The following is a 57671-nucleotide window of genomic DNA, read 5'->3' on the forward strand; positions in this document are numbered from 1 at the left end:
CGCCAGTGCCGCCCGAAGCGGCACCACCAAGGCGGCGCCTTCCCGTCCCGCCGCGGCCCCGGCCGCCGCGCCAAAGGCGAAGGCAGCGACCCCGTCGCCAGCGCCCAAAGCCGCTACCAAACCGGTGGCGACAGCCGCCAAGACCGGCAGCGCCGCCGCGCCTCACAGCCGGCAGGCGAAGCCGGCCGCGACCCAGCCGGCGGCCAAGAAGCCAGCGACGAAGGCGGTCAGCCCGGTCGCCAAGCCGGCTCGGAGCGCGGCAACGACGGCGGCCCGGCTCGCGACACCGGCGCGCAAGGTGGCCAAGCCGGCGGCGAAGGCAGCGTCGCGGACCTCTGCAAGATCCCCCGCCAAGGGCGTGGGACGCAGCTCCGCTACGGTGCGATCGGCCGCGAAGTCGACCTCCGTCCGGGGTCGAGCCAAGCCGGCGCAAAAGCGATCGGCCAAGCCGCAGCGCAGCGCGCGACCGGTGGCGAAGCGACAGGCGGCGCCCGCCCGGGGACCCTCCCGCCCGGCCAAGCCGGCCGCCAAGAGCTCCCGGGCGATCACGCGACCCGCGCCGAAGAAGCCCAGCGGTGGCCCCCGACGACCGTCTGCGCCGGCAAAACGGAGCAGGGCAGCGCCAAGGTCGAAGCCGAAGCCGATCGCAAGAGGGAAACCGACATCGAAATCGCAGTCGAAGTCGAAGGCGAGCGTGAAGCCGATTGCCAGGGCGAAACAAGCTCCGAAGAAGGGAGCGGTCAGGAAGCCGACGTCCGCTCGCAGCGCTCCAGTTCGCAAGCCAACCCGACCGGCGGCCACTCCGACCGGGACCACAAGGCCGGCACCAAAGCCGGCCAAGCCCAGCGCCAAGAGGCCGGCCAGGCCGGTGCGCAAGCCCCAGGGTCGGTCGGGGCGGCGCTGAGCCGAGCGGTCAGCGATCGGGCGGACCTGTGGCCGGGTACACCCCCCGACGCGACGGAGGAAGCAGCTCCGCGACGCGCGCCGCGATCTCGTCGGCAATGGCCGGGTCGTCGCGGCGTCCGGTGAGGTCGAGCTCGAAGGGAACGCCGTAGCGGACCACGATCTCCGGGCGCCGCCACAGTCCGACCCGCCGAGCACCGTCCTCGTCAACGCCGCTGACCGCGACGGGGAGCACGGTTGCGCCCCCGCGCCGCGCCAGGAACCCCACTCCCGCCTCGGCGCGGTGCATGGTGCCGTCGCGGGAGCGCGTGCCCTCCACGAAGATGAGCAGTCGTCCGCGACGACGCAGCACATCGAGCGCGCGCGTCACCGCGCGGCGATCAGCCCCGCCGCGGTCGACCGGGATGCAGTTGCAGCCCGCGAGAAACCATGCGACCGGGCGAGCAAAGTACAGCTCACGCTTGGCCATGGCGAACAGCGTGCGCGGGAAATAACCTCCGAGGATCATCGGGTCGAGGTTGCTGGTGTGATTGCTTGCCACCAGGAGGGGACCGTTACGAGGGATGTTGGCCTCCCCGACGATCCGCAGACGACGTCGCGACAGCAGCCGTAGGTAGAGCCGCGACAGCAACGCCGCGATCCGGTAGCGCCACGGACGGCGATCGTCGTCACGGACCGGGAACTTCTCGGGAAAACCCTTCACGGGACTGGCCATTGAGCAATGGTGCAGGAGAGGCGGGACGGTGCGCCACCTACAATCCGGCCCAGCCCCTTTAGCTCAACGGCAGAGCAGCCGGCTTTTAACCGGTTGATGGAGGTTCGACTCCTCCAGGGGGCAGCGTCAGCTACGCCGCCGGCGTTTGCGACGCCGAGTGGCCGCCGCTCCCGTACCCGCCGGGCGGCTGCGACGCGCCGAGCGTCGACCAGGCGACTGCACCCGCGGGGGGGGTCACCGCCGGCGTCATTCCCCATCTGCTGAATGTGGTCGTGCTCGTGGTGGTTGTTCCGGTGTCGGTCACCGTGGCGACATATGAGACGGGAAGGTTGGAGCCGGCGGCGATGTCGAGGTGCGCAGAACCGGTCGCTCCCTGCTGCGCCGGCACCGCCCCCGCGATCCTCCTGGCGCCACCGCCGAGCTGCTTGATCGACGAGGGCGTCAGCCCTGCCTCCTGGACCTGGTCCCCGACCGTGATTCCCGGCGCGACAACTCCGTAGGGAGCGTCACCGCTCGAGACAGAAACCCATCTGTCCGCCAGGCCGGGGGCGCTTGCCGCCGGCACACCGAGCTGATCCTGGAGAGCCGGACCGTTGCCCTGGAAGTACACCGTGCCGTTCATCAGCAGCAGGGTGAACTTCTCGGGACCGTACGTGGAGTCCATGGTGATCAGCTGGTTGCCGCCGTCCTGGCCGGCGTCGCCCGTGATGGTCTGGTTGCCGTTGCTGCCCTTCGATACCGCCACGTAATGGAAACCGGTGGAGCTGTTGGCGGCGCTGAGCGCCTGTTCGTACAGCGCGGTGGCGTGGGTCACGGCAGCGCTCGAGGGTGACGGGGCCAGGGTCGCCGTGCTCGACGGGGTGGCGTGGGTGCCGCGGGTCAGCAGGCCCAGGGGCACACCCACGGCCACGCCGGCGATCAGCGCGCCGGCCACCGCGGCTGCAGCAGGGAGGGAGCGCCTGGGCCGTCCCGGCAAGCCCGATGGGGGTGGTGGCGGCGGCAGCGGCGGGGCCAGCGCGCCGGGCCCGGGCGGTCCCGGAGCCAGGTCGAATCTGTCTGGTCGGACGTCGGTCATGGCTGAATATCCTGCAGGGTCAACCCTTACGGTTGCCTTTCGGCATCCCGTTCCGGGAGCCAGCGAAGCTCGCGCGGGCCAGAGACGCCGGCGTCGGCCAGGTACTCGCGCAGACCGTCGACAATGTGCACCGCGGCAACGGGATCGGCGAACGTCGCCGTGCCCACCTGGACGGCGTCTGCTCCGGCCACCAGGAAGTCGACGGCGTCGCCCGCGTCGCTGATCCCCCCGACGCCGATCACCGGGATCCTGACCACCTGGCGCACGGCGGCCACCGCGGCCAGCGCCAGCGGCTTGATGGCCGGGCCGCTCAGACCACCCGTCCCGGACCGCGGCAGCACCGGCCGGCGCAGGTGACGGTGGATCTTCATCCCCACGAAGGTGTTGACCGCCGAGACCGCGTCCGCGCCGGCGGACTCGACAGCGACGGCGACCGCTGCGATGTCGGTGACGTTGGGGCTCAGCTTCACGATCACGCACCGTCCGGTGACCGCGCGGACCGCGGCCGTGACGCGCGCAGCCTCCTGCGGGTCGCGACCGAGGTCGAGGCCGTGCGTGATGTTGGGGCAGGAGATGTTCAGCTCGTAGCCGTCGACACCGGGTGCGGCATCGAGGATGCGCACGCAGTCGACGTACTCGGCGACGCTGGCGCCGGCGACGTTGACGACCACCGCGCACGTCCACTGTGCAAACCGCGGTGCGTACTCATGCGCGACATGCTCGACGCCGGGGTTCTGCAGCCCGATGCTGTTGAGCATCCCGCCCGCGGTCTCGGCGACGCGCGGAGGTGCGTTGCCGGCGCGGGCGAGCCTGGTCGTCCCCTTCGTGTAGAGGGCACCGACACGATCGAGGTCGATGAGCTCGGCGAGCTCGAAGCCGAAGCCGGCGGTGCCGCTGGCCAGGCCCACCGGGTTGGCCAGGCGCAGCCCGCGGCCGAGGTCGACGCCCATGTCGACACTCATCTCGGTGCTCGCATCGGTCATGCGACGTGCGCCGGGGGAAGACGCATGAGCTCGTCCCAGGCCACCAGGCGGATCGACATGACCGGTCCGTCGCTACAGCAGAGCGCCCACTGCGACGCGCCGTCCCCGCGGTGGACGGGCAGCGCGCAGCCAAGGCAGGTCCCGAAGCCGCAGCCCATCGGGGCCTCCAACGACACCTCGACAATACGCGGAGGCGTCCTGCCACCGGCGAGTGTGCGCGACAGCGCGGCGAGCATCGGGTTGGGTCCGCACGCGTACACGGCGGTGGCAGCGTCGAGGTCATCGGGGATGCCCGCGGTCACCACGCCCCGCATGCCCCGGCTGCCATCGACCGTCAGCTCGACGACATCGACATCGGGGTCGCCGCGGGCGAAACGATCCGGTGGGTAAAGAAGGTCCGCGCTGGCCGCACCGCTCACCACCGTGACCTGCTGACCGTGGCCTCGCAGGGCGCGGACCAGGAGCGGAAAGGGGGCGCAGCCGAGTCCACCGGACAGGCACAGCGATCGCGGCGCACCCGTGTCCACCGTGAAACCGACGCCGAGAGGACCCAGGGCGGTGAGTGGGTCGCCGGGCCGGAGCGAGGCGAGGATGCGAGTGCCTGCCCCTACCGGTGCGAGGATGAACGCGACCACGTCAGCCTCGCTCCACGCGACGCTGAACGGCCGGCGCAACAGCGGGCTGAAGCCATCGCCGCAGCGCAGCTGCGCGAACTGGCCGGGGAGCGCCGTGGCGGCGAGGTGCGGCAACCGCGCGCTCACCTCGACCATGCCACCACCGAGGACCTCGACGGCGACGACCTCGCCATGCTCGTCGCGCACCTCGCGCAACGAACGGCTCACGGCATCGCCCCGACGGCGCCCTCGCGATACGCCCGTACCGGGCCGATGGCGAACCACTCGCCGGCCTGCTGCCGGATCATGGCGTCGACCAGGGCTGCCGCGGTGTCCAGGGAGGTGCAGCAGGGGATGCGGCGCTGCTCGGCGGCAAGCCGGATGCGATAGCCGTCCTTCACCGTGCGTCCGGCCGCAGCGACCGACGCCGCACCGTCGGCGGAGTAGTCCAGCTCGTCGGTGGCCAGGTGCGAGACGGTGTTGATGACCAGCTGCACCTTCCCCTCGTCGATCACGTCGATGACATTGGGACGTCCGTGGCCGAGCTTGCCGACGGCGACGGCGCTGATCCCTGCGTGCGCGAGCATGCTCACCGTGCCACCTGTCGCGTACAGCGTGAAGCCGAGCGCGCTGAGCTGCGCCAGGATCGGCAGCGCCTCGGCCTTGTCGGGGTCGGCGATGCTGCACAGCACTCCACCTGACGTCGGCACCGAGCCGAGGGCGGCGAGGAAGGCCTTCTCGAGCGCGGCACCGAGGTCGACGTCGATGCCCATGACCTCTCCTGTCGACTTCATCTCCGGCCCGAGGACGGTGTCGACGTCGGTGAGCTTGACCGTGGAGAAAACCGGCGCCTTGACAGCGACCAGCGGGCGCGGCGCAACCAGGCCGGTGCTCCAACCGAGGCCGGCAAGCGTCTGCCCACCCATGACCCGCACCGCCAGCTCGACCATCGGCACTCCGCTGACCTTGCTCAGGAACGGCACGGTGCGCGACGCGCGTGGGTTGACCTCGATGACGTGGGCGCGGCCGCGGTAGACCACGAACTGGATGTTGCAGAGGCCGCGCACACGTAGGGCGATGGCGATGCGCACGGTGTCGGCGACGATCTGGTCGCGCACCGCCGGGTCGAGTCTCGGCGCCGGGTACGCGGCCATCGAGTCGCCGCTGTGCACGCCGGCACGCTCGATGTGCTCCATCAGTCCCGGCACCACCACGGTCTCGCCATCGCAGATGGCGTCGACGTCGACCTCGGTGCCGAACAGGTACTTGTCAACCAGCACCGTGCCCCGCCGCTGGGAGCCGTCCTCGGGCAGCACCGCCATGGCCGCGACCAGGTAGCGCTCGAGTGCGTCGCGACTGTGCACGACCTCCATGGCGCGCCCGCCGAGCACGTAGGAGGGCCGCACCAGCACCGGATAACCGATACGGTCGCCGATCTCGATCGCCTCTGCGAGATCCGTGGTCGCGGCCCCGCTCGGCTGCGGGATGCCCAGCGAGCGCATCAGCGCCTCGAAGGTGCGCCGATCCTCGGCGGCGTCGATGGTGTCGACGTCACTGCCCAGGATGGTCACCCCGGCGGCGTGGAGCGGCCGCGCGAGGTTGACCGCGGTCTGGCCCCCAAACTGCACCACAACTCCGCGCGGCCGTTCGGCGGCGATCACCGATAGCGCCGACTCTGCGTCGAGCGGCTCGAAGTACAGCCGGTCGCTGCAATCGAAGTCGGTGCTGACCGTCTCGGGGTTGCTGTTGATCATCACCGCCTCGAGCCCGGCGTCGCGCAAGGCCTGCGCTGCCTGGACGCTGCAGTAGTCGAACTCGATGCCCTGGCCGATGCGAATCGGCCCGCTGCCGAGAACGACGACGCAATCGGCGTTGGCGACGGCGTCCTGTCCCTCGTCCTCCATCTCGTAGGTCGAGTAGTAGTACGGCGTTTGCGCCTCGAACTCCGCCGCGCACGTGTCAACGCACTTGTACGCGGGACGCAGGCCGAGCGCTTCGCGGCGCGCACGGACGTCCACTGGTTCCTCGCCGCGCAGCTCGCCGATCCGCGCGTCACCGATGCCGAGGTGCTTGGCCTCGGCGAGCAGCTCGGTGGAGGGATCGCCCCAGCGGATCCGCTCCTCGCACTCCACGATGGTGTGCAACCTCTGCACGAACCACGGCGCGATCGTGGATCGGCGCGACACCTCGCTCACCGTTGCGCCCCCGCGCAGCGCCTCCATGACCGCGAAGGCGCGTTGGTCGTTGGCACTCTCGACGAGCACGTGATCGCGGACTGACGCGGGATCCGGCCGGCGCTGCTCGAGGGATCGGATCGCCTTGTTGAAAGCGGCCTCGAAGCTGCGCTCGATGGCCATCACCTCACCGGTCGACTTCATCTGCGTACCCAGCCGGCGGTCGGCGTCGGGGAACTTGTCGAAGGGCCAGCGCGGGATCTTCACCACGCAGTAGTCGAGAGCCGGTTCGAAGGCCGCGCAGGTGCGCCCGGTGACCGCGTTGGGAATCTCGTCGAGACGGCGCCCGGCCGCGATCTTGGCGGCCACCCGCGCGATCGGGTACCCCGTCGCCTTGGACGCCAGCGCCGAGCTCCGCGACACCCGCGGGTTCACCTCGATCACGAAGTACTGGTGGCTCTCCGGGTGCATGGCGAACTGGACGTTGCAGCCACCCTCGATGTCGAGCGCCGAGATGATCCGCAGCGCCGCGCTGCGCAGTTGTTGATGCTCGCGGTCGGTCAGGGTCTGTGCCGGCGCGACCACGATGGAGTCACCGGTGTGCACCCCCATCGGGTCGAGGTTTTCCATGTTGCAGACGGTGATACAGGTCCCGGATGCATCGCGCATCACCTCGTACTCGAGCTCGCGCCACCCTGCCAGAGAGCGCTCGATGAGCACCTGGCTGATCGGGGACGCAGCCAACCCCGCGCCGACGCGCTCGGCCAGCGTCTCATCGGTCTCGCAAAACCCCCCGCCCGTGCCACCGAGCGTGAACGCCGGTCTCACCACCAGTGGCAGCCCCACCTCGGCAGCGAAGGCCCGCGCCTCCGACAGCGACGACACCGTGAGCGACACCGGCACGGGCTCACCGATGCGGTCGAGCAGCGCCTTGAAGAGACCACGGTCCTCCGCGGTGCGAATCGACTGGAGGGAGGTGCCGAGGACGCGCAGGCCGTACCGCTCGATGACGCCCGCATCGGACAGCTCGACGGCAAGGTTGAGAGCGGTCTGGCCGCCAAGCGTGGCCAGCAAACCATCGGGACGCTCCGCAGCGATGATCCGCTCGAGAACCCCAACGGTCAGCGGCTCGACGTACACGGCGTCGGCAACGTCGTCGTCAGTCATGATCGTCGCTGGGTTGCTGTTGACCAGCACCACGCGAATTCCCTCTTCGCGCAGAGCCTTGCACGCCTGCGTCCCAGCGTAATCAAACTCGGCAGCCTGCCCGATGACGACGGGCCCACTACCGATCACAAGCACGCACTGTGGTTTGGCACCGGACGCCACGGACGCCGAAGCAGACTGTCTGAGCGAGCCGGCCTGCCGCCCGTCGCCCTCGCCGGTCCTTGCAGGGGTTTGGCACATGCGAAGGAACTCGTCGAACACCTCAGCGCGGTCCTGCGGGCCCGGCGCACCCTCGGGGTGGTACTGCACACTGAACGCCGGCAGCTCGCGATGGCGCAGTCCCTCGACGCTCTGGTCGTTGAGGTTGCGCTCGCTGACGTACCAGCCGCTGTCGGGCGGGATGCTGTCGGCATCCACCTGGAACTCGTGGTTGTGTGAGGTGACCCGAACCGTACCGCGCTCGCGGTCGCCGACGGGATGGTTGCCGCCGTGGTGCCCGAAAGGCAGCCGCGAGGTGGTCGCGCCGATGGCCCGGCCGAGAACCTGGTGACCGAGGCAGATGCCGAGCAGCGGGATCCGCAGCTCCAGCAGAGCGCGCGTCAGCGCCACAGGGCCATCGAGACGCACCGGGTCGCCCGGGCCGTTGGAGAGCAGCACCCCGTCCGGCCGCTGGGCGAGAACGCCGTCGATGCCAGCGTCGTGGCGGACAACGATGACCGTGGCGCCGCGGCTGCGCAGGGCGCGCAGCTGGTTGTACTTCACGCCCATGTCGACAACCACGATGCGTACCTCGCTGAAGAGGTCGCGTGTCCCGGCAAGCTCGACGACGCGCTCCAGCGTGGCGTCGAGTCGCTCGCCCCAGTCGATGACCGGCTGATCGTGCGCGACCGCGGCGACCAGGTCCTGGTCGGTGACGGTCGGCGCCCGGCGTGCCGCCTCGACCTGCTCGGTGGCGCTCATCGCCGCCGACGCCGCGATCACCCCGCGCAGAGTGCCATGGTCGCGCAGATGGCGCGTCAGCGCGCGGGTGTCGACACCCCGCAGGCCGGGGACGTTCCAGCGACGCAGCTCCTCGTGCAGCGTGCGCTCAGCGCGCGCGTGTCCCGCGTCGAGGGACAGCTCGCGCACCACCAGCGCGCGGCAGTGGACGCGGTAGGACTCCGCGGTGTCATCGCGGCAGCCGTAGTTGCCCATCAGCGGATGGGTCATGACCACCACCTGTCCGGCGTACGAGGGGTCAGTGATTACCTCCTGGTAGCCGGCCATGCAGGTGTTGAACACGACCTCACCGTTGCTCGCCGCCACATCGGCACCGAACAGCCAGCCGTCGAACACCGCGCCCGAGTCGAGCGCCAGCCTGCCCGCGATCGGCTCAGGCACCGGCAGCCTCCACCAGCTGCGCCGGCCAGGGCAGAAGTCTGTCGTCGTGGTGGACGATGCCGCCGTCCCTGATGGTGAGCATCACCCGGCCGCGCAGACGGGTGCCGCGCAGCGGCGTGTTCTGTGACAAAGAGAATCCCGCCGAGTCTCCGACCGTCCATTCAGCCGCGGGATCGAAGAGCACGCACGTCGCAGCCTCACCGACGCGCAGTCGCGGGGGGCGTCCTGTCACGGCGTCGCCGAGAATGCGGTGCGGCCCCGTGGTGAGACGCTCCAGAAGCACCGGGATCCAGTCACCGTGCATCCCACCGAGGGTGATGCACGCCGCCAGCGCGGTCTCCAGCCCGATCATGCCGGGTGCCGTCGTGGCAGGGTCACCGCGCTTCTGGTCGGCGCGATGCGGTGCGTGATCGGTGGCCACGGCGTCGATGACTCCTTCGCGAAGCCCCTGGATCAGCGCGTCGCGATCGCGTTCGGCTCGCAGTGGCGGGTTGACCTTGAGCAGCGCCGGGGGATCGGGGACCTCCGCCGCAGGCAGCCACATCGCCAGGTGGTGGGGCGTCGCCTCGGCGGTGACCGCGAGGCCGTCGGAGCGGGCCTGGCGCACAAGCTCGACCGAGGCGGCGGTGGAGAGGTGCTGCAGGTGGAGGCGGCCGCGCCCGGCCGTCCGCAACGCCTCGAGCGCCGCGCGCACCGCCGACGTCTCCGCGTCCTCGGGCCGGTCGACGGCGCGCGTGACCGGACCGCCGCCGTGGTTGCGCGCGGCGATCATCGCTTCGTCCTCGGGGTGGACGAGAACGGTTCGCGACACGTCGGCGGCGCGGCGCAGCAGCTCGGTCAGCACCGGGATCGGGGCGGCGTTGCGTCCGTCGTCGCTGAAGGCGACCGCACCGGCCGCGGCGCACCGCGGCACGTCGACGATCTCTGCGCCATCAAGCCCACGGGTCGCGGCGGCCACCACCATCACCTCGATGGGCGCCCCAGTGGCGCGCGCGCGCGCTTCAGCGATCCGCTCCGGCGTGTCCACCGGCGGATCGGTGTTGGCCATCGCCACGATGCGCGTGAACCCTCCGGCTGCCGCTGCCCGGGCGCCGGTCTGCACCGTCTCTGCGGGCTCGTCGCCCGGCTCGCGCAGGTGGACATGCAGGTCGGTGAAGCCGGGCGCGAGGATGCATGGCGCCTGGCCCGGCGCCCGAGTCAGGTCGATGACCGGCACCGTGCCCTCGTCGATGCTGCGATACATCGCGATGATCCGCCCCTCGCTCAGCCACACGTCCTGGCCGGTCAGGTCGATCCCGTTCGAGGGATCGATGACGCGCACACCGCGGAGGATGCAGTTCATCGTTCTGCCTCCATCATCCAAGCGCCGTCGACACCGTCGACCTCGCGCAGCCGCACCGCCACGCGCTCGCTCGGCGCGGTGGGAACATTCTTGCCGACGTAGGTGGCGCGCATCGGCAGCTCGCGGTGGCCCCGGTCGATGAGCACGAGCAGCTCGACGGTGGCCGGACGGCCCTCGTCGATGAGCGCGTCGAGCGCGGCCCGCAAAGTGCGCCCTGTGAACAGCACGTCGTCGACGAGTACCACCACGCGGCCGTCGATGCGGGGCGGCTCGGTGCCGTCGACGGCGCTGAGCGCGCCGGGGCGTGGGCGCGCGGGCCGGGGCCGATCGTCGCGATAGTCCTGGAGGGCGAGCGCCGCCAGGTCGGGCGCGGGACTGCCGAGAGCCGCCAGGGCACGCCCGATCCGTCCCGCGAGCGGGACGCCACGGGTGCGGATGCCGGCGAGGACGATCGGCTCGCCGTCGTGCCGCTCGGCGATCTCGTGCGCGAGCCTCATCACCGCTCGCGCCACGGCCATCTCGTCGAGCAGTCGCGGTCGCCCCTCGAGCGACTGAAGTGCGCCGTTCATGCCAGCAGCAGCTCGAGGAGAGCCATGCGCAGAGCGACACCGTTGGCGGCCTGACGGAAATAGGCGGCGCGCGGATCCGAATCCACCTCGGGGTCGATCTCGTCGACGCGCGGCAGCGGATGCATGACCACCGAGGTGGCCGGCAGCCGCTGCATGGTGGCCGCGTCGATTCGTATCGCACCGCGCGCCCTTTCGAACTCTGCCGGGTCGGTGAAGCGCTCCTTCTGCACCCGCGTCTGGTACACGACGTCGGCGCTCCCGATGACGTCGTCGAGGCGGGGGCTGAGCTGGTAAGGAACGTGACGGTCATCAAGGAGGGCGCGGATGTCCGGCCCCACCTGGACCACGTCCGGCGCCACGAAGCTGATCCGGACCCCGTCGTAGAGCGCGAGCAGCCGGGCCAGCGAGCGCGCTGTGCGGCCGAACCGCAGGTCGCCGCAGATGGCCACGTGCAGCCCCCCGATGCGGCCGAGCTCCCGCTCGATGGTGAAGAGGTCGAGCAATGACTGGGTAGGGTGCTCCCCCGGTCCGTCGCCGGCGTTGATGACCGGCACGGTGGCCACCACGGCCGCCTGCGCGGCGGCTCCCTCGCGATCGTGACGGAGCACGATGACGTCGGCGTAGGCGCACACCATGCGGATGGTGTCCTCGAGGGTCTCGCCTTTCATCGCGCTGGAGAAGACGTGGGCGGCCTCGGTGCCCAGGACGGAGCCGTCCAGCCGGAGCATCGCCGACTCGAAGCTCAGCCTGGTCCGCGTGCTGGGCTCGTAGAACAGCGTCGCCATGATCCGGCCGGTGAGGCTGTGGCCGCGCGTTCCCTCCAACGCGGTGGCGCGCGCGAAGAGCGCATCGAGCAGAGGGCGATCGAACTGGGCGGCACTGATGACGTGGTCCAGCGTCCCCGCTCGAACCGCCATCACGTCAACCCTCCGGGACCGCAGCCCGCGCGGAAGGCGCGCCGTCAGCAGACGACGATGCGCATCCCTTGCCGGCCTCACGGGACCTGCTTGAAGTGGATTCGTCCACGGCACTGTAGCGCAGCGGCGACGGTGGCCGTGGCGCCGGGCGGGCTGCGCTAGGCTGGCCCCATGGATGTGAGCGCGCTCGGCCGCCTCCTGCTCGTGGTCGGGATCGCGGTGGCGATCGTGGGCGGCTTCCTCGCCCTCGGCGGCCGTCTGCCCTTCGGACGTCTCCCCGGAGACATCTCCGTCCAGGGCCAGAACACGAGCTTCTTCTTCCCCATCGCGAGCTGCATCGCGCTGAGCGTGGTGCTCACCATCGTGCTCAACATCGTCTTCCGACGCTGAGCCCTCGAGCCCACCGGCGTGCAGCCGATGGGCTGACACGCTGGCTCAGGAGAGAAACGCGTCCGACTCGTACTGGTCGAGGTTGAGGATCCACGCCTCGGTGAGCTTGCCGTCGCGGAAGTGGCAGACATGGGCATACGGCTGGTCGAGGGACTTGCCGTTGCGCTCGCCGCTCGCCCGGGCCAGGGCCACGGCGTGGTCGTCGCTGGCGAGGATGTCGTGCAGCTCGACCTTGAAGGTGCCGTTGGTCAGCTCGAACTGCTTGACGAAGGTGGCGATCACCGCCTCCGGGCCGCGGTGGTCGCCCGCCAGCGGATTCTTGCCTTGGTTGTGCCAGACGATGTCCTTGTCGAAAAGCTCATCGCGGAGCATGTCGAGGTTGCCTGTCTGGAAGGCTTCGTATCCCCTGCGAAGCGCCTCTGCATTGGCGGTTGCGGTGTCAGGCATGCGCCGACCTCCGGTCGTTAGCGCTCTTCAGCCGAGCGCGGGGCACGCAGCATACCGCGGCCCGGCGGCCACCTTGATGACCTCGCCGCCGTCAGAAAACAGGGGTCTCGTGGTAGACGCCGAAGACCTCGCGGAGCGCGGCGACGATCTCCCCCTCGGTGGCGCGCGCGCGGACCGCGTCGATGATCGCCGGCATCGTGTTCTCCGTACCGGCAGCGACCTCCTTGAGCGCGTCCAGCCGCGTCGCCACGCTGGTGTTGTCCCGGCCCTCGCGAAGCTGCGCCAGCCGTTCGGCCTGCTCACGTTCAACCTCGACGTCGATGACCAGCACCTCGGGTGATTGACCGCCGGCGACCTCGGTGAACGCGTTGACCCCGACGATGACCCGCTCGCCGGAGTCGAGCTGGGACTGGTAGTGGAACGCCGCTTCGGCGATCTCGCGCTGCGGGTACCCTTCGGCGATGGCGCTGAGGATGCCTCCGCGCTCCTCGATCGCCGTGAAGTACTCCTCCACCGCCGCCTCCATCCTGTTGGTGAGGTCCTCGATGAACCAGCTGCCGGCGAGCGGGTCGGCCACCGAGGGGACGCCCGTCTCATAGGCGAGGATCTGCTGGGTGCGCAGGGCGATCTGCGCCGCCTTTTCTGTGGGCAGCGCCAGCACCTCGTCCATCGAGTTGGTGTGCAGCGATTGGGTGCCCCCGAGGACCGCGGCCATCGCCTCGAACGCGGTGCGCGCGATGTTGTTCTCGATCTGCTGGGCGGTGAGCGAGCACCCGGCGGTCTGCGTGTGGAACTTCAGCTGCAGGCTCTTCGGGTTGGAGGCTCCGTACCGCTCCCGCAGGCGCCGCGCCCAGATTCGCCGGGCGGCGCGGTACTTGGCGATCTCCTCGAAGAAGTCAATGTGGCTGTTGAAGAAGAAGCTGAGCCTCGGCGCAAAGTCGTCGACGTCGAGTCCCGCGGCGATCGCCGATTCCACGTAGGCGAACCCGTCGGCCAGAGTGAAAGCCAACTCCTGCGCGGCGGTGCTGCCCGCCTCGCGGATGTGATAACCGCTGACCGAGATGGGGTGCCAGCGCGGCACCTTCTCGGCACAGAATGTGACCACGTCGGTGACCAGACGCATCGACGGCTGGACCGGGAAGATGAACTCCTTCTGGGCGATGTACTCCTTGAGGATGTCGTTCTGGAGGGTGCCGCCGAGACGCTCGATGGGAACTCCCTGCTCCTCGGCGACGACGAGGTACTGCGCGAACACGATCGGCGCCGGCGAGTTGATGGTCATCGAGGTGGTCACACGACCGAGGTCGATGCCGTCAAAGAGGGTGCGCATATCTTCGACGGAGTCGATGGCGACGCCGCAGCGGCCCACCTCGCCGAGCGACTGGGGCGCGTCACTGTCGTGGCCCATCAGCGTGGGCATGTCGAAGGCGACAGAGAGGCCGGTCTGGCCGTGGTCGAGAAGGAAGCGGTAGCGCTCGTTGGTGTCGGCGGCGCTGCCGAAGCCGGCGAACTGGCGCATCGTCCAGAGCTTGCCGCGGTACATCGAATCGTGGATGCCGCGCGTGTAGGGAAACTCGCCCGGCACGCCGAGGTCGCGCTCGACGTCGAGGTCGGCAACGTCGTCGGGCCCGTAGCTGGGCTCCAGGGAGAGGCCTCCCAGCGTGTCCTCGGGGACCGCCGGCGCCAGCCGCCGGGGCTGGATTGTCTGTGCCATCAATGGGCTCCGCCTGTGTTGGCGTTGAGGATGCGGTCGGCGATGGCGTAGGGGTCGACGCCGCGGAGATCGCCGCTCAGCTCGGAACCCATTGTGCCCTCTTCGAGCTCCCGTCGCGCTCGGTCGGCGGCGCGTTCGACGACGATCGCCTCGATCTCTGCCTGAAGGCGCTCGCGACGGCGGCGCTCCAGCTCGCCGCTTGCGGCGATGGCCACGTGGTGCCGTTCGATGGCATCGAGCAGCTCATCGACTCCGGCGCCGCTGGTGGCGCTGGTCTGCACCACGGGCGGCTTCCAGTCGCTCGTCCCCTTGGTCTGACGGACCAGGTCGCGCAGCTCGCGGGCCACCTTGTCCGCGCCGGGCACATCGGCCTTGTTGACCACGAAGATGTCGGCGATCTCGAGGATGCCCGCCTTGAGGATCTGCACGCTGTCACCGGACACCGGCGTGGTCACCACAACGGTTGTGTCCACCGTCTGCATCACCTCGAGCTCGCTCTGGCCCACTCCGACCGTCTCGAGCAGGCAGCGGTCGCGTCCGCTGGCGTCGATGAGACGGATCGCCTCGCGGGCGGCGCTGGCCAGCCCCCCGAGATGCCCCCGGGCGGCCATGCTGCGGATGTACACGCCGTCGTCGCCGGTGTGGCGCTGCATGCGCACCCGGTCGCCGAGGATGGCGCCGCCGCTGAAGGGGCTGGACGGGTCGACGGCGATCACCCCGACGCGATGCCCGGCCTTGCGCCAGCGGGTGATCAGCTGGTCGCAGACGGTGCTCTTGCCGCTCCCGGGAGGGCCAGTGACGCCGACCACGTGGGCGGCGCCGGCGCGGCCGCGCACTCCCCGGATCACCTCCTCGGCGGCGGGATCGCGATCCTCCACCAGCCGTATGGCCCGGGCCAGGGCGCGCACGTCGCCCTCGAGAAGCCGGGTGGCGATGTCCATGCGGGCCGAGTGTAGCCGCGGGGTCCGGGCACGCCGATCGGGAGCGTCGAGGCGAGTCGGCCTTCTCGTACCATCGCCCGGTGAGCGTTCCCGAGGCGCCGTCGCGCCGGCGGCGGCAACGCAGGTCACGACGACCACGGCGGGGTCCCCGCGTCCTCGCCGTCGCCGGCATCTTGCTCAGCTTCGCCGTCGCCGGCGCCGCCGGCGCTGCCTTCTATTTCTCGCCTGCCATCGCGGCCGCCTTCCAGGACTTCGGGCACGGCATCCACCAGGGAACCGCACCGAGCACGAGCCCATCGGCAGCCGCGCCGGTCAGCCAGCCGGTCGCCGTGGCCTCCAGCGCACGCGCGTTCACGGTGCTGCTTCTCGGCTCGGACAACGACGCCAAGTTCCCGGGGGGCGCCGTGCTCACTCAGTCGATGATCCTAGCCCGGGTGGACCCGGTGACCAAGCACGTCACCATGCTCTCGATCCCGCGCGACCTCTACGTGCCCCTCTCCACCGGGGGCACTGACAAGATCGACAAGGCGTACCTCCAGGGTGGAGCCGATGCCGCGATCGCCACGGTGGAGCGCGACTTCAACGTGCATATCGACCACTTTGCCTGGATCGGTCTGCTCGGCCTGGTCCACCTCATCGACAAGGTCGGCGGCGTCGACGTGGTGGCCAGCAACCCGGTCCTCGACGACTTCTATCCCAAGGACCTCGGCGGCAACAATCCGTACGACATCGAGCGGGTGGCGGTGCTTCCTGGACCCCAGCACATGAACGGGCTCCAGGCGCTGCAGTACGTTCGCTCGCGACACGACGACCTGCGCAGTGACTTCGGGCGTTCGGCTCGCCAGCAGCAGGTGCTCCTGGCGTTTCGGGCCAAGGCCAAGCTGCTCGGCATCGCCGACGTGCCCGACATCGCCGGCGCGATGAGTGGCCAGTTCACCACCGACATGTCGGTGGCCCAGGTGGGCGACCTGTTGCCCATCGCCGGCAACGTCTCGCTCAGCAACGTGCAGCAGGTGGTGCTGCAGCCGCCTTACTCCGCGCCACAGATCATCGGCTCGCAGAGCGTGGTAGTTCCCAACTGGGACCTGATCCTGCCGCTCGTACGCAAGTACTTCCCGCAAGCGTGAGGCGTCTGCGGTTCTTCGTCGTCCTCCTGGTGCTGTGGACGGCGTTCGGGCTCGGCGTCAACCGCTTCCTCGACAGCCGCAAGTCCACATTGATCACCCATCCCAACGCAGTCGCGCCCACCGCGGAGACACCGGCGCTGAGCCTGCCCGGGACCATCTACGTGAGCCAGGCGGGGCACCTCTACCGCTTCCGTGGCGGCCAGTTCACAGACATGAACCTGTCCGCACAGGCGGGGTCGTGGATTCAACCGGCGTTGGCAACATCAGGACAGTTGCTCGTGGTGGCGCGAGCGTCGAATTTCAGCGACATCTACCTCGTCGACGCGGCCACCGGCGCGATCGTCAAGAAGCTGACGTCGAACGCCACCAAGACGCCGAAGGTCGAGCTCAATGCCTGGTCGTTCTGGCCACACCTTGCCGCCGACGGCGCCACGCTGATCTCCGGCTACGACGGTCCCAAGACCGGTACCACGTACGAGGTGCACCTGGCGGTGTGGTCGGGCCAGCTCACCGGCAAGGTGCTGACCAGGCAATGGACGCAGCCAGACGCGTACACCGGAGGCGATGTCTCGCCCGCGCCACTCCCCGGCGGCGGGGTCCTGTACTCCAAATACTCGCTCACCGACAAGGCGCAGATCATCTCGCGCATCGTCAGCGTTGCCGGGCCGGGTGCCCCGCCCGTCTATCTCACAGGGGGCGCCGATGACTGCGCGGAGCCCGCGGTCAGCCCGGACGGCAGCAAGCTCGCTGTCATCTGCACCTCCGACACGCAGACCGCCAGGCTCGAGGTCTTCCCGCTGACCAAGGGCGCCGCCGGCGTCCCGCAGGTGATGGTCAACAACTGCCTGTGCGCCTCGCCGGCCTGGTCGCCGGACGGCAGTGCTCTCCTCTACCTGGCTCCCGCGGATGCCACCGGCCACTTCCAGCTGTGGTGGATGGATCACGCCGAAACACCGACGCCAGCCGCACCGAAGAAGGTCACGACGCACCTCGACTTCGACGCCACCTCGGCGCCGGTGTGGGCGCCCTAGAAGAAGACGCCGGCGAGCTCGTACAGCTCGATGGGAACGCGCCGCTGCTCCGCGACGACGTCGCTCATGGCAGCGATCTCCACCGATCCGCCACGCACCACCGGCATCATGCCCCAGCGTCGCTCGGCGACCAGACCATACGCGGCAACCCCAACTCTGGTCGCCCACACGCGGTCGTACGCAGTCGGTGAGCCGCCGCGCTGGGTGTGGCCAAGGACGGTGACGCGTGTCTCGTGGCCGGTGCGCTGCTCGATCATCGCGGCGAGGCTCTCACCGACGCCGCGCTTGCTCAACTGGGCGTGGCCGAACGCATCGGTTGCGGCCGCCGCCTCGGCGCTGGTGACGCCGTCCATCTGCACGCCCTCGGCGACCACGATGATCGAGAAGTCGCTTCCCTGCGCCCGACGGCGGTCGAGATGAGCGACGACCTGGTCGAGGGTGAGCGGAAACTCCGGGATGATGATCAGGTCCGCGCCACCCGCCAGGCCGCCGGTGACCGCCACCCACCCGGTGTCGCGGCCCATGACCTCGACCACCATCACCCGGTGATGCGAGGCGGCGGTGGTGTGGAGGCGATCGAGCGCCTCGGTGACGATGCTCACCGCGCTGTCGAAGCCGATGCAGTAGTCGGTGACGCTGAGGTCGTTGTCCATCGTCTTGGGAACGCCGACCACTGGTGCGCACTGCTGAGCCAGCCAGGAGGCGACGCTCAGCGTGTCGTCACCGCCGATGGCGACGAGCGCGTCGAGCCGGGCGGCACGCAAGTTGCGCAGACATTCCTCGAGACCACCCTCACGCTTCATGGGGTTGACCCGCGAGCTGCCGAGGATGGTGCCACCCAGCTGCAGGATCCCCGAGAAGGCGGAGCGATCCATCTCGACGTGGTCGCCCTCGCCGGTGAGCCCTGCCCAGCCGTTGCGGACGCCGACGACCGTGTCGCCCTCTGATAGCGCCGAGCGAGCCACGGCGCGAATAGCGGCATTCAGCCCCGCAGCATCGCCGCCGCCGGTGAGGACGCCGACGCGCATCGGGGCGGCGCGGGTCAGGCGCCCACGCCGGGCGTGTTGAGGAAGGTGTTCTCCTCGTCCTGCCCGAGGATCACTACGACGCCAGCGCCGGCAGTGGGAGCCGCCGTCGTCGCCGATGCCCCCCCGGTCGCCGTCGGGCTCGGCGGCTTGGTGACGCTGACGCCGAAGAACTTGGCGAACCACGCTGCTGTGGCGGCGTCCTTGCCAGCGCTTTCGTCGATGACCTGGGTGGTCGCGGAGCGACGCACGACGCCGCCGTCCGTGGTCGTCAGGGACATGTACTTGAAGAGCTGGGCCCAGCGCGCCGAGGCGTTGAGCGCGCGGCCGCTGCCGTCCTCGATGGTGACCGCCGCGTGCCGGCCGAGCACGGCGGAGTCGACGAAGACGTTCTGCACGTAGTGGGCGATCTCAGCGTAGGTGCGGTCGTGCGCGTACATGTACGCGGCGCCGCAGTTGGCCGGGTACCCGCACTCGTACAGGAAGTTGGTGTCGTCGAAGCTGACGTGCAGGACCGACTTGGTGTCGACGTCCTTGAGAAGCGAGTACAGCGCTTCGAGGTCGTTGACGTGCAGGTCGGTGACCACGTTGTCGCCGAGGCTGTTGAGCAGGTCGGGCAGGCTCCCCAGGCCACCGAGGCTGACCACCTTCTGCTTGAGCGCGGCGACCACCAGCTGCTGGCGGCGGCTGCGCGCGAAGTCCGAGCCCTCGCCGTTGTCGTTTGAATGGCGGGAGCGGGCGAACTGGAGTGCGCGGGTTCCGTTCAGGTGCTGCGCGCCGGCGTTGAAGTCGACCGTGGTCAGCTGGCAGTTCTCGTTGGGCCCCGGGCTGCACTCGCCGGCGGGGTACGCGTAGTCGGTGAAGCTGTTGGGAGCGACGACGTCGACTCCACCGACCGCGTCCACCGCCGCCCTGAACGCCGAGAAGTCCACGCCGACCCAGTGATCGATGTGGATGCCGAGCAGATGCTCGAGCGTCGGGTTGGCGACGGCGCCACCCGCGGTCGGGTCGGTGGCCGGAACAGGGCCCTGGCCGCTCATGCCGTCGGCATACGCCTGGTTGATGCGACTCGACCCGGTCTGGCCATTGGCCAGCTGGATCGGGACGTACCAGTCACGCGGGATGCTGATCTCGGCGACCGCCGGCGGTCCGTTCAGCTTTGGCTGCACCGAGATGATCATGATCGAGTCGGTCAGATACGCGCCGTCGTGGCCGAGGCCGCCGTAGCCGTAGACGGCGAAGTTGATGCGGTGCAGGTTGGTGCTCGCCTGGTTGATGGTCGAGCTGTTCTTTCCACCGATGAGGTCGCCGATGACACCGAACGGGTTCTGCCTGGTGAGATGCGCCAGACCGACCACGGTTCTGACGGCGAAGATGCCCGCCAGGAGGACTGCCGCGGTGGCGATCAGCGCGATCACACGTCTGGTGCGCAGCCAGGGAGGCGCGAGGTTGTAGCTGGAGCGGCGTCGCCGCGTCGAAGAAGCCATATGTCTCGTGTCCAAGGATGTGTGCGGCGCGGCCGCGATGCATCGCTGCGCACTCTTGCGAGTTGCGCCCGGGCTCCCGAGTGAAACGTGGGCAGGGACGTGGGGTGACGCCGGAGTGAGGCTAGGGTAGCGCACCGCAGCGCGCCTGGGCCGCGCGCACGAGGGCGGCGCGACAGCGAACGCCTGTACGTCAAAGGTCAGTCGCGGAGCAGCGAGCGGGCAATCACCAGGCGCTGGATCTGGTTGGTTCCCTCGTAGATCTGCGTGATCTTGGCGTCGCGCATCATCCGCTCCACCGGGTATTCGTTGACGTAGCCGTAGCCACCCAGCACCTGGACCGCATCGGTGGTCACCTTCATGGCGGCGTCGCTGGCGAGCAGCTTGGCGAGCGCCGCGAAGTGGGTGACCTCGGGCGAGTGGTCGTCGATCAGCTGCGAGGCGTGGTACACGACGGCGCGAGCGGCCGCCGTTTGCGCCTCCATGTCGGCGATCATGAACTGGATCGCCTGGAACTCCGCGATCGCCTTGCCGAACTGCTTGCGTTCGCGGGCGTAGCCGACCGCATAGTCGAGCGCGCCCTGGGCGATGCCCAGCGCCTGCGCTGCGACGCCGGGCCGGGAGCGATCGAGGACGCGCATGGCGAGCCCGAAGCCGCTGCCCTCCTCACCGAGAAGGTTGGCGGCGGGCACGAGCACCTCATCGAAATGCAGCTCCGCGGTGTTGCTGCCGCGGATGCCAAGCTTGCCGTGGATCTGCGTTGCGGTGAAGCCCTTCAGCTCCCGCGCATTGTCGAGAACGAATGCGCTGACCCCGCGCGCTCCGCCCTTGGGGTCGGTCTTGGCAAACACCACGATGGTGTCGGCGACGCCGCCGTCAGTGATCCAGATCTTGCTGCCGGTGATGACGTAGTCATCGCCCTGCCGCGTGGCTCGCGTCTCCATGCCGGCGGCGTCGCTGCCCGCGCCGGGCTCGGTCAGCGCGTAGGCGGCAAGCTTCTTCCCGCTGGCGAGGTCGGGGAGGAAGTGCTGCTTCTGCTCGTCGCTGCCGCCGAGCATGATCGGGTACGCGCCGAGCGCCTGCACGGCGAGGATCAGCGCGCTGGTGGCGCAGGCCTTGGCGACCTCCTCGATAGCGAGGTTGAGTGTCAGCGCGCTCCCTGACAGGCCGCCGTACTCCGCGGGGAACGGCAACGCAAACAGATCGTGGGCGCGGAACATCTCGACGACATCCCAGGGGAACTCGCCAGTGGCGTCGATCTCGCGGGCGCGCGGTGCAATCCGGTCGCGGGCCAGCTCGCGAACGCTCTGCTGGATGAGCTGCTGCTCCTCGTTGAGGCGAACGTCCACGTGCTGCGTGCTCCAAGGGCCACGGCGGCCGGCCGGCGAGAACCCCGGGATTATGCGCGGCGCAGCAGTGAGCGCGGCCCGCTCCGCTGCAGGCTCAACCGTCGAAGACGGACCTGCTGATCACCATGCGCTGAACCTGGTTGGTGCCCTCATAGATCTGGCTGGCCTTGGCGTCGCGCAGCCTGATCGCGGCGGGGTGATCCTCGCGCCCTGAGTCGGGCGCGCACATCTCCACGGCCGCCCCGGCCGCGGCCACGCAGGTGTCGGTGGCATACAGCTTGGCGATGGAGGCGTCGCGGGTCATCGGCTGGGACAGGTCGGCGAGCCGCGCCGCGTGGGCTGTGAGCAGGCGTGCCGCGACCGTGCGCGCATGGATGTCGGCGAGCAGCGTCTCGTCGACGTCCCTCCCGTCGCGGCGCGCCGACGACACCACGTCGTCGAGGCAACCCTGGGCGATCCCCACCGCCTGGGCGCTGATGCCGATGCGCCCGCTGTCCAGCGCGGCCATGGCGACGCGGAAGCCCATGCCCTCGTCGCCCAGCCGGTCGGCGCTGCCGACGGACACGCCGTCGAGGACCAGCTCACCCGTCCACGACCCCGCCAGCCCCATCTTGTGAAGCGGCTCACCGGTGTTCAGCCCGCGGCTGTCCGCACCGACGATGAACGCACTGATGCCGCGCGGTCCCGGCGCGGTCCGGGCCATGACCACGTAGACATCCGCCGCGCGGCAGTTGGTGATGAACGCCTTGGTGCCGGTGAGCCTGTAGCCGTCGCCGTCGCGCTCGGCGCGGGTCGACAAGCCGGCCGCGTCGCTGCCGCTCCCCGGTTCGGTGAGGGCGAACGCAGCGGTGTGACGACCGGAGGCGATGGCGGGGAGATGGCGTTGCAGCTGCGCGGGCTCCCCGAACAGCAGCAGTGGCTCGCTGCCCACGCTGAGGTGGACGTCGAGGATCACCGCGCTGCTGGCACACACCCTCGCCACCGCCTCGACGAAGCGCGCGAACTCGACGTGGCCCGCGGCGGCGCCTCCATAGCGGGTGGGCAGGAGCAGCCCAGCCAGTCCCCGCTCGCCGGCGGCGCGCACCAGGGCGTCGGGTGACAAACCCTGTCCGCGCGCCATCTTCGCGGCGTAGGGACGGATGACCTCATCGACGAAACAGGCGGTGAGCTCGGCGATGGGCGGGGCGACCGGCGCCTCAGTCGACACGGACCAGCGTCGCTTCGCCCTGCGCCATGCCGCTGCAGATTCCCGCCGCACCGTAGCCGCCACCGCGGCGGCGCAGCTCGTACAGGAGCGTCATGAGGATCCGGGCACCGCTGGCGCCGATCGGGTGGCCGACGGCGATGGCTCCGCCATTGACGTTGACGCGCTCGGAGTCGACCTCGAGCATGCGCGTGCTGGTGATCGCCACCGCCGCGAAAGCCTCGTTGATCTCGATGACCTCGAGCCGGCCGGCGTCGACCTCGCCGCCGGTCCTGGCCATCGCCTTTTCGACAGCGATGGCCGGAACTGTGGCGAGGTAGGGATGCGCAGCGGCCGATTCCGCGTAGGTGATCCAGCGGCCCAGCACGGGGAGGCCGGCGGCGGCGGCGCGCTCGGCGCTCATCAACAGGACCGCGCTGGCGCCGTCGTTGATGCCCGGTGCGTTGCCGGCGGTGACCGTGCTGCCCTCGCCGAACGCTCCGCGCAGCGCCGCCAGCTTCTCGATGGTGGAGTCGGGACGGGGCTGCTCGTCGCGTGCTACGGACCTCTCTCCCACCGCCACGGGAACGATCTCATCGACGAAGCGTCCGTCCGCAAGCGCGGCCGCATACCGCTGCTGCGAGCGCAGCGCCCAGTCATCCTGCTGCTCACGTGTCACACCCAGCTCGGCGGCGATCTCGCTGCCGTGCACGCCCATGAGCACGCCGTCGGCGGGGCAGCACAGCCCGTCGCGATACACACTGTCGACCGCGGCCCGGTCGCCGAGGCGCGCACCGAAGCGCTGGTCCTCGAGCAGGTACGGCGCCCGCGACATGCTCTCCATGCCGCCGGCGACGACCACCTCGGCCTCGCCGGACGAGATCAGCAGTGCGCCCAAGTTCACCGCTTTGAGAGCGCTCGCACACACCTTGTTGATGGTGAACGACGACACGCTCGATGGCAGCCCGGCTTTCAGCCCCGCCTGGCGAGACGGCACCTGGCCCTGACCGGCGCCGATCACGTTGCCCATGATGAGCTGATCAACGTCGCCGCCCTCGGTGCCGGTGCGCTCGAGCACCTCGCGGATCACCCGGGCGCCGAGGTCGGTGGCGGCCAACGCGGCCAAGCCGCCGCCCAGCTTGCCGAACGGCGTGCGCGCCGCGGCCACGATGACCACATCCTTCATGGACGCAATCTACAGCGGCGGGACGAAGCGCAGGCCGGGCTGTTGCGCCGCCCTGTCAGATCTCCATAAGGTCCTCGAGGAGGTGGCGGGCGATGAGGATGCGCTGGACCTCACTGGTGCCCTCGCCGATCTCGTTGACCTTGACGTCACGGTAGTACCGGGCCACCGGTGACTCCTCCATGAAACCGTAGCCGCCATGGATCTGCACCGCCTGGTTGGCACAGGCCGTGGCCACCTCCGAGGCATGCAGCTTGGCCATCGACGCGTACGGGGCCGCGCTCCGACCGGCATCGATCGCGCCGGCCGCGCGCCAGGTCATCAGCCGTGACAGCTCGATCTGCGTGGCCATGTCGGCGAGCTTGAACTGGGTGGCCTGAAAGCGCGCGATCGGCTGGCCGAACTGGTGGCGCTGCACGCTGTAGGAGAGCGACGCGTCGAGACACGCCTGGGCAAGGCCCACCGACAGCGCTGCGATGGCCACCCGGCCCCCTTCAAGTATCTGGAGGAACTGGCGATAACCGCCGCCCTCGGTGCCGATCATGTTGGTCTGCGGAACATGGCAGTCCGCGAACACCAGCTCGCGCGTATCGCTGGCGTGCCAGCCGAGCTTGCGGTACTTGGCCGCCTGGCTGTACCCGGGAGTGCCGCGCTCGACCGCGATCGCGCTGATCTGCGGTTCACCGTCGGCATTCCCGGTCACCGCCGTGACCGTGACCCCGGCGCTGATCTCGGTCCCCGCGTTGGTGATGAACACCTTGCCGCCGTTGATGACCCACTCGCCGTCGCTACGCTCCGCACGCGTCCGGGTCCCGCCCGCGTCCGAGCCGGCCTCCGCCTCGGTGAGGCCGAACGCCCAGAGCTTGGTGCCGGCGAGCAGCTCGGGAAGCCACCGCTCCTGCTGCTCGGAGGTCCCGAAGCTGACGATCGGGCTGATGCCCAGGGAGACTGCAGCCTCGAGCGTGATCGCGACCGCTGCGTCGGCTCGGGCGATCTCCTCGAGCGCCAGGCAGTAGCTGAGGAAGTCGCCGCCGGCTCCGCCCACACTCTGCGGGAAGGGCAGCGCGAACAGACCGAGGTTGGCCATCCCGGCCACCAGGTCGTAGGGGAACTCGCCGGACTCGTCGTAGGCGGCAGCGCGCGGCGCGACCTCGTCCTGGGCGAATGCCCGCACGGTGCTGCGGATCTGGCGCTGCTCGTCGGTGAGGTCGAAGTTCACCGCGCGTGTGTGCCCAACTGGTCCCCGACGAGGCGGACGACGTCCTCGATGGTGTCCGCTATGGCCGCCCCCGCTTCAGTCAGCGCGTCGATCTTGCCCTGCGCGGTGCCGCTGTTCCCGCTGATGATCGCGCCGGCGTGCCCCATGCGCTTGCCGGGCGGTGCGGTGCGCCCGCTGATGAACGCCACCACCGGTTTGTCGAATCCCGAGCTGCGTAGGAACGCAGCCGCCTTCTCCTCGTCACTGCCGCCGATCTCGCCGATCATCACCACCGCGCGCGTCCGCTCGTCATCGGCGAACAGCGCCAGAACGTCGGTGAAGGTCAGGCCGAGGACCGGGTCGCCGCCGATGCCGACCGACGTGGTCTGGCCCATCCCCGCCTGGCCGAGCCCCTGGATCACCTCATATGTGAGGGTGCCGCTGCGCCCGACGATGCCGACCGGTCCGGGCGTGTTGATGTGGTTGGGGATGATGCCCACCTTGCACTGGCCGGGCGTCACAAGGCCCGGGCAGTTGGGACCGAGCAGCCGAGTCCCGGTCCTCCCCACGAACGAGCGCGCCCGGATCATGTCGTGGATGGGGATGCCCTCGGTGATGCACACCGCCAGGGGCACGGCGGCCGCGGCGGACTCCATGATCGCGTCGGCGGCAAATGGCGGGGGAACGAAGATGCCGCTGACGTTGGCCGCAGTGGCAGCGACCGCGTCGGCGACGGTGTCGAAGATGGGGACGCCATTGGCGTCCTGGCCGCCCTTGCCGGGCGACACGCCGGCGACGACGTTAGTACCGAACGCGCGCATCTGCTCGGTGTGGAAACCGCCCTCGCGGCCGGTGATCCCCTGAACCAGGACGCGGCTGGTGCTGTCGACGAGGACGCTCACACGCCGCCCCTGGTGAGCGCGACGATCTTGTCGGCGGCCTCGGTCGCGCTGACGGCGGGGACGATGCCCGCCTCCTGGAGCAGCTCCCGCCCCTCTTCCTCGCGCGTTCCCGTCATGCGCACCACCAGCGGCTTGGTGATCTTCAGCTCGTCGCGGGCGGCGATGACCCCCTTGGCCACCTCGTCGCCGCGCGTAATGCCACCGAAGATGTTGATGAAGACGCCGCGAACCTTGGGATCGAGCAGCACCATCTCCAGAGAGTTGCGCACCTTCTCGGCGCTGGCGCCGCCGCCGACGTCGAGGAAGTCGGCGGGCTCGCCACCATGCTGCTTGACGAGGTCGAGCGTGTTCATGACCAGGCCGGCGCCGTTGCCGATCACCCCGATGTCGCCGTCGAGGTGGACGTAGGTGAGCCCGCGGCGCTGCGCCTCCACCTCGTAGGGGTCGTCGCCGGTACGGCCGTCATCCCCGGTTGCGTCACGGGCGAGCTCCTCGGCGAGCGGGCGGTGGCGGTAGTGGGCGTTCTCGTCGACCTCGAGCTTCCCGTCGGCCGCGAGGAAGTCGCCGTCGGGTGTCAGCACCAGCGGGTTGATCTCGCACGTCACCGCGTCCAGCGCGGTGGCGACCCCGTACAGCTTCTGCGTGAGCACGACCAACGGTGCCGCCAGCTTGGCGGCACGGTCACGCAGCCGCGGCGCATGGCGCAGCGCCGCGAAGACCATCTGGCGGATCTCGTACGCCTGCGGGCCCGCGAACGGGTCGGGCCAGAGCTTGGCGATCTTCTCGGGCGACTCCTCTGCAACCTGTTCGATCTCCATCCCGCCGGCGGCCGAGAAGATGAGCGCCAGAAGCCTGCGATCGCGGTCGAGCGTCAGTCCGAGGTAGAACTCGCTCTCGATCGAAAGACCTGTCTCACACCAGACGCTGCGGACGGGGTAGCCGCGGATGTCCATGGCCAGGATCCGCGTCGCCTCGCGCTCGGCCTGGTCGGGCGTGTCGACGACGGCGATGCCGCCGGCCTTGCCGCGGCCGCCGGTGGGCACCTGCGCCTTGACGGCGACGCGGCCGAGCTCCCGTGCCGCGGCCGCCGCTTCCGCCGGGGTGCGCGCCAGTCGCCCCTGCGGGGTGGCGATGCCGGCTGCCACGAACTGCTGCTTGGCCTGGTACTCGAGGAGCTTCATGAGCGCGCGTCAGTCTAACTTTGCGATCCGCGCCCCCGGCGTGCGAGCTCGGGCGGGCTAGGCGACAGCCTTGCGGGCGGTGATGCGGTCGATCTCCTCGCCGTCCGCGGTGGTCGGGACCCATCGACCGGCGCGCGCGTTGGCGGCTACCTGCTGGGGCGTCGTGGCGCCGGCGATGACAGAGACCACATGCGGCTGTGCCGCCAGCCCGCCGATGGCCACGTCGAGCAGGGTGATGCCGCGCTCGCGTGCGAACCGATCGAGCGCTTCCACGATGTCGAAGTTGGCGTCGGTCATGAGCTTCTGGCCACGGCCGGCATCATTGCCCAGCCGGCTGCCGGCGGGGGGTGCCGTGCCGCGCGCGTACTTCCCAGTGAGCAGCCCGCTGGCCAGCGGGAAGTACGGCAGGATGCCCATCCCGTGACGCGCGCAGGCAGGCGTCACCGAGTCCTCCACCTCGCGACGTTCTAGCAGGCTGTAGTGGTTCTGGGCTGTGACGTAATGCGCCCAGCCGTGCTCGGTGGCGATGGCGTCCGCTTCGTCGATCTGCTCCCCGTTGTAGTTCGAACAGCCGATGGCGCGCACCTTCCCCGCGGTGACGAGATCGCTGAGCGCGCCCAGCGTCTCCTCCTGGCCGACCGAGTCGTCGAAGAAGTGATGCTGGTACAGATCGATGTGATCGGTGGCGAGCCTGCGGAGACTGTCCTCGACCGCTTCCATGGCCCAGCGGCGAGAACCGCCGGTGCGCTGCGGCCCCATCGGGCCGCCGAACTTGGTGGCGATGACAGCCTGGTGGCGCTGGCCGCGCAGGGCGCGCCCGATGATCTGCTCGCTGCGTCCGTCGCTGTAGATGTCGGCGGTGTCGAAGAACGCGACGCCCTCGTCGAGAGCCGCCTGGATGACACGCTCGCTGCGTGCGGCGTCGATCCGGCCGCCGAAGTTGTTGCAGCCGACCCCCACCACGGGAACCTCGATGCCGGACCGTCCCAGTGTGCGCCGCAGCAGTTCGCCCATCGATCTCTCCTCTGTCTGTCTCTGTGCGCCCATCGAACCATGTGGGGCCGTTTCGCAGCGGTGTCGGCATGGTCGATGACCCGCTGTTACCCTCGCGCCATGCCCGACACAGCGGCCCCGGAGGAGCCCGCCGGGAGCGCGCTCCGCCCGGTGGTGGTGGAACGCCCGGTCCTGGCGGTGCGCACGCTGGTCGTGGCGGCCCTCATCGTCATCGCCATCCTTGGCCTGCTCACAGTGCTGCGCCAGGTCCTCGACCTTCTGCTCATCCTCCTGGTTGCGATCGTCTTCGCTGAGGGGATGCGCCCAATCGTCGGCCGGCTGGAGGACCGCCGCCTGCCGCGGCCGGCGGCGATCGCCGTCGTGTACCTCGGTTTCATCGCCGTGCTGGCGCTGCTGATCACGCTCCTGGTGCAGCCCATCGTCGACGAGGCGACCAGCCTGGCTCGCCACCTGCCCAGCTACCAGGCGAGCATCCAGTCAACCGTGGCCTCGTGGCAGCATGCTCTCAACCTCGGCGGCAGTGGCAGCCCCAACATCGGCAACACGCTTGCGGGCAGCCTGGACACCGCCAAGAACGTGCTGCTCACCATCGGCGGCTACATCGTCGGCGTGATCGTCAACCTCATCCTGGTCCTCGTCATCGGCTTCCTCTGGCTGATCACCTCGGACCGTCTCAAACGCTTTGTGGTCGACCTGCTGCCGCTGCGCCACCAGGCGCTGGCCGGCGACGTCTTCGGGGAGATGGGGCAAAGAATGGGGGGCTTCCTGCGCGCCACCGCCATCAACATGGTGGTCGTCGGTGTGCTGACCGGGGTGGCCTGCACGGCGCTCGGCCTGCCCAGCCCGGTGCTGCTCGGCATCTTCGCGGGGCTGACCGCGGCCATCCCGCTGGTCGGGCCCTTCCTCGGCATCGTCCCCCCCTTCCTGCTCGGCCTCACGCTGGGCGCGGGGCACGCGGTGCTGGTCTTGGTGGTCCTGCTCATCGTGCAGTTGATCGACGCCAACTTCGTCGTACCCCAGGTGATGAACCGGGTGGTGTCGCTCCCCGCCCTGGCCGTGGTCGTCTCGCTGCTCATCGGCGGTGCGCTGCAGGGCCTGATCGGGGCGCTGCTTGCCGTCCCCGTGGCCTCCGCGCTGCAGGTGGTGTTCCTCCGGGTGGTGGTTCCCTACATCCACACCACTCAGGGCCGCAACGACCAGGCCTACGCCCGCGCGTACACCCCCCTCTCCGCCGAACATCGTGCCGGCCCAACCGAGGGAGGCCGCCGACTCAATCCACGGTGAAAGCGAAGGGGGAACTGCGTTCCCCCCTCGGGCACCCCCCAGCTCAGCGGTGTCAGCTCCGGCGACGTGAAGTCGCCTGCGCTGACGGTTCTGACGGGGCTGTTCTCATAACGGTATGTTGCCGTGTTTGCGTGGGGGCAGCGTGACCTGCTTGTCCATGGTCATGTGCAGTGCCTTGATCAGCGCCGCGCGCGTCTGCTTGGGCTCGATGACGTCGTCGATGTAGCCGCGCTCGGCAGCGTAGTACGGGTTGGCGAACTGCTCGCGGTACTCACTGATCAGCTCCGCGGTGCGCGCCGCCGGATCGTCGGCGGCGGCGATCTCGCGCTTGAAGATGATGTTGACCGCGCCCTGGGGACCCATCACCGCAATCTCGGCGGTGGGCCACGCGACGTTGTAATCGGCGCGGATGTGCTTGCTGCACATGACGTCGTACGCGCCGCCGTACGCCTTGCGGGTGATCACGGTGAGCTTGGGGACCGTCGCCTCGCAATACGCGTAGAGCAGCTTGGCACCGTGGCGGATGATCCCCCCGTACTCCTGGTCGGTGCCGGGAAGGAAACCGGGCACGTCGACGAACGTCACCAGCGGCACGTTGAAAGCATCACAGAAGCGCACGAACCTGGCCGCCTTGATGGACGCCTCGATGTCGAGCGCGCCGGCGAGCACGCGCGGCTGGTTGCCGACCACGCCGACGGAGTGGCCGTCGAGCCTGCCGAAGCCGCAGATGATGTTCTGGGCGTGGTGCGGCATGACCTCGAGGAACTCGCCGTCGTCCACCACCCGGGTGACGACAGCACGCATGTCGTAGGGCTGGTTGGGATTGTCGGGAACCATCGACTGGAGCTCCGCGTCGGCACGCATCGGGTCATCGAGCGTGGGCCGGTACGGTGGCTGCTCGTGGTTGTTGGCCGGGAGGTAGCCGAGCAGCGCGCGCATCTGGGCGAACGCCTCGTCCTCGGTGTCGGCGTTGAAGTGGGCAACGCCGCTGCGCTGGTTGTGCACGTCCGAGCCACCCAGGTCCTCGAAGCTGACCCGCTCGCCGGTGGTCACCTTGATGACGTCGGGACCGGTGATGAACATGTACCCGACCTTGCGCACCATGAAGATGAAGTCGGTCATCGCCGGCGAGTACACCGCGCCGCCCGTGCACGGCCCGACGATCAGGGAGAGCTGGGGAATGACCCCGCTGGCCTCGACGTTGCGGTAGAAGATCTCCGCGTAGCCGGCGAGCGAGACGACACCCTCCTGGATGCGCGCGCCACCGGAGTCGTTGATGCCGACGCATGGCGAGCCTGTCCGCACCGCCAGGTCCATGATCTTGGTGACCTTCTCGGCGAAGACCTCGCCGAGTGAGCCGCCGAACACCGATGCGTCGTGGCTGAACACGAACACCTGGCGGCCGTCCACGGTGCCCCAGCCCGTGACCACCCCATCGCCGCGCACCCTGCGCTCCTCCATGCCGAAGTTGCTGTTGCGATGCACCGCGAAGACGTCCATCTCTGTGAACGAGCTGGGGTCGAGGAAGCGCTCCACACGCTCGCGAGCGGTCAGCTTCCCCTTGGGATGCTGAGTTCGCTCCGCCGCGCCCTCGCGATGGACGGCGTCATAGCGGCGTTTGCGCAGGAGGTTGATCGACCGCTCGGTCACCGATCCGGGCGTGCCCGTGGTGCCGTTCGATGAAACCTTGGCGCCGTCCGGCGTTTCCTCGGCGTCGCCCGCGCCCTCAGGCGGCACACCTTTGCGGATCGTCCTCGGCATGCGCGCAGGATAGTCGCGGTGGCCGGACCGCGGGGTACGATGCCTGCGGTGGATGCCCTGCTGAACGCGCGGCGCGAGATGCGCTGCATCTTCACCCGCTCGGATCCGGAGATCCAGAAAGCCCGGTGGATGACCGCGCTCTCGCTCGGGCTGGCCAACATCGCCGGCGCGGCGATCACCTTCGCCATCGGCGTGCTGGCGTTCCCGAGCGGGGCGGTGACCAACCGAGGGCTCGCCATCCTGGGCTTCTCGACCGCGGGGTACCTGGCGCTGACGCTGGTGCTCGGCTCGGTCGTGGCGCTGCGCATCGCCGCCACCGCAGAGGAGGTGCTCACCTCGCAGGAGCCGGTGCCGCCGGCCAAGCTGCAGGAGGTGCTGCGCAACCAGTGGCGGCACACGCAGTACTGCGCGATCTACTGGGTGGGCGCGGCCGCCATGGTGGGATTCCTCCTCGCGGTCGTGCTCCAGGCTGAGCCCATCCTCGTCTTCCGCGGCGTGCTCACCGTGCTGCTCGGTGGCCTGACCACCTGTGCGATCGCGTTCCTGCTCCTCGAGCGCGGCATGCGGCCGGTGGTGACCAGGTTGCGTGAGGTGCTGCCGGAGATCACTGCGTGCGCGCCGAGCGTTCGCGCCCGCCTCCTGCTGGCGTGGGGGCTGGGCTCGGGCATACCGCTGCTGGGCATCGCGTTGACTCTCGTCGAGCAGCAGGGCGCGGACCACGGCCGGCTGTTCATCCTGCTCGGCCTGCTCACGGGCGCGGGCATCCTGGTGGGCGCGTACACCAGTGTGCTCGCCGCAGGCTCGGTGGCGGACCCTCTCCGGGCGCTGCACCGCACCATGGAGCGCGTCGCCGACGGCGATCTCTCGGCGACGGTCCCGATCCAGGACAGCGGTGAGATCGGCGACCTGCAGCTGCGCTTCAACAGGATGACCGCCGGGCTGCGCGAGCGCGAGCAGCTGCGTGAGCTGTTCGGCCGCCACGTCGGCACGGACGTGGCGCGCTACGCGGTGGACAACACCAACTTGGGTGGCGAGCAGCGCGACGTCTCGGTGCTGTTCATCGACCTGCGCAGCTCGACTGCGCTGGCTGAGACCCTGCCACCGGTTCGCCTGGTGGCAATGCTCAACGACTTCTTCACCACCGTCGTCGCCGCCGTCGAGTCAGAGGGTGGCTGGGTCAACAAGTTCGAGGGAGACGCGGCCCTCTGCATCTTCGGAGCCCCGGTGCCTCAAGAAGACCACGCCGTGCACGCGCTGCGCGCCGCGCGCAGGCTCAGCAACGACCTCGACGAACTGCGACGCCGCCATCCCGACCTCGACGCCGGCATCGGGGTCGCCGGCGGCACCGTGGTCGCGGGCAACATCGGCAGCGCACAGCGGTACGAGTACACGGTCATCGGCGATCCCGTCAACGTGGCGTCACGGCTGTGCACCCTCGCAAAGCGAGCACCCGGCCGAGTGCTCGTTGACAGCGCCAGCGTCGACGCCGTCGGCGCCGAAGAGCAGGCCAAGTGGGAATCGCGAGGCGACGTAGAGCTGCGAGGCCGCGAGCGCCCGGCGAGCGTCTACGCCCCCGTCGACACCTCTCGGACTCCTACAGCGGTCTCCTGATCGGGGCGGGACGGCATCGCGGAGGGAGCATTGCGAGCAGCGAGGAGATCCACTCGGCGAAGCCGAGTTAGCTCCGAAGCGCCCGTGAGCACCAGCGACCGGAGCGATGCCGTCCCGCCCCGATCAGATGTCCCCACCAGGTTGATGGACCCCGAATATGTCGCGGAGCGCATTGCAGATCTCGCCCACGGTCGCGAGTGACGCGAGCGCCTCTCGCATGACCGGCAGCAGGTTGTCGCTTCCCTCTGCGGTACGACGCACCGCGTCGAGGTGGCGCGTCACCGCTGCGGCGTCCCGGCCGGCGCGGAGCTTCTCGATGCGGTCGACCTGCTCCGCCTCGAGCTCGGCGCCGATGCGGAGGATCTCAACCTCGCGCTGCGAGGACTCAGTGAACCGGTTGACGCCCACGATGACGCGCTCCCCGCTCTCGACCAACTGCTGGTGCCGGTACGCCGCGTCCTGGATCTCGTGCTGGTAGAAGCCTTCCTCGATGGCGCTGACCGCGCCACCGCGCTCCTCGACGCGCGCCATCAGCGCACGCGATGCCTCGACCAGATCGGCGGTGAGACGTTCGACCAGGTATGACCCGCCCATCGGGTCGGCAACGGCTGCGGCGCCGGACTCGAACCCGATGACCTGCTGCGTCCGCAGCGCGATCTCAGCCGCCTGTTCGGAGGGCAGCGCCAAGGCCTCGTCATAGCTGTTCGTGTGCAGTGACTGCGTGCCGCCGCAGACGGCGGCCAGCGCCTGGATGGCCACCCGCACCACGTTGTTGAGAGGCTGCTGCGCGGTGAGAGTCGCACCGCTGGTCTGGGCGTGGAAGCGCAGCGCCAGGCTGCGTGGATCGCGGGCGCCGAAACGATCGCGCATCACCTCTGCCCAGATGGCGCGCGTCGCGCGGAACTTGGCGACCTCCTCGAAGAAGTCATTGCTGACATTGAAGAAGAAGCTGAGCCGGGGGGCGAAGTCGTCGACGGCGAGGCCCGCATCGACGGCGGCCTGCACGTATGCGATGCCGTTGCACAGCGTGAAAGCGATCTCCTGCGGGGCGGTCGCACCCGCCTCACGGATGTGGTAGCCGCTGATGCTGATGGTGTTCCAGCGGGGCAGGCGCTGCGCGCAATACGCGAAGGTGTCCGTCACCAGGCGCATCGAGGGCCGCGGCGGGAAGATGAACGTGCCGCGAGCCGCGTATTCCTTGAGGATGTCGTTCTGGATGGTGCCGCCCAATGCGGCTGGGTCGATGCGCTTGGACTCGGCGACGAGCTCGTACAGCAAGAGCAGCAGGGACGCCGGGGCGTTGATGGTCATCGAGGTGGTGACCTCGTCCTGAGGGATGCCGTCCATCAGCGTGGCCATGTCGTCGAGAGCGTCGATGGCGACGCCGACCTTGCCGACCTCGCCACGCGCCCTGGGGTCGTCGCTGTCGTACCCCATCTGAGTGGGCAGGTCGAAAGCGCAGCTCAGGCCGGTCTGCCCGGCGGCGAGCAGGTAGCGGAAGCGCTGGTTGGTCTGCGCCGCGCTGCCGAAGCCTGCGTACTGGCGCATTGTCCACAATCGCTTGCGGTAGCCCTCGGGTCGCACCCCGCGCGTGAAGGGGAACTCGCCGGCCGGAGGCCACCCGGGGGTGCCCTCAGCCCCGTACGAGGGCTCGAGAGGCAGCCCGCTCTCCGTGTGCGACAGCGCCGGGCCGCCTTCGCTCACTCTGCGGCGTGGTCCGGTTCGGGATCGGCCATGCAGAGCTCGGTCAGCACCCCGGCGCCGGCAGACGGGTGGAGGAAGGCGACGAGCCGGCCGGCGGCGCCACGCCGTGGGGAGCTGTCCAGGGTGCGCAGCCCCAAGCCCGTGTACTCGTCGAGTGCCTCCTGGACGTCGTCGACACCGTAGGCGACATGGTGCAGGCCTCCCCCGCGCCGCTCCAGGAAGCCCGCGATCTTGGAATCGGGGCCGGTCGAGCCGAGCAATTCGACGCGCGATTCACCGACCTCGAACATCACCGCCTCGATGCCGTCGGAGTCGACGCGCTGACGGTGGCTCGGAGGGCGTCCGAGGAGGCGGGTGTACGCCTCGACCGCGGCGTCGATGTCCGGGACGGCGATGCCCACGTGGTCGATCCTGGTCAGCACCCGGCCGAGTATGAAACGCCCGTGCGGCACAGCGCTCACCGAGCCGTTGCACGGAGGCGATGAGCGGCCCCGCGTTCGATGCTACCGTCGGCTCGTCCCCATGTCCCGGCCGCGCCTTCCCGCCGCCGTCGTCGCCACCGCTGCCCTCGTCCTTCTCGCGGCGTACCTGGCGCTGTGGAGTGGCGTCAGCACGATCAACATCGGGACCTCCGACTTCACCGCCACCTACGTCGGTGCCACCCTGCTGCGCGAAGGGCACGGGGCGGCGATGTACGACCAGGCGCTCCAGGCGCCGTTGCACGCCGCGCTCATCGCCCCGCTGCGGCGCGGCAACCTTCCCTACGTCAATCCACCAGTGGCCGCCGCCATCGTCGTCCCCCTGACAGTCCTGCCCTTGGCGACGGCGTACCGGATCTGGCAGGCGGCACAGCTGCTGATGCTCGCTGCCGCCGTCGTGGTGACGCTCCGCAGGGCACCGTGGCCGGCCCGCCTGTCGCAGCCCGGTGTGCGCCTGGCCACCGCCCTGGCCGCGCTGGCCGGGACAGGGACGCTGAGCCTCGGCCTCCTCGCCCAATGGGACGGCTTCACCGCTCTGGGCCTGGCCGGGGCGTACGCGCTGTGGCGCCGCGATCGAGGCTTCGCCGGCGGCGTGGTCCTGGCAGCGAGCGCGGCGATCGCCAAGCCCCACCTGGCCATCGGGCTCGCCGCGCTGCTGCTGGGCTGGCGCGAGCGGCGGGTGCTCGCCGGCGCCGCGGCCGGCCTGGCGGCGGTCGTGCTGGCGTCCCTGATCGCCGCCGGGCCCGCGGGGTTGTCCGGGTTCGTGAGCGCTGGAGTCGCCGACGCCACGCGCTGGCCCCTGGCGTCGCTGCTCGGATTCACCGGGTTGACGGGGTCCTGGCTGGGCAACGGCACGGCGGCGCACCTGCTCGCAGCGGCGGGGAGCCTCGCGGCGGTCGCGGCCTGCATCGGCCTCGGTCGCCGCCTGGCCTGGGATCGGAGCGCCCTCGAGCCCTGCCTGGCTTCGGCCACCCTGCTCTCCCTGCTCGCCTCACCACACCTGCTCAGCCACGACATGGTGCTGCTGGCGCCGGTCCTGGTCTGGATGATGGCCTGGGCCGCCGGCCGGGACGGGGCGTGCGCTTGGCCAGGACGCCATGGCCGCGCCGTGCTCGCCGGCTGGGTGGCGCTCTCGCTGACGACGGCAGTCGACCTCGGGGCCGATCAGGCGGCTCCGCCCGGGCGGCTGGTGCCCTGGGCGCTGCTGGCCCTGGCCGGGGTGCTCATCTGGCAGCTTGGACCGCGGCGCCACAGCGTGGTGATCGCACCCTCCTGAGCGCGCCCCGTCAGGACAGACCGGCTCGGCGTCGGTGGCGCAGCCGCGCGGCGGCGACGCTCGCCGCTCGCAACGGCGCGGTCACCCGCCAGCTGCGCGAAGCAGTGACCGCGGCCAGCTGGTCCGCTGTCACCGCGAGGCGGGCCACCTCGGCACGCAGTGCCGCGACCTCGGCGTGCAGCTGCTGTGCCGCCCCGTCCTCCGGTACGGGCGGGACCGCGAGGTCGACCGGGGCGATCCCCTTGAGGAACACGAAGATGTACTCGTCGTCGCCCTGCTGGCGTGGGATGAACTCCACCATCTCCATCTCGAGGCCGGCCTCCCGCGTCGCACCGACGAGGAACTCGAGGAACGTGTCGGGCCGCCACACATGGAAGTGGATGCTGTAGTCGAGGTCCATGAGCTCGCGCACCCGGGACGGCCCGGTGCTGACGCCCGCCCTCCGCATCCACTCCACGTGCTTCTCGGCTTTCTCGACCCACTCGATGAAGTGCGCCTCCCTGGTGTGGGACGTGCCGTTGCGGTACTCGTCGACCACGTGGTCCACCGACGTCAGCTCGCGATCGACGTCGAACGTGACACGTGGGTCGGGAAGCGCCATGTAGAGGACGCCACCGGATCGGATCACACGCAGCATCTCGCGTAACCCGGCGATGGGGTTCTCGAGGTGCTCGAGCAGGTGGTTGGCGATGACGAAGTCGACGGACGAGTCCGGGAGCGCCGAGAGGTCCTGGGCGTCGCCGACGATCGACACCGGCGCGAAGTCGGCGTCGGGCAGCTCCTTGTACTGGTCGTGCAGCTGCTCGGTGGGAACGCGATCGACGTACCGCACGTCGACGCCGGCGGGGACAGCGAGCGGGGTGTCGAGGGCGCCGATCTCGATGCCGGACCCGCGAAGCCAGCGCGCCGCGCGCTGGCGCTTGAGAGTGTTCACACACGGGATTCTGCGGTCCCCCGACGCACGCGCGCTGCGCCGCTCCCGCCGGGCTATCGGCTCACCGCGAATCCGGCTGCCTCCGTGCCCTGCCACGGTGCGGAGGCGACCTTGCGCACACCGGGCAGCTGTGCAATGCAGTCGGCTCTCCATGGGTACGCGCTCCCGGGGATCGTATGGGAACCCACGAAGATCGCCGCGACGTTCTGCAGAGCGGCAACCGCGGCCGCCGGGTCATCGCAGGCATGGGAGAGGGCTGCGAGCAGCGGCAGGCTGAGAGCTCCGCCTTCGGAGCCGGGCGGCACCAGCGGCGTCAGGTCGGTGAGCGAGAGAACCCAGATCCCGGCATCGTTGAGGCCGTCGGTAAGCACCAACGAGCCCTTGGGAAGAGCCGCGGACATGCGCGCCAGGACCGCAACATCGGCGGGCGTCGCCGTGGCACGGTCGACAACGGCCCGCTGGTACACCCCCAGCTCCGATTGCCCGCCCAGGGCAAGCCCGATCAATGCGATGACCGCCACGGCGGCGGCCGCGGCGTCGACAGTTCTCCGAACACCAAAACGGGCCCGCAGGCCTGAAGCGACGTTCGTGCGCAGGCACAGGCCGATCCAACCGGCGACCAGCGCAAGGAGAGTGCAGATGGCGGCGATGCGCCAGTGGGTCGGGTGCGCCAGGCGGTCGAAGACGCCGAGCGGGGGCACGTTCACGACGGGATTGGCGAAGAAGTCGGTGTATGCGCGGTCCAGGGGGGTGCGCAGGACATACACGATGCCAGCGAGCATCACAGCGCCCAGGCTCGACGCCACTGCGAGACGGCGATCAGCGGCGAGCCGCCGCATCACCGTCGCGACGGCGAGCAGGCCGGTCCCGACGATGAAGGGGATGATCCAGAACTGCACCCCGAGCAGCCGATCCTCGTCGCCATAGGGGAAGACGACGTCGCGCCAGAACCTGCCCAGGTGGTGCCAATACAGGCTGTCGGCCATGGCGAGGATCACGACGATGTGCGCGACAAGCACCCACCACATCCGTCGCCGGACGAGGAGAGCCCCGATCCCGACGACGTAGAGGCCGACGGCCAGAGGGCTGACAAAGTCGGTCTGCGCGACCAACTGGAGAAGCATGTGCAGGTGCGCCGGCGAGCCTGCGGATGGCGACGGGATCGTCGACGCTTCGGCGACGGTAGCCAGCGAGACGTGTGGCCGGCGGGTCAGCAGCGTGACCACCGCGGCCCCGGCCGCCACGGCCACCCCGGCAGCCCCGGTGCGCAGCAGCGCTAGGCCCGCCGACGCCCGCAATGCGCGAACTGCGGTCATCGCCAGCAGCAACCCGCCGACAACGAGCGCGGTGAGGACCTCGAGGCCGTGCACCACCCAGATGGACGCCGTTGCGACACCGAGCAGGAGCGCGTTGTCGAGAGCTTCTCGGCCGCGCACAAGGCGCATCGCGGCAACGATGAACGGCACCACCAGGGTCGAGTCCACCACCTGGGGAAAGCGTCCGAGGATCGCCTGGAATGACGGAAAGGCCATGCCCACCGCCACCAGGGGCACGACGGCGGCGAGTGCCAGCGAGCCGCCCGCCTCGAGTGCAAGAAGCGTGAGTCCCAGGGGCATGAGGACAAGGCACACAGTGATGACCGGCGTCATACACGCCGCGGGAGAAGGCCCCCCGATCCAGGACACGACGGCGGTCATCGCCTCGAAACCAGGTCGCGCGTAGGAGAACGCCGTGCCCTGTAGCGGTATCGGGAAGACGGGGATGACGTCGTGCGTCCTGGCGATCGCCGCGGCAAGTGCACCGTGAGCGCGTGGGTCCCAGTCGGGCGGGAGCACCTGTCCGGAGAGAGCCGCCGCGAACACTCCTGCGGCGACCCCACCCGCGATCAGGGCGGGCACCGCGATCCACCATGGCCGCTCAGTGCGTGGGCCCTGTTCCGTTCGGCGCGCTCGGAAGGTGGCCGCGGCGGCGAGCGCTGCGATGCAGGGGAGCACCGTGAGCGGCTCGAAGGGTATGTGAACCAACCGCATGCCGAGCCCGAGAACGCCCAGGAACCCCGCAGCCAACCCGGGAGCGCCGGCGAGCCGCTCCCACGCTCGCCACCGTGGCACCAGCAGGGTGGCCAGGGCGTACCCGGGCAGCAGGACAGCGACGACCAGTCCGGGGAGAGCTTGCGCGAGGTCGTGCAGGGCCAATACGACTCCCTCTCCGGCTCGAGCCGTCGGCGCTGGGCGAGCGCCCACACTCCGCAGAGGCGGAGGCTCAGGACGCGGGCATTATGCCAGCCGTCGACTTGGGCTTGGTCTCAGCGGCCTCTGAGCGTGGCGACCGCGAGCACCGTGCGAGCGATGATGAGCACGTCCAGCGCCACCGACTGCCGCTTGATGTAGTACAGGTCGTACGAGAGCTTCACACGCGCGCCGTCGACGCCACTGCCGTAGCCGAAGTTGACCTGCGCCCAGCCCGTGAGCCCCGGGCGCACGGAGAGGCGCGTGTTGTAGTACGCGATGCTGTCACGCAGCGTCTCCACGTAGTGAGGTTGCTCGGGTCGGGGACCGACCAGGCTCATGTCGCCGCGCAGGATGTTCCACGCCTGGGGCAGCTCGTCGAGATGGAGGCGGCGCAGGACGGCGCCGACCCGTGTGATGCGTGCGTCCTCGGTCTCCGTCCAGCGCAACTCCTGGCCGGGTCGGACTCTCATGCTGCGCAGCTTGAGGATCTGGAACGGCCGCCCGTACTGACCCACGCGAGACTGCCTGTGAAACAGAGGACCGCGGTCCTCGACGCGTGTGGCGACCCACACGATCGCGAGAAGCGGGGCGAGGAGCACGACGCCGACGAGCCCGGCGAGGATGTCGACGCATCGTTTGAACAGGCGGTAGAGGCGCGAGGTCTCACTGCGTTGATGCAGGGAGAGAAGCCAGCCCTGTCCGAGCCGATCGACGAGCAGCCGCCCGGTCAGCTCCTCATACAGGTCGGCCAGGGAGCGGATGACCATGCCGTTGTCGTAGCAGTCGACCAGGCCGGCGAACAGGGACTCTGGGATCTCCTCGTCCGCACCGAGCACGATGATGTCCGCCTCCCGTCGTGTGGCCGCGGCGCCAAGGCGCGCGCCTGCGCCGGCATCCGCGGGATCAAGGCTGCCCACCGTCTCGTACAGCCCGGCCATGTGCCCGTCGATCTGCGGCCAGATGCGCTCGCGTGTGTCGGTGTCGCCGATCAGCATGATGCGGCCGGCGAAGATCGCGCGGGCGAAGACCCGGCGATAGAGCAGGCGCCAGCACAGCACGGCGAACGCCGCGAGAGGCAGCCAGATGAGGATGGTCGGCCGCGTCACCCCGTACGGCACCGCGAAGAACACGACGAGCAGCACGACACTGCTGACGGCGACGCTCGTCGCGACCACGCGGAAGATCGCTCGCACGCTGACCGCGGCGCGCAGGTCGTAGGCGTCGACCATCAACGCCACCGCCAGCCAGATCGCCGTGACCGTTCCCGCACCCAGCCATGGGATGGACAGGCCGGCATGCTGGATCGGACCGGAATGGAGGTTGAACGCGACCACCAGGGCTGCCGCGACGAGGAGGGCATCTCCGACCGCGAGGAGCAGCTTGCGCTCGGAAACGAGAATTCCCCGGCGACGGGTCGCCACCTCTGCCGTCAGAGCGTTCGCGGGTGCAGCCGGGGCGTCCGCTTCGTGGACGATCATCCAGCCAAGAGTACCCCGCCGCGCCCGAACGTGTTGACCGCGACCGTTTGGCGACGGCCGCCCGCGCGGGTGGTGCGCCGAGCCACCCCTATGATTACGGCCGCCATCCCTTCTTCCAGCAGGAGCCGAATGCACAACGGGTGTCACCGATGACGCTTCCGGCGGAAAGGCGAGCGCCGGTCGGCGGCGTCGTCCCCGCTGATAACAGCGGCGTGCGCGATCGGCTCGTCCAGCGGATCCGCGATCGCACCGCCCGTATCGGGATCGTGGGGCTGGGTTACGTCGGCCTGCCCACAGCGGTGGCGTACGCCGAGGCCGGGTTCACCGTGGTCGGTGTCGACACCGACGCGAACCGATGCGCGGCGGTCACACGCGGCGACAGCTACATCGAGGACGTCATCGCCGCCGACCTGCGGCGTGCGCGGGAGAAGGATCGGCTGACCGCGGTCACATCGCTCGCCACGGCCGGTGACCTCGACGTGATCGACATCTGCGTACACACGCCCCTCGGCGAGACACGCGAGCCCGACATCTCAGCGATCAGGGCGGCCGCGGAGGCGCTCGTGCCCGGTCAGCGTCCCGGCCAGCTGGTGGTGCTGACCAGCACCAGCTACCCTGGCACGACCGAGGAGGTGCTGCGCCCGATCCTCGAGCGCTCCGGCCTCGTGATCGGTCGCGACGTCTTCGTGGCGTTCGCGCCCGAGCGCATCGACCCGGGCAACACGCGGTTCACGCTGCGCACCACCCCCAAGATCGTGGGCGGCGTCGACCCGACCTCCACCGAGATCGCGTGCCTGGCACTGGCGACCATCGTCGACACGGTCGTCCCGGTGAGCGACGCAACCACGGCGGAGATGGTCAAGGTTCTCGAGAACACGTTCCGCATGGTGAACATCGGATTCGCGAACGAAGTGGCGATGATCTGCCGCCGGCTCGGCGTTGACGTGTGGGAGGTGATCGAGAGCGCCGCCACCAAGCCGTACGGCTTCATGCCCTTCTACCCCGGCCCTGGTGTCGGCGGACACTGCATCCCGGTCGACCCTTCGTACCTGCAGTGGAAGATGCGCAACCTCGAGTACCGCACCCGTTTCATCGACCTCGGTGACGACGTCAACCGCGGCATGCCCGACTACGTGGTGCAGCGCGCCACCGACGTCCTCAACGACGCCGGCAAGAGCCTGCGCGGCTCGCGCATCCTGCTCATCGGCGTCGCCTACAAGCCCAACATCGGCGATGTTCGGGAGTCGCCGGCGCTGCACGTGGCGGCCAAACTCCGGTCCAAGGGAGCAGAGGTGCGCTACGTGGACCCGCATGTCGATTCATTGGTGCTGCACCATGGAGGCAGGCTGTCGCGAGCGGACCTGAGCCCAACAGAGCTGGGCGCCAGCGACCTGGTTGTGATCACCACCCAGCACGACGACATCGACTGGGGCATGGTGCGGCAGCACGCGGCGCTGGTGCTCGACACGCGCGGCGTCCGCGGTGGGCGGGGTCGCGCCGGCTGGCACACGCTGTAGCCGGGTGCGGAAACTCGCAGGGGGTAGCTCGGGCAGCTCGGCGGCAGTCAACTGTGCTGCGGTCGCAGCGAAATGCCCGTCATGCGTGAGGTACTCAGCGACGTACGTGTTCCAAAAGCCACGTATCCGGACACCCAAAGCGGATCCGTGGTCATCAGCGAGATATCGCGTGTAGCGCCCGACGTATGTGTAAAACAGAACCGTAAGCACAAGGGCGGCCGCCGCGATTGCTTGCGCCAGAGTGCCGATGCCAAGCGTCAGTTGACGCGATCGCACTCTATAGCTTTTGACTGACACTCTCCACGTCGCTCAACGCTACCTCGCGCCGTGCGTTGCACCGACTCCTTCATGCAGCGGTGTCAGCCGGCTTCTCATCCCGTGGGCCAGGATTCGAGAGTGCGTCGAAGGCCTTCCTCGAGGCGCACCTTCGCGGTCCAGCCGAGCCTTTCGGTGGCGCGGCTCGCGTCCGGGACGCGGCGCCTGGTGTCCTCGAAACCCGGCCCGTAGCGCGCTTCGTAGGTCTCGTGCGCGACCGTCGAGGTGCTTCCGGTGAGGGCCACGACCATGCGAGCGAGGTCGGTGATGGTCGTCTCGGACTGCTGGTTGCCGATGTTGAACGCCTGCGCCTCCGCTGCCTCGGTCTCCATCGCAAGGAGGGTGCCGTCGATGCAATCGTCGATGTACGTGAAGCAGCGCGTCTGCAACCCGTCTCCGTAGACGGTCATGGGCTCGCCGCGCGTCGCCTGGCGGAGGAAGTTGGCCATGACGCTGCCGTAGCCGCGCGGATCCATGCGTGGGCCGTAGATGTTGAAGTAGCGCACGATGACCGTGCGCAGGCCGTGCATGACATGAGCCAATGCGAGGTGCTCGTCGAGTGCTTTGGCGGTAGCGTACGACCAGCGGTGGACCATGGTCGACCCGAGGATGCGATCGTCATCCTCCTGCATGGGGACACGGCTGGTCTTGCCGTACACCTCACTCGAGCTGGCGATGAGCACCTTCCGGCCGCTGAGCGCACACGCGGCGATAACGTTCTCGCTGCCGCGTGTGTTGACCTGGAGAGATCCGAGGGGATCGCGGACGATCTTGTCCACTCCCACAGCGGCGGCGAGGTGGAACACGCGGTCACTGCCGGCCACGAGCTCGCCGACTGTGGGCTCGTCGAGGATGGTCCCCTCGATCCGCTGAACCGGACCACCCTCAGCGTGGTGTGCCAGGTTGGCGCGTCGGCCCGTGGAGAGGTCGTCGAGAACGACCACGGTGTCACCGCGCTCGACCAGCCTGTCCACCAGGTGGCTGCCGATGAAACCGGCGCCGCCGGTGACCAGTGTCCGCATTTCCGCACTTCCATGTGGAGGCGTCCGACGCGCGCTGGCCGCACCGTAGCACCCGGCCCGGACCGCACGTCGGCAGCGCGATCAGCGTACGGTAACGGGCGACATGGAACCGCACGGTCCGAAGCAGCCGTATCCGTTCGTCAGCGTCGTGGTCCCGGTGTACAACGAGGAGCGGTACATCGAGGCCTGTCTAACCTCAGTGCTCGACCAGGACTTTCCTCCCGACCGGTACGAGGTGATCGTCGCCGACGGCGGTTCGTCCGACAGCACGCGCGACCTGGTCGAGGAGTTGGCCAGGCAGCACCCCAACCTGCGTCTGATCGACAACCCCGGCCGCACCCAGGCCGCCGGCCTGAACTGCGCGATTCTCGCCAGCTGTGGCGACTTCATCGCGCGCCAGGACGGTCACGCGGAGTGGACGCGGCACCACCTCCGCCGCTCTGTCGAGCTGCTCCTCGAGAGCGGCGCTGACAACGTGGGCGGTCGCGCCGACGGCGCCGGCCGGGACGTCATGGGGCGGGCCATCGCCTGCGCGATGCGGTCGCCATTCGGCGTCGGCGGCGCGCGCTTTCGCTACTCGCAGCGCACCGAGGACGTCCCCACCGTCTTCCCGGGAACCTTCCGGCGCAGCGCCCTGGAGCGGGTCGGCCTTTTCGACGAAGCCTATCCGCCCCACGAGGACTACGAGCTCAACCACCGCATCCGAGCCAGCGGCGGCCGTGTGCTGTTCAGCCCAGACATCCCCACCCGCTACCACGTCCGCGACTCGGTGACCGCCCTGGCGCGCCAGTACTTCCGGTACGGCCGCGCCAAGGTGCGGGTGGCCCGCTCAACCCTGGGGGTGATCCGGCCCTACCACCTCGCGGCGCCCGCGCTGGTGGCCGCTCTCCCGGCGGCAGCGCTCATGGCCGCCACGCGTCGCGGGCGCCCGCGAGTGGTCGCCGGCGCCGCGGTCTACGCGGCATCATGCGTGGCGGCTGGCCTGCGGGCGGCCCGCGCTGAACCGGCAGCGGTGCGGGTGCGCGTGCCCCCCGTGTTCGCGGTCATGCACCTGTCCTGGGGAGTCGGCTTCTGGGCGGGCGCGGCTGAGGCCGCCCGTGGGGTGCGGACCGGTGGTGGAGCGCCGCCGCAGCTCCCCCGTGATCACCGGGCGAACACGTCCTCGGCGGTCTGATCGGTGGCGGCGGGCTACGATCCCGCCGTGTCCGAGAACCCCGTCCGCGACCTCCACGATTTGGTCGCCCGGAGCGAGGACCCGGTGGTCGCCAGCACCAGGCCGGCGACGACATCCGCTCTCGAGATGAAGCGGATGGTGGGTGACGTCATCGCCAAACTGAAGCCGGACGGCGTCAGCGTCGTCGAGCTCGGCTCCGGAACGGGCGTGCTCGGCATGCCCATCGCGCGGCGCGCGGCACGGTACGCCGGTGTCGACATCTCGCCGCAGGCCGTCGAGGTGCTGCGCGAGAGGCTTCCCAACGCCGTGGTCCGCTGCGCGGACGTGACCAGGGACGACCTGCGCGACCTCGGCTCGTTCGACCGCGTGCTCGTGTACGCCACGCTGCACTACGTGACTGACGAGGCGGAGGGCGAGCGCTTCGTGCGCGGCGCGCTCGGGCTGCTCGCCCCGGGAGGTCGTGCGCTCTTCGGCAACCTGCCCCTGCCCGCCGAGGACCTCCCCCACTCGCGGCTGCAGCGTGCTCTCGGACGAGCGTGGACGGGGTCGCGGCGCGTCGGCCGCCGTTTCCGCCGGCAACCGCTGCGTCCGGACCCGAGCAGCATGCCGGCTGGGTACTGCCTGCCCTTGTCGCGCCGGCTGATCGAGAGCTGGCTGCGCCAGGTGCCCGGAGTGCGCTGGCGGTGGGTCGCGCCGCGGCTGGGCGTACCGCTGCAGCGCAGCCGCGCTGACCTGCTCGTCGAGAAGCGCGGGTGACGCGCCCAACGCTGCAGAGACGTGCGGTCGATCGCCTGCGCGAATGGTCGTACGCCCACCCCCGGGCACGAATCCTCCTGCGCGAAGGCTGGGGAATCTCCCGCGACGCCGCGCACGCCGTTCATCTCCCCGCGCCGTTCGAACCGGTGGAGATGGACGACCTGCGACGGCTGCGCGACACAGCCTGCGAGCTGCCCCGTGCGGCGGTGGGGCGCCTGTTGATCCTGTCGACACGGGGCTGGTCCACGCACACGGTGACCGAGGCCACGATCGCCCACGCCGCGCGCTGTCGCGGCTGGGAACCGGTCTTCGCCATGTGTGGAGGCCGCCTGCCTGTCTGCGACGTCGCACCCGTGCATGCGGCTCCGCCCATGCCATGCCACTCCTGCGCAGGCTACGCGCACGACGCCATCGCTGCCGCGGGGTTCGACCCCATCCGCGTGAAGGACCTGGTGGACATCGGCGCGCTGACCGCGACGGCACGGGCGCGCACCGCCGCACTGCGGTCCGTGGCCGACTGCGACGCCTACTCGGTGGACAGCTTCGCGCTCGGCCGGTTCGTCAGGACGTCGGTGGCGTGGTTCCTCTCGCGCGGCACTCTGCTCGACGACGCGGAGACCCTGCGGACCTACCGCTCATTCCTGGTCAGCGGAATGGTTCTGCGCGAGGCGTTCACGCAGCTGCTCGACCAGGTGCGGCCGGACCGGATCCTGGTCCTCAACGGCGCGTTCTTCCCGGAGCGGATCCTGGCGGAGCTGGCGTCGCGACGTGAGATCCCGGTCACGCGGTACGAAAAGGGCTTCCTCACCGACACGGTGCTCGCCGGCCGCTGGCGTGCTGGTGCAGACGACCTCGACCCCGGCGAGGCGACATGGCATGCGGCTGCCGGCACAGCGCTGACGGCCGACCAGCTGCGCACCATCGAAACCTACCTCGACGAACGCGTCCGTGGCGGAAGAACCCTCGACAACTTCTGGGCGACGCGGGTCGAGGACGCGGCCGACATCCGGGCCGGTTTGCGCCTGCGCGACGGTCACCCCGTGGTGGGGGTCTTCCTCAACATCCTCTGGGACAGCGCCATCCAGGACAAGGACGTCGCGTTCCCATCCATGGGCAGATGGCTGGTCGAGGTCGTGCGCTGGGCGCAGCGGAACCCATCGGTGGACGTGGTGCTCCGGGTACATCCCGCCGAGGTGAAGCTTGCCAACCACGTGTCACGTGAGCGCATGGCCGACCACATCGCCACCCAGTTCGCACGCCTTCCCGACAATGTGCGGGTGGTGCACGCGGAGAGCGACGTCAGCTCGTACGCGCTGATCGGCATGACGTCGGTCGGGCTGGTATACACGTCGACCATCGGCCTGGAGATGGCCGCGCAGGGGATTCCCGTCATCTGCGCTGCCAAGACCCATTACGGGAAGCGTGGGTTCACCCTGGATCCCGACGCTGCCGACGACTACTGGCGCGCGCTGGAGACCGCTGTCGCTGCACCGCCGGAGGCCGAAGAGCGTGCGCGAATCGCCGAGCTGGCACGCCGATACGCGTATCTCTTCTTCTTCCGCTACCACCAGTTCCTCGAGGTCGTGCACGAGGAGGGCCGCAGCCGGCCACGTGTGACAGTGATGTCGGCCGACGACCTCGCGCCCGGTCGCCACGCCGGACTCGACCGCGTGGTGGACGGCGTGCTGACGGGCGACGGCCCGGTGATCACACCCGCGACGGCGGAGACCCACTGAGTGGACGTCGTCGCGGCCGCGGAGCTCGGAGACCGGGAGTGGGACCGTCTGTGCCAGGACGCGAGCGGCGCCTGGTTCTGGCACACCACCGCTTGGCGAGACTACACACTCGCGTACCGACCGGCGTTGGCGAGTCGCAGCTTGGCCTTCGCGGTGGTCGAGGGCACGCAACCGCTCGCGCTCGTACCGCTGATGGTCGAGAAGGCCGCGGAGCACTACGACGGTCAGCGCTTCTCGTTTGGCGGCGACGCGTGCTGGTCACCTGCTGTCGCCGCCACACTCGATCCGTCACAGGGTGACGCCGCGCTCCGCGCCGCCCTGCATCACGTCGACGAGCTGGCCGAACAGCACGGGGTCGATTCCGTCGCACTGAAGCTCAGCCCGCTGGCGGCGGGCTGGCGGGATCACCTGCCCGTGTTCATTGCAGCCACGACCCGGGCCGGCTACACGGATGTCAGCCTCTCGTCGCAGGTGATCGACCTCGACGTGGACGCGCAGACCCTCCGAACGTCGATGACCAAGGGTCATCGCGCCGACGTCACCCGCGGTCGGCGGGTGCTCGACACGAGCGTGACCACGGGCGAGCAGGCCATCGCCGATTTCCCGGCGTATCGGGCGATGCACGCGCTCGCTGCCGGCCGGGTGACCCGGCCGGACGAGACGTTCCGACTGATGGAGTCATGGCTCACCACCGGAGCTGCTGCGCTCGTGAAGGCGGTGAGAGGCGACGCCGCGGTGGGATTCACCTACCTTATCCTCCACGCGGGCGCGGCGTACTACGCGTCCGCCGCCAACCACCCCGACCACGCCGCAGAACCGATCGGCCACGTCCTCCACGCCGCCGCGATCGACTGGCTGAAGGCGCGTGGCTTTCGTCGCTACGAGCTGGGCCTCCAGCAGTTCGGGCCGCTTCCGCACGACGTGCCGTCGGACAAGCAGTTGGGCATCGCACGCTTCAAGCGCGGGTTCGGTGGGGGAACCGTGCCACTGATGGTGCGTGAGAAGTGGTTCTCGAAAGAGGCATATCGACGTGCCATGGGGTCAAGGATCGAGCGATACGCGACGTAAACCCGGAATTGCTCCAGGACCTCATGGGAGACAGGCGGCCAGAAGCTGATCACCCGGTCGAACTGCCCGACGCAACGACGCCGGCCCGGCCCATATACCATCGGCAACGTGTCCGAACCCCAGGCGCTCGCCGGCACCACGCCATAGTGAGCGCGCGCGTCTACGGCAGCCCTGAGTTCCGCATCGGCGATCGTGCGGTTGGGCCCGGGCATCCCTGCTACGTCATCGCCGAGGCCGGGTCGAACCACAACCGCGACCTCGACACCGCGTTGCGTCTCATCGACGTCGCCGCAGAAGCGGGGGCGGACGCCGTCAAGTTCCAGACGTACACCGCCGAAGGCCTGTACTCGCGGCAGACGCCGGAGATGAGCTACCTGAAGGACAAGGGCCTAGTGGGAGAGCGCGAATCCGTTTGGGAGCTGATCAAACGCGTCGAGATCCCCTGGGAATGGCACGCGGATCTGGCGCGCCACGCGGCCAGCGCAGGCATCACCTTCCTGTCGACACCCTTCGAGGAGGCGGCCATCGACCTGCTCGAGGACCTGGGGGTGCCGGCGTACAAGATCGCGTCGTACGAGGTGAATCACCTGCCGCTCATCCAGTACGCAGCGCGTACCGGGAAGCCGTTGCTCATCTCCACGGGGATGGCCTCGCTCGGCGACATCGAGCGCGCTCTCGACACCGCCGCGGCCGCGGGCGCGCGCGATCTCCTGCTCATGCACTGCGCCGTCAACTATCCGCCGCGGTTCGAGGACCTCAACCTGCTGGCGATCAAGACGTTGCGTAGCGCGTTCGACATCCCGGTCGGCTGGTCCGACCACACCATGGGCAACACCGCCGACGTGGTCGCGGTGGCGCTGGGTGCCTGCGCCATCGAGAAGCACTACACGCTGAGCCGCGACCAAGAGGGGCCCGACCATCCCTTCGCTCTCGAGCCTGACGAGCTTGCCGCGATGGTCGTCGCCATCAGAGAGACGGAGGCATCGCTCGGTTCGAGCGTGAAACGTGTCACCGAGGCCGAAGCCGAGATGTTCCGACTGGGTCGGCGCAGCCTGGTCGCCGCGCGTGACCTGCTTGCCGGCGGTGTGATCACTCCTGCCGACATCGCCGTGAAGCGGCCCGGCTTCGGAATCCCGGTCGACGCGCTCGACCAGGTCGTGGGACGGCACGTGGCACACGACGTGGTGCGCGATCAGGTCCTCCAGTGGGACGATCTGGAGCGGTGAACGCCGGGGCGCAACACCCGCGGGTGACGCTGCGTCCGGTCCGCCCTGACGATGTCGCGCTGCTCTTCCAATGGCGCAATGACCACGACGCGGTGCGCTTCAGCGTCAGCGGCAGGGCGGTGACGCTCGACGAGCACGAAGCATGGCTTGCCCGACGGCTGCGGGACCCCGCCACTCGCCTCTGGATCGCTGAGGAGGACGGTGTCGCGGTCGGCCAGGTCCGCCTCGATGTCGACGACGACACGGGCACGGTGTCCATCGCCGTCGCCGCCGGGCAGCGCGGACGAGGCGTCGGGTCGGCGATCCTGCAAGCGATGCAGGCAGGCGTGCTGTCCACCGGTGCGGTGACCAGGCTCAGGGCGCTCGTTCATCCGGACAACAGCGTGTCACTTCGCGCATTCACGCGCGCGGGGTTTCGACGGATGGCCTCTGCGGATGCCGGGTTCCTGGTATTCGAGTGGCCGTGACGTCCACAACGCGACAGCAGTGGTCGGACCAGGTCCGCGAGTATCGCGATGCAGCCGGGCACGTCCTGCACTACGTGCACGTCACCCATCCGGGAGCGCGTGGCCTGGTCATTCACTTCAGCGCTTTCTTCGGCGAATGGGGTGATGCCCGCCAGTATCGAGCGGCGTTCCAGGGCCACTTCCACAGGTTGCGGATGCTCGGCGACGTTGTCGACTTCGACTGGCTCTTCGTCTGCGACGAGTACGGGGCTGACGGCAATGGCACGTACTACACCGGCGAGGCTGGTGACTTCTTCGTGGAGCGCGCGGTGACCGAGGTGATCACGACCGTGATGGAGTCCTCCGCTCGTTCGGCGTCCGAGACGGTGACGATGGGGTCGTCAATGGGAGCGACTGCCGCACTCAAGTTCGGGCTGCAGTTCGGGGTCAGGGGTATCGTCGCGATCAGCCCACACGTCGACCTCGATGTGTGCGCCCAACGACAAGGACGCTGGCGACACGTTGCTTTCATCTGCCCGGACGGCGACCCGGTGTCGAGCCAGAACCACCGCTACACGCGGCAGGTCCGCCGGATCATCGACGAGTGGGGGGAGCCCCAGCCGCCACCGCGTCTGTTCGTCCAGGCGTGCCGCGACGACGAGGGCGTCTTCGGCGAGCAGGTCGAACCCCTGTCCTTGGCCTGGGCTGCGGCAGGCGGCTCGGTGGCACTCGACGCCCGGCGCTCGGGCGGCCACACAAGCGAGCATGCCACGCGCCCGCTGCTGCTCGACGCCGTCGACTGCCTCCTCGACGGCCGGCCCATCGATGTCACCCGCTACCAGCGCGAACGCACCTTTCGCGGTCGACCGGCGTCGGTCGGCGCCTGGCGAAACGCCCGAACCATGGGCGGTCGGATCCTTCGTGCCCTCCGTTTGCGCGGCCGGCCGGGCACCCGTACCGACCACGCCGACCGCCGCGGTTAGACTGCGACCCAACTGCCGGCGGGCCGCTCACGGAGGGACTTCGTGCTCATCAAGGGCTTCGATCCCCGGTACATCAAGATGTGCTACTTCGCCACCCTCGGCGAACTGGGGTATCGCACCCGGGTCTCTCTTGCAAACGGCACTACGGAGTCGAGCCCGCTCGTCGACGATCTCCACGTGTCGTTCGAGGCGTTCAGCGCCGGCGGGCGGCGGCTCGGCGCCGTCGACCGATTCGAGGTGATCAAGCCCGGCGGGTTCACCGTCGTCGAGGTGGACGACCACGTCGGTCCCGGCCGCACCATCGACACCGACGGCGAGGATGTGCTTGGCATCTTCCACCTCACCCCAGGCCGGTACGTCGGCATCGACGCCGTGGACATCGAGCTGAGCGCGATCTTCGACCAGGTCGCAGTGTCGGATGAATACATCGAATACCACTCGAAGGAGTGGTCGGTCGCGGCGGGGCTTGCGTACCAGTCGATTCCGATGAACGACCCGCGCTTCGGCGGCACCCGGAGCACACTGATGCAGTCACCGAAACTGCTCGTCGATGATGAGACGGACACGAACCTGGTGCTCCTCAACATCTCGACGTCTGCGGACTATCAGCTGGACATCTCCTTCGACCTCGCATTCATCGCGGCCAACGGTGAGCGGCTTGCCAACCACACCGTCCGGATACCGGCGTACGGCTTCACACGAGTGAGCTCGCGCGGGGTCCTCCGTGCAGCGGGCGTCTTTGAGCGCTTCGTGGAGCTGGGCGGCAACGGGATGGTCGTCGGCTTCTCCGACAAGGGCAGCGTGGTGCCACTCTCCATCACACGCAACGACCGCTCCGGCGGGCTGGCCTGTGATCACACGCTGCCGCCCATGTACTACATCCCCTGGTGGGGCGGTGACGTGCGCAAGGCGGCCAACCGGCGGGTGCGCGAGCTGCTTTTCGACCATGCTGAAGGTCGTGCGCCGTGAGCACGTCGCGATCGCTCGCCCGGCGCGGCATTGTCGTGGCGCGGCGGCTGTCCAATCCCGGCGGCCGGCTGCCTCGCCGCGCCTACGCGCACTGCTTCATCGAGGAGGATGGTGTCCACAGCCGGCTGCACCTGCACCACTTCTATTCGATGTTCCTGCCCGACGTCACCGAGCCCGTCGATGCGCACGTTCGCGTGTTCGATGCCGGAGGAAGAGTCCTCGGGGACGTCAGTCGCCAGCTGGCTCCGTTCACCTCGCTGACACTCCCGGTCGCGGGCGTACTCGCCGAGCTGGGAAGCACCGCCACATTGGGTACCGTCGCCGTCGACGTGGACCCGGGCGAGGCGTACGCGAAGCGGCTCGTCGAGTCCGGGCCGGATGGGGCCATGACCCAGTCGCCTTTCTGGATGGGGTACTACGACGCCGGTGGCAGCGTGGCGTACGTGCACTCGATCGACCAGTACTACGGAGAGGCGTTCGGCGTCGGCCGCCTTGGCAGCCTGACCTTTCGAAGCCGCTGGCACCGCGGCGGTCCGTGGACGAGCAAACGGTTGATCGACGCGCAGGACCTGCGGCGCGTCGACGCATACCTCGTGAACCACAGCCCTGCGGCGGGTCGAACCACCATTCGCTGGGTCACGCATCCGGACAGCAGGACGGTGGTCGAGCGCACCGCATCCGTACCCGCCCACGGTGCGATTCGCGTCTCCGTCGCCGCGGGGGACCTTGTTGCTGCGGGGGGCGCCGTTCAGAAAATTCGGCTGGAGGTCGATGGCCTGCTCACGGAAAACGGGAAGCCATACGTCATGGTGCGGTACGGTGAGGGTCCATTCAGCCTGCACCATGGCTGACGCCCTTCCGCCGCGCTGGTTGCCTACCCGCCGTGAATTGTAGTCATCGCCATCCATCGGCCTTCGCGCGCGCGGCACCGACGGGCTTCGACGCGGTGCTGCTGACCCGCCAGCCGGGCGGCCGGCACGGCCGCGGTCCACACCGCCTCGGCCGCAAACGATCTCACAAGAAGGCCCACGGCATGACTGCGCCTGCGGCGTTCCAAGAGGCGCCGCTCTGCGGTGGGGCGCCAGTCCGCGGCAATTTTCTGTAGCCGCGCCGCGACTCTCTCAGTGGCACCGCCATCGACCGACCCCAGAGCTTCCTCGTACCAGGCAGCGCAGGCAGACGACGAGGGGGGCTGCTGCTTCTCCGCGAGGAGGGTCGCGAGCTGGGCGGCTGATCGGGCCTTGCTCACGCAGGCCGGCGGAGCGTCATAGAAGGGGATGAGGCCGCCGCGCAACCGGTCGTAGGCCTCACCCCACGCCGCAAAGACCACCGGCCGGGAGGCGGCGACCGCCTCGTAGATCGCCGTGGTCTGAAAGCCAACCACGCAGTCCGAGGCGAGGATGAGGTCACGCGTGTCGGCGTTGGGTCCGGCAAGGGAGACGCCCCTGTTCCATTCCTGGCCGGCGTGGCGAGCGAGGCGCGCCCGCTCCACTCTGTAGTTCTGTTGAGGGTGGCACTTGACAACCACATCACAGCTGCCAGCGCGGACTGCGTCGAGCAAAACGGACTCCGTGGCGTCGCGAAGCGTCTCCCACGTGCGCGCCGAGCCTGCGGCGTGATCGGCTTCAGGGACGTAGGCATCCAGCTCGTACGAGAGGAACAGCACGCGCTTTCGCACTGATGCCGGACGCAACCGTCGCGACGCGTAGACGTCAAAGCGCGGTTGACCGGTCACCTCGATGACCGACGCGTCCGCGCCGGCACGCAGCCAGAACTCGCGCTGTCTGTTGCTGCAGACGGTCATGAAGTCGGCAATGAACGGGGCTTCGTCGCGTGTGAGGCGGCTGTGAGCTTTCATGGTATCCGCGGAAATGGTCGTCTCTTTCTGCACGACCACCACCGGGATGCCCAGCTCGTGGACCGCCACGGGTAGGGCGCGAACGTAGAAGAAGGTGTCGGAGGGAAGTACGAGCACGTCGAAAGCTCGCTCAAGGAAGAGCCGGCGGACCTCGCGGCGGAGCCAAGCCGCATATCGGAGTCGTCGCTGCCGCAGACGAGGGTCGTTGTAGCCCCGCAGCCCCGCCGAGATGGCCTCGGTCATGATGCGCAACGCAGGGTTACGGAGGCGCTGATAGGGAAACCGCCGTACATCAAGGTCCGGGTGCGCCTCCAGAGCACGCAGGTCCTGGTCGAAGAAGTGATCCATGGCCAGGACCCGGACGCGGCCCATCAGGTTCTGCGTCCCGAGGGAAGCACGAATCCGAGAAGGGCGGCGCGCTCCTCGGTGCTCATCGCGAACCGGAGGACCCCGCCCAGGTAGACGACTCCCGCTGGGACGCAGCAGGCGGCGACAGTGATGAGGTGGCCCGGTTGGGCGATGTGCGCCGTCACGACGACCATGGCGGCGAAGAGTGCCGCCCACGGAAGGATGGGAACGATGGCGTCGCGCAGGAAAACGCGCAGAGGCATCGACACCTCGCGCAGCACAAGCCGGATGTACAGCGGCGCGGTGATGCCGAAGCCCACGAGCGTGCCGATGATGACGCCGGTGATACCCAGGTGGGGAGCCAGCGCAACGGAGATCACCAGGTTGACGACCACCGCCGTCGTGACGTACCCGGCGACCGCACGAACGCGTCCCAGGCCGACCAGCATCGTGTTGGGGATGGTGGCCGTGCACACGACCAGCTGGTACGTGAGGAATAGCTGTGTCGGCCCCGCGAAGTCGGCGTAACCGGCGCCCACCCATCCCACGATGAGCGGCCTGGCCAAGATCATCGCCGCGATGGTGACCGGCAGCGCGAGCGCCAGCGTGTACCGGGTGCCGCGAACCAGCAGGTCCTGGAGCCGAATGGTCGACCCCATGGCACGAAGATTGGCGGCGGCCGGCACAACCGCCGATGACGTGAACGACAGCGGGTACGCGGCGGCCGACTGGATGCGCGCAGCCACGTCATACCCGGTCAGGACGGAGGTTCCGACGAACGTGGCCAGGATAACCTTGTCCATCTGTGCCCAGATGACCCCGTTGACCCGGCCGACGAAAACCCATGCGCTGAACCGTGCCAGCGGGCGCAACGCGACCACACGCACAAGCCGCGGCGAGACGCGCAGCTCCGGGCAGAGCACGCGGCTGACGACCGCGTACCCCACAGCCGCGAACATGCTGCTCCCCACCATGAGCGCGCCGAAGGCCACGACGTCGTGCCCGGTGCCGAGCACGATCACGACGAGGACCGTGTAGAGGACCTGACGGGTCAGGGCGACGGCCTTGATCCAGCCGTACCGCTGCAGGCCCTCGAGAAGGCCGACGAACGCAAGCCCAGGAAGGCTGAACAGCGCTTCGGCCGCAAGCAGGACAAGCAGCAGGCGCAGGGCGCTGTGCAGCGATGCGGGCACGTGGAAGAGATGTTCGGCACCGATCGAGAACGCCAGAAGCACGGCGACAGCCACCAGCGCCATCCCGCCGAGCACCGCCAGCGCCGAGCTGACCACCTCGCCGATCCGCTCGCGTTGCCCGCGGCCGTCGGCGTCGGCGACGAAGCGCACCACCCCTGCCTGCAGACCGAGGTCCGAGATGCTCAGGTAGCCGGCCGACACTGAGAACGACAGGGCAAGCACCCACACCCCGTACGAGTCGGCGCCCAGCTTGCCGATGGCATAGGCGACCACGAAGAAGTTGAGCAGCAGGGACAGAACGCCGACGACGCCGGTGATGAGGGTGTTGCGGAAGACGCGGCGGCCGTGTTTGACCTCGGGCTCGGCCGGCTGGGTCATGCGCGGCGGAACACCTCGGCTGGTTCATGCCCGCGCAGCCGGCTGGTGACGTCACCCTGGCGGACCGCCTGTCCCACCACCGCCAGCGCGCCGTCGAAGGCATCGAGTGTCGCGTCGACGGCTGCATCATCGTGGGCGAGGGAGACGAAGTTGGCGTTGCCCATGAGCACACCGCGGTCGAGGCACTCCTGCCAGAGCAGCCCTTTCACGCCATTGCCGTCCGCGCCTCCCGCCGGCTCGAACGCGATGACGCGGCGTGGTGCCAGCCCGATCATCCGCGCCGGTACCTCGTGCTCGGAGGCGAGCGCGTTGAACCCCTCCATGATCCGCGCGCCCTGCCGCCAGAGGTGCTCGATGACGCCGCCGGCGCGGATGCGCCGCATGGTCGCGAGGGACGCGGCGAGCGAGACGGTGTCGCCGCCGAACGTGCTCGAGATGAACACCGTGGAGGCGATCTGCTCCATCACCGTGGCGCGACCCGTGACCGCTGCCAGCGGGTAGCCGTTGGCCATCGCTTTGCCGAACGCGGCCAGGTCGGGCAGGACGCCGAAGTATTCCTGCGCTCCTCCCGGGGCGAGCCGGAACCCGGTGATCACCTCGTCGAAGATGAGCAGCGCGCCGTGCTCGTCGGCCAGCGCACGGACGCCCTCGAGGAAGCCCGGCGCCGGCGGCTCGACACCGACCGGTTCCATGATCACCGCCGCCACGCCGCCTCGATGCTTCTCGAGCACGGCGCGCAGCGACTCGAGGTCGTTGTAGGTCCACTGATGCGTCAGTTCGCGCACCGCGGGCGGCACGCCGGCGCTGCGCGTGGTGTGACCGATCGCCCAGTCGTGCCAGCCGTGGTAGCCACACATGGCCACGTGGTCACGGCCGGTGGCGGCACGAGCCAGGCGCACGGTGGCGGTGGTGGCCTCCGAGCCCGTCTTGAGGAAACGCACCATCTCGGCACCCGGGACCATCTCCACGAGCAGCTCGGCCACCTCGACCTCGAGCCGGTGCCCGAGCGAGAAGCATGGGCCGCCATTCACACGGTCGCGCGCCGCCGCGTCGACCTCGGCGTCAGCGTAGCCGAGCACCATCGGCCCCAGCGCGCAGGGGTAGTCGATGTAGGCGTTGCCGGCCAGGTCCCACACCCGGCACCCCTCACCGCGCTCGAGAAAGACCGGGTAGACGCCCTCCACCTGCTGGTCGGGGGCCTTGCTGTAGGTCTGGGTGATCCCCGGCAGGACACGCCGGGCACGCTGGAGCAGCTCGCCGTCGGTGGCCGCCGTCGATGCCGTCATCCCGAGCTCTCCTGTGGCCGCGCCGCGTCTCGCTGGGCACGATAGCGCTCATCTCGCTCGGGCAGACCCTGCCCGCGCCCGAGGTCGGGCCTGCCGGCAAGGTACGCGACCACGGCCGCGACGTTGGGTGGAGGCGCCTTCGGGAGCGCTGCCAGGACCGCGGCGACGCGTTCAAGGTCCTCCGGCACGTCGACCGTCAGACGGATCGACGAGAGGTCGCGGTCCCAGGCCACGCGGACAGCACGGAACTCATCCGGGTGCTCCCGGACGCGCGCGGTGACGTGCTCTCGCTCGTGCGGCAGGACGGCTTCGTGGTCGAGGCGTTCGAGGCAGGCGACGGTGAACACCTCGACGTCGTAGCCGTCCGGGTACGTCGCCGGCTCGACATTGCTGGCGTAGTCGGCGCCCTGCAGAGCGCGCGCCTCCACCACCTGGTCGACGACCGCCGGGTCGACCAGCGGGCAGTCCGCGGTGATGCGCACCACCACGTCGGCAGCCTGCTGCGTGGCCGCAAGAACGAACCGGCTGAGGACGTCGTCAACCGGCCCGCGGGTCACCGCAACTCTGCATTGTCCGGCGAGGGCGGCGACGGCGTCGTCTTCTGCCTCCTCGGTGGTTGCCACCACAACG

48 protein-coding genes, 1 tRNA gene and 1 pseudogene (1 of these 50 running past the window's edge) are annotated in these 57671 nt (G+C 69.5%); 17 read left to right on the plus strand and 33 right to left on the minus strand.

All coding sequences use genetic code 11. The annotated features are described in order from the left end of the window. Positions 1 to 162: 162 nt before the first annotated feature. Positions 163 to 876: a hypothetical protein gene (locus JF886_RS14385; protein ID WP_337313636.1), complete on the minus strand. Its 714-nt coding sequence runs from the start codon at positions 874 to 876 to the stop codon at positions 163 to 165. Positions 877 to 913: 37 nt separating this feature from the next. Next, entirely contained in the window at positions 914 to 1618 is a 705-nt protein-coding gene (locus tag JF886_RS14390) for a lysophospholipid acyltransferase family protein (RefSeq protein WP_337313638.1), read from the minus strand. Between the two features lie 52 nt (positions 1619 to 1670). On the opposite strand from JF886_RS14390, the gene JF886_RS14395 reads away from it, so the two are divergent. Beyond that, positions 1671 to 1741, plus strand: a tRNA-Lys gene (locus JF886_RS14395). 7 nt (positions 1742 to 1748) lie between these two features. Here the strand turns inward: JF886_RS14395 and JF886_RS14400 are convergent. From JF886_RS14400 to pyrB, 8 genes and pseudogenes are all read right to left on the minus strand, one after another. Next, positions 1749 to 2693 (minus strand): hypothetical protein, encoded by a 945-nt coding sequence (locus JF886_RS14400; protein ID WP_337313640.1) that lies wholly within the window; start codon positions 2691 to 2693, stop codon positions 1749 to 1751. Positions 2694 to 2719: 26 nt separating this feature from the next. Next, the gene (locus tag JF886_RS14405; RefSeq protein WP_337313642.1) at positions 2720 to 3676 is read right to left on the minus strand and encodes a dihydroorotate dehydrogenase; all 957 of its coding nucleotides are present in this window, start codon (positions 3674 to 3676) and stop codon (positions 2720 to 2722) included. Beyond that, on the minus strand, positions 3673 to 4518 hold the full coding sequence (locus JF886_RS14410; RefSeq protein ID WP_337313644.1) for a dihydroorotate dehydrogenase electron transfer subunit: 846 nt from the start codon (positions 4516 to 4518) through the stop codon (positions 3673 to 3675). The genes JF886_RS14405 and JF886_RS14410 overlap by 4 nt, the downstream gene beginning before the upstream one ends. Next, complete coding sequence (gene carB / locus JF886_RS14415; RefSeq protein WP_502711440.1) at positions 4515 to 7793, minus strand: carbamoyl-phosphate synthase large subunit; 3279 nt, start codon at positions 7791 to 7793, stop codon at positions 4515 to 4517. The genes JF886_RS14410 and carB overlap by 4 nt, the downstream gene beginning before the upstream one ends. A gap of 78 nt (positions 7794 to 7871) precedes the next feature. Further along, positions 7872 to 9011, minus strand: a pseudogene (gene carA / locus JF886_RS16965) (glutamine-hydrolyzing carbamoyl-phosphate synthase small subunit); the annotation flags it as partial. Beyond that, on the minus strand, positions 9004 to 10353 hold the full coding sequence (locus JF886_RS14420) for a dihydroorotase (protein WP_337313648.1): 1350 nt from the start codon (positions 10351 to 10353) through the stop codon (positions 9004 to 9006). The gene JF886_RS14420 and the pseudogene carA, both read right to left, overlap by 8 nt. After that, positions 10350 to 10922, minus strand: coding sequence for a bifunctional pyr operon transcriptional regulator/uracil phosphoribosyltransferase PyrR (pyrR, locus tag JF886_RS14425; RefSeq protein WP_337313650.1), 573 nt, complete (start codon positions 10920 to 10922; stop codon positions 10350 to 10352). Before pyrR ends, JF886_RS14420 begins: the two co-directional genes overlap by 4 nt. Further along, positions 10919 to 11839, minus strand: a complete 921-nt coding sequence (pyrB, locus tag JF886_RS14430) for an aspartate carbamoyltransferase (protein ID WP_337313747.1) — start codon at positions 11837 to 11839, stop codon at positions 10919 to 10921. The genes pyrR and pyrB overlap by 4 nt, the downstream gene beginning before the upstream one ends. A 171-nt stretch (positions 11840 to 12010) precedes the next feature. On the opposite strand from pyrB, the gene JF886_RS14435 reads away from it, so the two are divergent. After that, positions 12011 to 12229 carry a DUF2905 domain-containing protein gene (locus JF886_RS14435; RefSeq protein WP_337313652.1) on the plus strand — a complete coding sequence of 73 codons (219 nt, stop codon included), beginning with the start codon at positions 12011 to 12013 and terminating at the stop codon, positions 12227 to 12229. A 45-nt stretch (positions 12230 to 12274) separates the two neighbouring features. On the opposite strand, the gene JF886_RS14440 is transcribed toward JF886_RS14435, so the two are convergent. The 3 genes from JF886_RS14440 to meaB form a co-directional block, all read right to left on the minus strand. After that, the gene (locus JF886_RS14440; RefSeq protein WP_337313653.1) at positions 12275 to 12676 is read right to left on the minus strand and encodes a nuclear transport factor 2 family protein; all 402 of its coding nucleotides are present in this window, start codon (positions 12674 to 12676) and stop codon (positions 12275 to 12277) included. Positions 12677 to 12767: 91 nt separating this feature from the next. Further along, complete coding sequence (locus JF886_RS14445; protein ID WP_337313655.1) at positions 12768 to 14390, minus strand: acyl-CoA mutase large subunit family protein; 1623 nt, start codon at positions 14388 to 14390, stop codon at positions 12768 to 12770. After that, the gene (gene meaB / locus JF886_RS14450) at positions 14390 to 15331 is read right to left on the minus strand and encodes a methylmalonyl Co-A mutase-associated GTPase MeaB (protein ID WP_337313657.1); all 942 of its coding nucleotides are present in this window, start codon (positions 15329 to 15331) and stop codon (positions 14390 to 14392) included. Before meaB ends, JF886_RS14445 begins: the two co-directional genes overlap by 1 nt. Positions 15332 to 15411: 80 nt before the next feature. Between meaB and JF886_RS14455 the strand changes: the two genes are divergently transcribed. Both JF886_RS14455 and JF886_RS14460 read left to right on the plus strand, forming a co-directional pair. Continuing rightward, positions 15412 to 16458, plus strand: a complete 1047-nt coding sequence (locus tag JF886_RS14455; protein WP_337313659.1) for an LCP family protein — start codon at positions 15412 to 15414, stop codon at positions 16456 to 16458. Beyond that, positions 16455 to 17489, plus strand: a complete 1035-nt coding sequence (locus JF886_RS14460; protein ID WP_337313661.1) for a TolB family protein — start codon at positions 16455 to 16457, stop codon at positions 17487 to 17489. The genes JF886_RS14455 and JF886_RS14460 overlap by 4 nt, the downstream gene beginning before the upstream one ends. Here the strand turns inward: JF886_RS14460 and JF886_RS14465 are convergent. The 9 genes from JF886_RS14465 to JF886_RS14505 all read right to left on the minus strand — a co-directional run bounded on the left by JF886_RS14465 (position 17486) and on the right by JF886_RS14505 (position 28008). Beyond that, on the minus strand, positions 17486 to 18517 hold the full coding sequence (locus JF886_RS14465) for a 6-phosphofructokinase (RefSeq protein ID WP_337313663.1): 1032 nt from the start codon (positions 18515 to 18517) through the stop codon (positions 17486 to 17488). The genes JF886_RS14460 and JF886_RS14465 overlap by 4 nt on opposite strands. A gap of 14 nt (positions 18518 to 18531) precedes the next feature. Continuing rightward, complete coding sequence (locus JF886_RS14470) at positions 18532 to 20001, minus strand: LCP family protein (protein WP_337313665.1); 1470 nt, start codon at positions 19999 to 20001, stop codon at positions 18532 to 18534. A gap of 197 nt (positions 20002 to 20198) precedes the next feature. Next, positions 20199 to 21347, minus strand: coding sequence for an acyl-CoA dehydrogenase family protein (locus JF886_RS14475; RefSeq protein WP_337313667.1), 1149 nt, complete (start codon positions 21345 to 21347; stop codon positions 20199 to 20201). Positions 21348 to 21441: 94 nt separating this feature from the next. Then, positions 21442 to 22554, minus strand: coding sequence for an acyl-CoA dehydrogenase family protein (locus JF886_RS14480; RefSeq protein ID WP_337313669.1), 1113 nt, complete (start codon positions 22552 to 22554; stop codon positions 21442 to 21444). Continuing rightward, positions 22544 to 23716: a thiolase family protein gene (locus tag JF886_RS14485; protein WP_337313672.1), complete on the minus strand. Its 1173-nt coding sequence runs from the start codon at positions 23714 to 23716 to the stop codon at positions 22544 to 22546. The genes JF886_RS14480 and JF886_RS14485 overlap by 11 nt, the downstream gene beginning before the upstream one ends. A gap of 55 nt (positions 23717 to 23771) precedes the next feature. Next, complete coding sequence (locus JF886_RS14490; protein ID WP_337313675.1) at positions 23772 to 24932, minus strand: acyl-CoA dehydrogenase family protein; 1161 nt, start codon at positions 24930 to 24932, stop codon at positions 23772 to 23774. Then, positions 24929 to 25813 (minus strand): succinate--CoA ligase subunit alpha, encoded by an 885-nt coding sequence (sucD, locus tag JF886_RS14495; RefSeq protein ID WP_337313677.1) that lies wholly within the window; start codon positions 25811 to 25813, stop codon positions 24929 to 24931. The genes JF886_RS14490 and sucD overlap by 4 nt, the downstream gene beginning before the upstream one ends. Next, positions 25810 to 26994, minus strand: a complete 1185-nt coding sequence (gene sucC, locus JF886_RS14500) for an ADP-forming succinate--CoA ligase subunit beta (RefSeq protein WP_337313679.1) — start codon at positions 26992 to 26994, stop codon at positions 25810 to 25812. Before sucC ends, sucD begins: the two co-directional genes overlap by 4 nt. A gap of 57 nt (positions 26995 to 27051) precedes the next feature. After that, positions 27052 to 28008, minus strand: coding sequence for an aldo/keto reductase (locus tag JF886_RS14505; RefSeq protein ID WP_337313681.1), 957 nt, complete (start codon positions 28006 to 28008; stop codon positions 27052 to 27054). 99 nt (positions 28009 to 28107) lie between these two features. On the opposite strand from JF886_RS14505, the gene JF886_RS14510 reads away from it, so the two are divergent. Continuing rightward, the gene (locus JF886_RS14510) at positions 28108 to 29292 is read left to right on the plus strand and encodes an AI-2E family transporter (RefSeq protein WP_337313683.1); all 1185 of its coding nucleotides are present in this window, start codon (positions 28108 to 28110) and stop codon (positions 29290 to 29292) included. A 105-nt stretch (positions 29293 to 29397) separates the two neighbouring features. Here the strand turns inward: JF886_RS14510 and JF886_RS14515 are convergent, their stop codons facing one another. Beyond that, positions 29398 to 31053: an acyl-CoA carboxylase subunit beta gene (locus JF886_RS14515; RefSeq protein WP_337313685.1), complete on the minus strand. Its 1656-nt coding sequence runs from the start codon at positions 31051 to 31053 to the stop codon at positions 29398 to 29400. Between the two features lie 48 nt (positions 31054 to 31101). Between JF886_RS14515 and JF886_RS14520 the strand changes: the two genes are divergently transcribed. Then, a complete protein-coding gene (locus JF886_RS14520) occupies positions 31102 to 32664 on the plus strand; it encodes an adenylate/guanylate cyclase domain-containing protein (protein ID WP_337313687.1) in 1563 nt (520 codons plus the stop codon). A 123-nt stretch (positions 32665 to 32787) separates the two neighbouring features. On the opposite strand, the gene JF886_RS14525 is transcribed toward JF886_RS14520, so the two are convergent. Next, complete coding sequence (locus JF886_RS14525; RefSeq protein WP_337313689.1) at positions 32788 to 34368, minus strand: acyl-CoA mutase large subunit family protein; 1581 nt, start codon at positions 34366 to 34368, stop codon at positions 32788 to 32790. After that, the gene (gene mce, locus JF886_RS14530; RefSeq protein ID WP_337313691.1) at positions 34365 to 34790 is read right to left on the minus strand and encodes a methylmalonyl-CoA epimerase; all 426 of its coding nucleotides are present in this window, start codon (positions 34788 to 34790) and stop codon (positions 34365 to 34367) included. The genes JF886_RS14525 and mce overlap by 4 nt, the downstream gene beginning before the upstream one ends. A gap of 100 nt (positions 34791 to 34890) precedes the next feature. On the opposite strand from mce, the gene JF886_RS14535 reads away from it, so the two are divergent. After that, positions 34891 to 36123: a glycosyltransferase 87 family protein gene (locus tag JF886_RS14535; protein WP_337313693.1), complete on the plus strand. Its 1233-nt coding sequence runs from the start codon at positions 34891 to 34893 to the stop codon at positions 36121 to 36123. 10 nt (positions 36124 to 36133) lie between these two features. On the opposite strand, the gene JF886_RS14540 is transcribed toward JF886_RS14535, so the two are convergent. From JF886_RS14540 to JF886_RS14550, 3 genes are all read right to left on the minus strand, one after another. Continuing rightward, entirely contained in the window at positions 36134 to 37057 is a 924-nt protein-coding gene (locus JF886_RS14540) for a class I SAM-dependent methyltransferase (RefSeq protein WP_337313695.1), read from the minus strand. A 53-nt stretch (positions 37058 to 37110) separates the two neighbouring features. Continuing rightward, positions 37111 to 39252 (minus strand): DUF6541 family protein, encoded by a 2142-nt coding sequence (locus JF886_RS14545; RefSeq protein ID WP_337313697.1) that lies wholly within the window; start codon positions 39250 to 39252, stop codon positions 37111 to 37113. Positions 39253 to 39362: 110 nt separating this feature from the next. Beyond that, complete coding sequence (locus tag JF886_RS14550) at positions 39363 to 40766, minus strand: exopolysaccharide biosynthesis polyprenyl glycosylphosphotransferase (RefSeq protein WP_337313699.1); 1404 nt, start codon at positions 40764 to 40766, stop codon at positions 39363 to 39365. Positions 40767 to 40915: 149 nt separating this feature from the next. Here JF886_RS14550 and JF886_RS14555 point away from each other — a divergent pair, with 149 nt between their 5' ends. Further along, on the plus strand, positions 40916 to 42283 hold the full coding sequence (locus JF886_RS14555; RefSeq protein WP_337313702.1) for a nucleotide sugar dehydrogenase: 1368 nt from the start codon (positions 40916 to 40918) through the stop codon (positions 42281 to 42283). A 371-nt stretch (positions 42284 to 42654) separates the two neighbouring features. Here JF886_RS14555 and JF886_RS14560 read toward each other — a convergent pair whose 3' ends face one another. Next, entirely contained in the window at positions 42655 to 43620 is a 966-nt protein-coding gene (locus JF886_RS14560) for an NAD-dependent epimerase/dehydratase family protein (RefSeq protein WP_337313704.1), read from the minus strand. Positions 43621 to 43723: 103 nt separating this feature from the next. Between JF886_RS14560 and JF886_RS14565 the strand changes: the two genes are divergently transcribed. The 9 genes from JF886_RS14565 (at position 43724) to JF886_RS14605 (ending at position 52829) form a co-directional block, all read left to right on the plus strand. After that, complete coding sequence (locus JF886_RS14565) at positions 43724 to 44794, plus strand: glycosyltransferase family 2 protein (protein WP_337313706.1); 1071 nt, start codon at positions 43724 to 43726, stop codon at positions 44792 to 44794. A 27-nt stretch (positions 44795 to 44821) separates the two neighbouring features. Next, positions 44822 to 45550, plus strand: coding sequence for a class I SAM-dependent methyltransferase (locus JF886_RS14570; RefSeq protein WP_337313708.1), 729 nt, complete (start codon positions 44822 to 44824; stop codon positions 45548 to 45550). Further along, the gene (locus tag JF886_RS14575) at positions 45547 to 47286 is read left to right on the plus strand and encodes a capsular polysaccharide export protein, LipB/KpsS family (protein WP_337313710.1); all 1740 of its coding nucleotides are present in this window, start codon (positions 45547 to 45549) and stop codon (positions 47284 to 47286) included. The genes JF886_RS14570 and JF886_RS14575 overlap by 4 nt, the downstream gene beginning before the upstream one ends. Beyond that, positions 47287 to 48354: a GNAT family N-acetyltransferase gene (locus JF886_RS14580; protein WP_337313713.1), complete on the plus strand. Its 1068-nt coding sequence runs from the start codon at positions 47287 to 47289 to the stop codon at positions 48352 to 48354. Between the two features lie 146 nt (positions 48355 to 48500). Beyond that, positions 48501 to 49580 (plus strand): N-acetylneuraminate synthase family protein, encoded by a 1080-nt coding sequence (locus JF886_RS14585; protein WP_337313715.1) that lies wholly within the window; start codon positions 48501 to 48503, stop codon positions 49578 to 49580. Continuing rightward, the gene (locus tag JF886_RS14590; protein WP_337313716.1) at positions 49577 to 50047 is read left to right on the plus strand and encodes a GNAT family N-acetyltransferase; all 471 of its coding nucleotides are present in this window, start codon (positions 49577 to 49579) and stop codon (positions 50045 to 50047) included. Before JF886_RS14585 ends, JF886_RS14590 begins: the two co-directional genes overlap by 4 nt. Next, entirely contained in the window at positions 50044 to 51009 is a 966-nt protein-coding gene (locus tag JF886_RS14595) for a Two component regulator three Y domain-containing protein (RefSeq protein WP_337313718.1), read from the plus strand. The genes JF886_RS14590 and JF886_RS14595 overlap by 4 nt, the downstream gene beginning before the upstream one ends. A 42-nt stretch (positions 51010 to 51051) precedes the next feature. Continuing rightward, complete coding sequence (locus JF886_RS14600) at positions 51052 to 51978, plus strand: hypothetical protein (protein ID WP_337313719.1); 927 nt, start codon at positions 51052 to 51054, stop codon at positions 51976 to 51978. Continuing rightward, a complete protein-coding gene (locus tag JF886_RS14605) occupies positions 51975 to 52829 on the plus strand; it encodes a hypothetical protein (RefSeq protein WP_337313721.1) in 855 nt (284 codons plus the stop codon). The genes JF886_RS14600 and JF886_RS14605 overlap by 4 nt, the downstream gene beginning before the upstream one ends. Positions 52830 to 52852: 23 nt before the next feature. Here JF886_RS14605 and JF886_RS14610 read toward each other — a convergent pair whose 3' ends face one another. The 4 genes in view from JF886_RS14610 to JF886_RS14625 are tightly spaced (each overlapping or abutting the next) and all read right to left on the minus strand, a layout consistent with a single transcriptional unit that may run on beyond the window. Continuing rightward, entirely contained in the window at positions 52853 to 54208 is a 1356-nt protein-coding gene (locus JF886_RS14610) for a CDP-glycerol glycerophosphotransferase family protein (RefSeq protein WP_337313723.1), read from the minus strand. Continuing rightward, positions 54208 to 55755: an oligosaccharide flippase family protein gene (locus JF886_RS14615; RefSeq protein ID WP_337313725.1), complete on the minus strand. Its 1548-nt coding sequence runs from the start codon at positions 55753 to 55755 to the stop codon at positions 54208 to 54210. Before JF886_RS14615 ends, JF886_RS14610 begins: the two co-directional genes overlap by 1 nt. Continuing rightward, complete coding sequence (locus JF886_RS14620) at positions 55752 to 57041, minus strand: aspartate aminotransferase family protein (protein WP_337313726.1); 1290 nt, start codon at positions 57039 to 57041, stop codon at positions 55752 to 55754. Before JF886_RS14620 ends, JF886_RS14615 begins: the two co-directional genes overlap by 4 nt. Further along, positions 57038 to 57671, minus strand: partial view of a cytidylyltransferase domain-containing protein gene (locus JF886_RS14625; protein WP_337313729.1) — the 3' portion only. It continues 134 nt past the right edge of the window; only the last 634 of its 768 coding nucleotides appear in the window; its start codon lies off the right edge, out of view — the gene reads right to left on this strand; it ends in the stop codon at positions 57038 to 57040. Before JF886_RS14625 ends, JF886_RS14620 begins: the two co-directional genes overlap by 4 nt.

This window comes from Candidatus Aeolococcus gillhamiae, from assembly GCF_016464765.1.
Taxonomy (GTDB): Bacteria; Chloroflexota; Dormibacteria; order Aeolococcales; family Aeolococcaceae; genus Aeolococcus; species Aeolococcus gillhamiae.

Bases quoted from the DNA above. Each gene is read 5' to 3' on its own strand.
- JF886_RS14390 (WP_337313638.1), bottom strand. From the start codon at position 1,618: ATGGCCAGTCCCGTGAAGGGTTTTCCCGAGAAGTTCCCGGTCCGTGAC.
- JF886_RS14400 (WP_337313640.1), bottom strand. From the start codon at position 2,693: ATGACCGACGTCCGACCAGACAGATTCGACCTGGCTCCGGGACCGCCC.
- JF886_RS14405 (WP_337313642.1), bottom strand. From the start codon at position 3,676: ATGACCGATGCGAGCACCGAGATGAGTGTCGACATGGGCGTCGACCTC.
- JF886_RS14420 (WP_337313648.1), bottom strand. From the start codon at position 10,353: ATGAACTGCATCCTCCGCGGTGTGCGCGTCATCGATCCCTCGAACGGG.
- pyrR (WP_337313650.1), bottom strand. From the start codon at position 10,922: ATGAACGGCGCACTTCAGTCGCTCGAGGGGCGACCGCGACTGCTCGAC.
- pyrB (WP_337313747.1), bottom strand. From the start codon at position 11,839: ATGGCGGTTCGAGCGGGGACGCTGGACCACGTCATCAGTGCCGCCCAG.
- JF886_RS14435 (WP_337313652.1), top strand. From the start codon at position 12,011: ATGGATGTGAGCGCGCTCGGCCGCCTCCTGCTCGTGGTCGGGATCGCG.
- JF886_RS14440 (WP_337313653.1), bottom strand. From the start codon at position 12,676: ATGCCTGACACCGCAACCGCCAATGCAGAGGCGCTTCGCAGGGGATAC.
- JF886_RS14445 (WP_337313655.1), bottom strand. From the start codon at position 14,390: ATGGCACAGACAATCCAGCCCCGGCGGCTGGCGCCGGCGGTCCCCGAG.
- meaB (WP_337313657.1), bottom strand. From the start codon at position 15,331: ATGGACATCGCCACCCGGCTTCTCGAGGGCGACGTGCGCGCCCTGGCC.
- JF886_RS14465 (WP_337313663.1), bottom strand. From the start codon at position 18,517: ATGCGCGTCGGCGTCCTCACCGGCGGCGGCGATGCTGCGGGGCTGAAT.
- JF886_RS14470 (WP_337313665.1), bottom strand. From the start codon at position 20,001: ATGGCTTCTTCGACGCGGCGACGCCGCTCCAGCTACAACCTCGCGCCT.
- JF886_RS14485 (WP_337313672.1), bottom strand. From the start codon at position 23,716: ATGAAGGATGTGGTCATCGTGGCCGCGGCGCGCACGCCGTTCGGCAAG.
- sucC (WP_337313679.1), bottom strand. From the start codon at position 26,994: ATGAAGCTCCTCGAGTACCAGGCCAAGCAGCAGTTCGTGGCAGCCGGC.
- JF886_RS14505 (WP_337313681.1), bottom strand. From the start codon at position 28,008: ATGGGCGAACTGCTGCGGCGCACACTGGGACGGTCCGGCATCGAGGTT.
- JF886_RS14510 (WP_337313683.1), top strand. From the start codon at position 28,108: ATGCCCGACACAGCGGCCCCGGAGGAGCCCGCCGGGAGCGCGCTCCGC.
- JF886_RS14515 (WP_337313685.1), bottom strand. From the start codon at position 31,053: ATGCCGAGGACGATCCGCAAAGGTGTGCCGCCTGAGGGCGCGGGCGAC.
- JF886_RS14535 (WP_337313693.1), top strand. From the start codon at position 34,891: ATGTCCCGGCCGCGCCTTCCCGCCGCCGTCGTCGCCACCGCTGCCCTC.
- JF886_RS14550 (WP_337313699.1), bottom strand. From the start codon at position 40,766: ATGATCGTCCACGAAGCGGACGCCCCGGCTGCACCCGCGAACGCTCTG.
- JF886_RS14555 (WP_337313702.1), top strand. From the start codon at position 40,916: ATGACGCTTCCGGCGGAAAGGCGAGCGCCGGTCGGCGGCGTCGTCCCC.
- JF886_RS14560 (WP_337313704.1), bottom strand. From the start codon at position 43,620: ATGCGGACACTGGTCACCGGCGGCGCCGGTTTCATCGGCAGCCACCTG.
- JF886_RS14565 (WP_337313706.1), top strand. From the start codon at position 43,724: ATGGAACCGCACGGTCCGAAGCAGCCGTATCCGTTCGTCAGCGTCGTG.
- JF886_RS14610 (WP_337313723.1), bottom strand. From the start codon at position 54,208: ATGGGCCGCGTCCGGGTCCTGGCCATGGATCACTTCTTCGACCAGGAC.
- JF886_RS14615 (WP_337313725.1), bottom strand. From the start codon at position 55,755: ATGACCCAGCCGGCCGAGCCCGAGGTCAAACACGGCCGCCGCGTCTTC.
- JF886_RS14620 (WP_337313726.1), bottom strand. From the start codon at position 57,041: ATGACGGCATCGACGGCGGCCACCGACGGCGAGCTGCTCCAGCGTGCC.